Origin of the sequence: Bacteroides sp. CACC 737 (assembly GCF_013874375.1) — a bacterium.
Taxonomy (GTDB): Bacteria; Bacteroidota; Bacteroidia; order Bacteroidales; family Bacteroidaceae; genus Bacteroides; species Bacteroides uniformis.
On record NZ_CP059408.1, the window covers coordinates 2,765,620 to 2,823,290 of the forward strand.

Annotated in this window: 44 protein-coding genes and 8 pseudogenes (2 of these 52 only partly in view); 20 read left to right on the forward strand and 32 right to left on the reverse strand. The window is 46.8% G+C overall.

From position 1 onward, the window contains the following. The 4 genes in view from H1A11_RS12010 to mtaB are tightly spaced (at most 54 nt apart) and all read right to left on the reverse strand, a layout consistent with a single transcriptional unit that may run on beyond the window. Nucleotides 1-312 carry the 5' portion of a methylglyoxal synthase gene (locus H1A11_RS12010; RefSeq protein WP_005830204.1) on the reverse strand. It extends 207 nt beyond the left edge of the window, so only the first 312 of its 519 coding nucleotides appear in the window; it begins with the start codon at nt 310-312; its stop codon lies off the left edge, out of view. Nucleotides 313-359: 47 nt separating this feature from the next. Further along, entirely contained in the window at nt 360-1,376 is a 1,017-nt protein-coding gene (locus H1A11_RS12015) for a glycosyltransferase family 2 protein (protein WP_005830203.1), read from the reverse strand. Then, complete coding sequence (locus H1A11_RS12020; protein WP_016273035.1) at nt 1,369-2,268, reverse strand: lysophospholipid acyltransferase family protein; 900 nt, start codon at nt 2,266-2,268, stop codon at nt 1,369-1,371. The genes H1A11_RS12015 and H1A11_RS12020 overlap by 8 nt, the downstream gene beginning before the upstream one ends. Nucleotides 2,269-2,322: 54 nt before the next feature. Next, nucleotides 2,323-3,639 carry a tRNA (N(6)-L-threonylcarbamoyladenosine(37)-C(2))-methylthiotransferase MtaB gene (gene mtaB / locus H1A11_RS12025; RefSeq protein ID WP_044469108.1) on the reverse strand — a complete coding sequence of 439 codons (1,317 nt, stop codon included), beginning with the start codon at nt 3,637-3,639 and terminating at the stop codon, nt 2,323-2,325. Between the two features lie 85 nt (nt 3,640-3,724). Between mtaB and H1A11_RS12030 the strand changes: the two genes are divergently transcribed. The 5 genes from H1A11_RS12030 (at nt 3,725) to H1A11_RS12050 (ending at nt 7,894) form a co-directional block, all read left to right on the forward strand. Next, nucleotides 3,725-5,398: a long-chain fatty acid--CoA ligase gene (locus H1A11_RS12030; protein ID WP_181757259.1), complete on the forward strand. Its 1,674-nt coding sequence runs from the start codon at nt 3,725-3,727 to the stop codon at nt 5,396-5,398. A 157-nt stretch (nt 5,399-5,555) separates the two neighbouring features. Next, nucleotides 5,556-5,768 (forward strand): hypothetical protein, encoded by a 213-nt coding sequence (locus H1A11_RS12035; protein ID WP_005833237.1) that lies wholly within the window; start codon nt 5,556-5,558, stop codon nt 5,766-5,768. A gap of 333 nt (nt 5,769-6,101) precedes the next feature. Then, entirely contained in the window at nt 6,102-6,347 is a 246-nt protein-coding gene (locus H1A11_RS12040; RefSeq protein WP_005830186.1) for an RNA-binding protein, read from the forward strand. Between the two features lie 109 nt (nt 6,348-6,456). Beyond that, the gene (locus H1A11_RS12045) at nt 6,457-7,017 is read left to right on the forward strand and encodes a hypothetical protein (protein WP_131225411.1); all 561 of its coding nucleotides are present in this window, start codon (nt 6,457-6,459) and stop codon (nt 7,015-7,017) included. Between the two features lie 160 nt (nt 7,018-7,177). Next, nucleotides 7,178-7,894: a hypothetical protein gene (locus H1A11_RS12050; protein ID WP_181757260.1), complete on the forward strand. Its 717-nt coding sequence runs from the start codon at nt 7,178-7,180 to the stop codon at nt 7,892-7,894. Nucleotides 7,895-7,975: 81 nt separating this feature from the next. Here H1A11_RS12050 and rplI read toward each other — a convergent pair whose 3' ends face one another. From rplI to rpsF, 3 genes are read right to left on the reverse strand one after another with little or no spacing between them, the layout of a single operon-like run. Continuing rightward, nucleotides 7,976-8,425, reverse strand: a complete 450-nt coding sequence (gene rplI / locus H1A11_RS12055; RefSeq protein ID WP_025832525.1) for a 50S ribosomal protein L9 — start codon at nt 8,423-8,425, stop codon at nt 7,976-7,978. A 15-nt stretch (nt 8,426-8,440) separates the two neighbouring features. Further along, the gene (gene rpsR, locus H1A11_RS12060) at nt 8,441-8,713 is read right to left on the reverse strand and encodes a 30S ribosomal protein S18 (RefSeq protein WP_004288442.1); all 273 of its coding nucleotides are present in this window, start codon (nt 8,711-8,713) and stop codon (nt 8,441-8,443) included. Nucleotides 8,714-8,715: 2 nt separating this feature from the next. Beyond that, the gene (rpsF, locus tag H1A11_RS12065; RefSeq protein WP_131225413.1) at nt 8,716-9,060 is read right to left on the reverse strand and encodes a 30S ribosomal protein S6; all 345 of its coding nucleotides are present in this window, start codon (nt 9,058-9,060) and stop codon (nt 8,716-8,718) included. 159 nt (nt 9,061-9,219) lie between these two features. On the opposite strand from rpsF, the gene H1A11_RS12070 reads away from it, so the two are divergent. Together H1A11_RS12070 and H1A11_RS12075 are read left to right on the forward strand one after the other, a co-directional pair. Next, nucleotides 9,220-9,666: a MarR family winged helix-turn-helix transcriptional regulator gene (locus tag H1A11_RS12070; RefSeq protein WP_131225414.1), complete on the forward strand. Its 447-nt coding sequence runs from the start codon at nt 9,220-9,222 to the stop codon at nt 9,664-9,666. 199 nt (nt 9,667-9,865) lie between these two features. Further along, the gene (locus tag H1A11_RS12075; RefSeq protein ID WP_165491355.1) at nt 9,866-10,042 is read left to right on the forward strand and encodes a hypothetical protein; all 177 of its coding nucleotides are present in this window, start codon (nt 9,866-9,868) and stop codon (nt 10,040-10,042) included. Between the two features lie 96 nt (nt 10,043-10,138). Here H1A11_RS12075 and H1A11_RS12080 read toward each other — a convergent pair whose 3' ends face one another. The 3 genes from H1A11_RS12080 to H1A11_RS12090 all read right to left on the reverse strand — a co-directional run bounded on the left by H1A11_RS12080 (nt 10,139) and on the right by H1A11_RS12090 (nt 14,847). After that, nucleotides 10,139-10,840, reverse strand: a complete 702-nt coding sequence (locus H1A11_RS12080) for a response regulator transcription factor (protein ID WP_005830176.1) — start codon at nt 10,838-10,840, stop codon at nt 10,139-10,141. Nucleotides 10,841-10,845: 5 nt separating this feature from the next. Then, nucleotides 10,846-12,390, reverse strand: coding sequence for a sensor histidine kinase KdpD (locus H1A11_RS12085; RefSeq protein ID WP_117599979.1), 1,545 nt, complete (start codon nt 12,388-12,390; stop codon nt 10,846-10,848). A gap of 300 nt (nt 12,391-12,690) precedes the next feature. Then, complete coding sequence (locus H1A11_RS12090; RefSeq protein ID WP_117966737.1) at nt 12,691-14,847, reverse strand: translation factor GTPase family protein; 2,157 nt, start codon at nt 14,845-14,847, stop codon at nt 12,691-12,693. Nucleotides 14,848-15,153: 306 nt separating this feature from the next. Here H1A11_RS12090 and H1A11_RS12095 point away from each other — a divergent pair, with 306 nt between their 5' ends. Together H1A11_RS12095 and H1A11_RS19755 are read left to right on the forward strand one after the other, a co-directional pair. Beyond that, on the forward strand, nt 15,154-16,815 hold the full coding sequence (locus H1A11_RS12095) for an IS1182 family transposase (RefSeq protein WP_061411457.1): 1,662 nt from the start codon (nt 15,154-15,156) through the stop codon (nt 16,813-16,815). Between the two features lie 161 nt (nt 16,816-16,976). Continuing rightward, a pseudogene (locus tag H1A11_RS19755) lies at nt 16,977-20,295 on the forward strand (beta-galactosidase). 94 nt (nt 20,296-20,389) lie between these two features. Here the strand turns inward: H1A11_RS19755 and H1A11_RS12105 are convergent. Both H1A11_RS12105 and H1A11_RS19760 read right to left on the reverse strand, forming a co-directional pair. Continuing rightward, a pseudogene (locus H1A11_RS12105) lies at nt 20,390-20,730 on the reverse strand (mannonate dehydratase); the annotation flags it as partial. Between the two features lie 18 nt (nt 20,731-20,748). Then, nucleotides 20,749-20,848 (reverse strand): annotated as a pseudogene (locus H1A11_RS19760) (mannonate dehydratase); the annotation flags it as partial. A gap of 128 nt (nt 20,849-20,976) precedes the next feature. Between H1A11_RS19760 and H1A11_RS12110 the strand changes: the two are divergent. Beyond that, nucleotides 20,977-21,549: a DNA-3-methyladenine glycosylase I gene (locus tag H1A11_RS12110; RefSeq protein ID WP_117599977.1), complete on the forward strand. Its 573-nt coding sequence runs from the start codon at nt 20,977-20,979 to the stop codon at nt 21,547-21,549. A 130-nt stretch (nt 21,550-21,679) separates the two neighbouring features. Here H1A11_RS12110 and H1A11_RS12115 read toward each other — a convergent pair whose 3' ends face one another. The 8 genes and pseudogenes from H1A11_RS12115 to H1A11_RS12150 form a co-directional block, all read right to left on the reverse strand. Continuing rightward, nucleotides 21,680-24,775 (reverse strand): glycoside hydrolase family 2 TIM barrel-domain containing protein, encoded by a 3,096-nt coding sequence (locus H1A11_RS12115; RefSeq protein ID WP_174647233.1) that lies wholly within the window; start codon nt 24,773-24,775, stop codon nt 21,680-21,682. 208 nt (nt 24,776-24,983) lie between these two features. Then, nucleotides 24,984-26,912, reverse strand: a complete 1,929-nt coding sequence (locus H1A11_RS12120) for an alpha-L-arabinofuranosidase C-terminal domain-containing protein (protein WP_117966732.1) — start codon at nt 26,910-26,912, stop codon at nt 24,984-24,986. Nucleotides 26,913-26,989: 77 nt separating this feature from the next. Continuing rightward, nucleotides 26,990-28,996, reverse strand: a complete 2,007-nt coding sequence (locus tag H1A11_RS12125) for a glycoside hydrolase family 127 protein (RefSeq protein WP_181757261.1) — start codon at nt 28,994-28,996, stop codon at nt 26,990-26,992. Nucleotides 28,997-29,259: 263 nt separating this feature from the next. After that, a pseudogene (locus tag H1A11_RS12130) lies at nt 29,260-29,490 on the reverse strand (hypothetical protein); the annotation flags it as partial. 225 nt (nt 29,491-29,715) lie between these two features. Continuing rightward, nucleotides 29,716-30,081: pseudogene (locus H1A11_RS12135) on the reverse strand (glycoside hydrolase family 97 C-terminal domain-containing protein); the annotation flags it as partial. Continuing rightward, nucleotides 30,080-30,373 (reverse strand): annotated as a pseudogene (locus H1A11_RS12140) (glycoside hydrolase); the annotation flags it as partial. The pseudogenes H1A11_RS12135 and H1A11_RS12140, both read right to left, overlap by 2 nt. Before the next feature lie 110 nt (nt 30,374-30,483). Then, a pseudogene (locus H1A11_RS12145) lies at nt 30,484-30,669 on the reverse strand (glycoside hydrolase family 88 protein); the annotation flags it as partial. 66 nt (nt 30,670-30,735) lie between these two features. Further along, nucleotides 30,736-31,397: pseudogene (locus H1A11_RS12150) on the reverse strand (DUF2264 domain-containing protein); the annotation flags it as partial. 505 nt (nt 31,398-31,902) lie between these two features. Between H1A11_RS12150 and hemW the strand changes: the two are divergent. From hemW to H1A11_RS12180, 6 genes are all read left to right on the forward strand, one after another. After that, the gene (gene hemW, locus H1A11_RS12155; RefSeq protein WP_117966726.1) at nt 31,903-33,033 is read left to right on the forward strand and encodes a radical SAM family heme chaperone HemW; all 1,131 of its coding nucleotides are present in this window, start codon (nt 31,903-31,905) and stop codon (nt 33,031-33,033) included. A 20-nt stretch (nt 33,034-33,053) separates the two neighbouring features. Then, on the forward strand, nt 33,054-33,599 hold the full coding sequence (locus H1A11_RS12160; RefSeq protein ID WP_009037909.1) for an RNA polymerase sigma-70 factor: 546 nt from the start codon (nt 33,054-33,056) through the stop codon (nt 33,597-33,599). 236 nt (nt 33,600-33,835) lie between these two features. Further along, on the forward strand, nt 33,836-34,354 hold the full coding sequence (locus H1A11_RS12165; protein WP_117600857.1) for a DUF4974 domain-containing protein: 519 nt from the start codon (nt 33,836-33,838) through the stop codon (nt 34,352-34,354). A 2-nt stretch (nt 34,355-34,356) separates the two neighbouring features. Next, on the forward strand, nt 34,357-37,095 hold the full coding sequence (locus H1A11_RS12170) for a TonB-dependent receptor domain-containing protein (protein WP_254592895.1): 2,739 nt from the start codon (nt 34,357-34,359) through the stop codon (nt 37,093-37,095). A 15-nt stretch (nt 37,096-37,110) separates the two neighbouring features. Next, the gene (locus H1A11_RS12175) at nt 37,111-38,253 is read left to right on the forward strand and encodes a DUF4249 domain-containing protein (protein WP_117600856.1); all 1,143 of its coding nucleotides are present in this window, start codon (nt 37,111-37,113) and stop codon (nt 38,251-38,253) included. A gap of 290 nt (nt 38,254-38,543) precedes the next feature. Then, nucleotides 38,544-38,897: a hypothetical protein gene (locus H1A11_RS12180; protein WP_057097580.1), complete on the forward strand. Its 354-nt coding sequence runs from the start codon at nt 38,544-38,546 to the stop codon at nt 38,895-38,897. 138 nt (nt 38,898-39,035) lie between these two features. On the opposite strand, the gene H1A11_RS12185 is transcribed toward H1A11_RS12180, so the two are convergent. From H1A11_RS12185 to H1A11_RS12195, 3 genes are all read right to left on the reverse strand, one after another. Beyond that, the gene (locus H1A11_RS12185; RefSeq protein WP_181757262.1) at nt 39,036-39,788 is read right to left on the reverse strand and encodes a LytTR family DNA-binding domain-containing protein; all 753 of its coding nucleotides are present in this window, start codon (nt 39,786-39,788) and stop codon (nt 39,036-39,038) included. Between the two features lie 132 nt (nt 39,789-39,920). Next, the gene (locus H1A11_RS12190) at nt 39,921-41,951 is read right to left on the reverse strand and encodes a histidine kinase (RefSeq protein ID WP_181757263.1); all 2,031 of its coding nucleotides are present in this window, start codon (nt 41,949-41,951) and stop codon (nt 39,921-39,923) included. Nucleotides 41,952-42,185: 234 nt separating this feature from the next. After that, on the reverse strand, nt 42,186-43,316 hold the full coding sequence (locus H1A11_RS12195; RefSeq protein WP_119961184.1) for a DUF2027 domain-containing protein: 1,131 nt from the start codon (nt 43,314-43,316) through the stop codon (nt 42,186-42,188). Nucleotides 43,317-43,443: 127 nt separating this feature from the next. Here H1A11_RS12195 and H1A11_RS12200 point away from each other — a divergent pair, with 127 nt between their 5' ends. Together H1A11_RS12200 and H1A11_RS12205 are read left to right on the forward strand one after the other, a co-directional pair. After that, nucleotides 43,444-44,673 (forward strand): S-adenosylmethionine:tRNA ribosyltransferase-isomerase, encoded by a 1,230-nt coding sequence (locus H1A11_RS12200; protein WP_117600853.1) that lies wholly within the window; start codon nt 43,444-43,446, stop codon nt 44,671-44,673. Nucleotides 44,674-44,678: 5 nt separating this feature from the next. Beyond that, nucleotides 44,679-45,182 carry an NUDIX domain-containing protein gene (locus tag H1A11_RS12205; protein WP_098032152.1) on the forward strand — a complete coding sequence of 168 codons (504 nt, stop codon included), beginning with the start codon at nt 44,679-44,681 and terminating at the stop codon, nt 45,180-45,182. A 77-nt stretch (nt 45,183-45,259) separates the two neighbouring features. On the opposite strand, the gene glmM is transcribed toward H1A11_RS12205, so the two are convergent. The 8 genes from glmM to H1A11_RS12245 form a co-directional block, all read right to left on the reverse strand. Next, on the reverse strand, nt 45,260-46,648 hold the full coding sequence (gene glmM, locus H1A11_RS12210; RefSeq protein WP_181757264.1) for a phosphoglucosamine mutase: 1,389 nt from the start codon (nt 46,646-46,648) through the stop codon (nt 45,260-45,262). A 25-nt stretch (nt 46,649-46,673) separates the two neighbouring features. After that, nucleotides 46,674-47,276, reverse strand: a complete 603-nt coding sequence (locus H1A11_RS12215) for a DUF4827 domain-containing protein (RefSeq protein WP_117600851.1) — start codon at nt 47,274-47,276, stop codon at nt 46,674-46,676. 103 nt (nt 47,277-47,379) lie between these two features. Next, entirely contained in the window at nt 47,380-48,417 is a 1,038-nt protein-coding gene (locus tag H1A11_RS12220; protein WP_181757265.1) for a bifunctional oligoribonuclease/PAP phosphatase NrnA, read from the reverse strand. Nucleotides 48,418-48,503: 86 nt separating this feature from the next. Continuing rightward, complete coding sequence (locus H1A11_RS12225) at nt 48,504-50,540, reverse strand: ComEC/Rec2 family competence protein (RefSeq protein ID WP_181758092.1); 2,037 nt, start codon at nt 50,538-50,540, stop codon at nt 48,504-48,506. A gap of 58 nt (nt 50,541-50,598) precedes the next feature. Further along, nucleotides 50,599-51,249: a ribulose-phosphate 3-epimerase gene (rpe, locus tag H1A11_RS12230; RefSeq protein WP_005830060.1), complete on the reverse strand. Its 651-nt coding sequence runs from the start codon at nt 51,247-51,249 to the stop codon at nt 50,599-50,601. 242 nt (nt 51,250-51,491) lie between these two features. Beyond that, nucleotides 51,492-52,463, reverse strand: coding sequence for a methionyl-tRNA formyltransferase (gene fmt, locus H1A11_RS12235; RefSeq protein WP_181757266.1), 972 nt, complete (start codon nt 52,461-52,463; stop codon nt 51,492-51,494). A gap of 136 nt (nt 52,464-52,599) precedes the next feature. Next, entirely contained in the window at nt 52,600-54,390 is a 1,791-nt protein-coding gene (locus H1A11_RS12240; protein WP_138344958.1) for a chloride channel protein, read from the reverse strand. Between the two features lie 9 nt (nt 54,391-54,399). Continuing rightward, nucleotides 54,400-54,963 (reverse strand): L-threonylcarbamoyladenylate synthase, encoded by a 564-nt coding sequence (locus tag H1A11_RS12245; RefSeq protein ID WP_117965256.1) that lies wholly within the window; start codon nt 54,961-54,963, stop codon nt 54,400-54,402. 80 nt (nt 54,964-55,043) lie between these two features. On the opposite strand from H1A11_RS12245, the gene H1A11_RS12250 reads away from it, so the two are divergent. Continuing rightward, the gene (locus tag H1A11_RS12250) at nt 55,044-55,478 is read left to right on the forward strand and encodes a thioesterase family protein (RefSeq protein ID WP_117600845.1); all 435 of its coding nucleotides are present in this window, start codon (nt 55,044-55,046) and stop codon (nt 55,476-55,478) included. A gap of 67 nt (nt 55,479-55,545) precedes the next feature. Further along, nucleotides 55,546-56,718: a DNA-binding transcriptional regulator gene (locus H1A11_RS12255; protein WP_117965236.1), complete on the forward strand. Its 1,173-nt coding sequence runs from the start codon at nt 55,546-55,548 to the stop codon at nt 56,716-56,718. 1 nt (nt 56,719) lies between these two features. Here H1A11_RS12255 and H1A11_RS12260 read toward each other — a convergent pair whose 3' ends face one another. Next, nucleotides 56,720-57,671 carry the 3' portion of a PA14 domain-containing protein gene (locus tag H1A11_RS12260; RefSeq protein WP_181757267.1) on the reverse strand. 497 nt of this gene lie beyond the right edge of the window, so only the last 952 of its 1,449 coding nucleotides appear in the window; its start codon lies beyond the right edge, outside the window; the stop codon is at nt 56,720-56,722.

Consider the following 57,671-nt stretch of genomic DNA (forward strand, 5'->3'; position numbering starts at 1 on the left):
CTTCACATCCGTATCGTGCGGCTGAAGGGTCATCGGGTCGGTGAAAAAGAAAAGATAGTCAATCTCTCCGTCCACAATGCGCGAGCCCATCTGCTGGTCACCGCCCAAAGGACCGGATTTAAGGATAGTGAAATCCCACTCCACATCAGGATGTTTCTCCCGGAGGGCTTCGAGGATAAGGGTACCCGTGGTGCCCGTACAATAGAATTTATGCCCCATCAGCAATTCCGAGTTCCACAGTACCCACTCGATGAGGTCTTTCTTCATGGCGTCGTGTGCCACTAATCCGATTTTTCTAACTAGTTTTTCCATAATTCAAAACCTTTAATAGATTGAACAATTATAAAAGGCAACAGTTCCTACAATTGGGAAAAGAATTTCTTTCCATGCAGATAAAACTGCGCCAATATACTGTTTTTTGTCCGTTCCGGTATTACGGCAAGCGTAGTTTTTTTCAGATTCTCTTTGCGGGACGCTGCTAATGAAGTGCGGAGGGAGTGGTAGGCACGGCGCGCACGGAATACGGCCAAAGCATTGGGTAACTGGCCTTTCAGCATGAAACTGAACGCAGCCACATAATCGAGCACCGCACGTACACGCATCACGGACGCCAAGTCCTCCTGCGGCAGATTCTTATAAAGCATGACAAGGTTATTACGAAAATTGAGGAAGGTCTTGCGCGGATTCTCCTTCTTCAAAGTGGCCCCTCCCACATGAAATACCACACTCTGCGGTATACATGCCAACTGTCTGCCACGGGCACGAAGCCGCCAACATAAATCTATCTCCTCCATGTGGGCAAAAAAACGTCCGTCCAGCCCACCCGCTTCCCGGTAGTCTGCCAGACGGATGAACAGAGCCGCCCCCGTAGCCCAGAAAATGGGTATCACCGTGTCGTATTGCCCCTTGTCCTCTTCTACCACGCCCATGATACGGCCGCGGCAGAAGGGATAGCCATAGCGGTCGATGAAACCTCCCGCAGCTCCGGCATACTCAAACTGCCCCTTGTTACGCCAACTGCGTATCTTCGGCTGGCAAGCGGCCGTCTCCGGATAGGCATCCATATACTCTGCCAACGGGACAAGCCAGTGCTCGGTGACCTCTACATCGGAATTGAGCAGCACTACATATTCTGCCTCCACTTGCTTCAATGCTAGATTGTATCCGTCGGCAAAACCGTGGTTCTCTTCCAGCAGAATCAAGTGCACAGAAGGAAACTCGCGACGGAGCATTGCCACGGAGGCATCCGTAGAGCCATTGTCCGCCACATACACCACAGCACCATCCGCCTCCGAAAAACGCACAACAGAGGGAAGGAAGGAACGGAGCATATCACATCCGTTCCAATTCAATATGACAACAGCAATCTTATCCATGTTGCACAGATTCTTTTCGTTTATTTTTCCAGCGTTTATGAGACCAGAACCAATAAGCCGGTTCGCGCCGGATGGTCTGCTCCAGACGACGGGCGAAGCACTCGGTTATCTCGCCATCCGCCGTCTGCTTGGGAGTTTCGGTAACCAAATCGAAGAGCACTTTGCAATATCCCCTGGATGTCCGTTCCAATTCACAATAAAAGACGGGGAAGTCCATCAGCTTGGCAATGCGCTCGGCGCCATCCATGAACACGGTGTCCTGATTCAAGAAAGTGGTCCAATAATGGGCCTCGCTGCGGTTGGGCGACTGGTCTGTAATCAGGCCGATGGCTATCCGCCTGCCTTCACGGCGAAGCTTTATCACTTCGCGTGCCGTGGAATGTTTCGCCACATTGTATCCTCCGAACCGGGCGCGGATATGCTTAAACATCTCGTCCAGATACTTATTGCTTAGCGGTTTGTACACCTGCACCGGGATGTCGCCCGGATGCATGATGGCCCCCATGCCTATAATCCACTCAAAATTGGCATAATGGGGAATCAACAGTACAATGCCTCCATGCTTCTCTATCATGGCAAGGTATTCTTCCTTATTATCATACTTCATCCGGCGGCAGAGCTCCTCGAAAGACATGCGCAGCATCTTCACCTCTTCCAGCATATAGTCGCAGATATAATGGTAGAACTTGCGCTCTATCTCCATCAATTCGGTTTCCGACTTCTCCGGAAAGGAATTGCGAAGGTTGCGGCGAACGACTTTCTTCCGATAATGCACGACGTGGCGCATCAGGAAGTACAGCCCGTCGGACAACACATAAAGCGCCCGGAAAGGCAGAAGTGCCACAAGCCACATGCCCGCATAAGTCAGCCAATAGACAATTTTTGATTTCACTTCGTCAGTTATGAGTTATAAGTTATGAGTTATTTGTTGCAAAGGCGGCATTCCTCATTCTATTGCTCCCAAGAGTGCAGTGCCGTCGGCATTGAAATCGCCCAGGCGCACAGACACGAGCTGGTTGTCCAAGGCAGCATCATGAGGGACTTCCACACGGATATAATTGGGAGTGAAGCCGTGCATCGGCAGTCCGGGTTTGGGACGTTCCAGCAACACCGGCATCGTCTGCCCGATATGGCGCGCATAAAAAGCACGGGTCTTTTCGTCCGAAAGCTCCAGCAATTGCTGGCTCCTGCGGTGCTTTTCTTCGGGTGCCACCACGTGGTCTATCTTCAAGGCCTGCGTGCCGGGACGCTCCGAATAGCTGAAGACATGGAGCTGCGTCACGTCCAGGCTCTTGATAAACTCATAAGCCTGCCCGAAATACTCCTCCGTCTCTCCACGGGTACCCACAATCACGTCTACCCCTATAAAGGAATCGGGCATCACTTCCTTTATCTTCTTTATCTTCGAGGCAAACAAGGCGGTATCGTAACGGCGTCGCATCAGCTTCAGCACCTCGTCACTGCCCGACTGCAGCGGTATATGGAAATGAGGCATGAAACGCCGGGAACGGGACACGTATTCTATGATTTCATCTGTCAGCAGATTCGGCTCGATGGAGGATATGCGGTAACGCTCAATGCCTTCCACCTCGTCCAGCGCCTTCACCAAATCGAAGAAAGTCTCACCGGTAGACTTGCCGAAGTCTCCGATATTGACACCGGTCAATACAATTTCCTTTCCACCTTCGGCAGCCGCCTGGCTGGCCTGCTCCACCATAGAAGCAATGCTGCCGTTACGGCTACGTCCGCGGGCAAAGGGAATGGTGCAATAGGAACAATAATAATCGCAGCCGTCCTGCACTTTCAGGAAGAAACGGGTCCGGTCGCCACGCGAACAAGACGGAGCAAACGAACGTATATCCTTCAAAGCGGAAGTGTAGGCCTCGCCGGTCTCGTGCTTCTGTAGATTGCCCAGGTAGTGGAGCAGGTCCTTCTTCTGCTCGGCTCCCAGCACGACGTCCACACCTTCTATCTTTGCCACCGTCTCCGGTTTCAGCTGGGCATAGCAACCGGTCACCACGACAAATGCACCCGGATGTTGCTTCACCAGTTTGTGGATGGCCTGGCGGCACTTCTTGTCTGCCACTTCCGTCACCGAGCAGGTATTCACTACACAAATATCCGCTTTCTCACCCTTGCGCGCCGTACGTACGCCCGCTTCCCGCAAAATTTTACCGATAGTAGAGGTCTCCGAGAAGTTCAGTTTGCACCCCAACGTATAGTAAACCGCCGTCTTATCTTGAAATATATTGGTATCTATCATGAGCTTATAAACACATTTATGCTGCAAATATATACATTATTAATCTATTTTTCCTACTTTTGCACACTCAACTAAAATTTGTGCAATGATACAAGAGAACTTTATCAAACTATACGAGCATAGTTTCCGCGAGAATTGGGACCTCCCCTGCTATACCAACTATGGAGAAAACGAGAGCTATACTTATGGCGAAGTGGCACAAGAAATAGCCAGACTGCACCTTATTTTCAAGTACTGCCAACTGCGCCGCGGCGACAAGATAGCCGTCATCGGCAAGAACAATGCCCGCTGGTGCATCGCCTATATGGCCACCATCACCTACGGCGGTATCGTAGTCCCCATTCTGCAAGACTTCAACCCCAATGATGTCCATCATATCGTAAACCACTCCGAATCGACGTTCCTCTTCACCAGCGATGCCATTTGGGAACATCTGGAAGAAGAACGGCTTACCGGAATTCGCGGTGTGTTCTCGCTGAGCGACTTCCGCTGTCTGTATCAGCGGGACGGCGAAACCATCCAGCGTTTCCTCAAGCATCTGGGCGATGAAATGGAAGCGACCTACCCGAACGGATTCCGTAAGGAAGACATCGTTTACACGGACCTTTCCAACGACAAGGTCATGCTGCTGAATTATACCTCGGGCACCACCGGATTCAGTAAGGGCGTCATGCTGACGGGAAACAACCTGGCCGGCAACGTCACCTTCGGCATACGTACCGAGCTGTTGAAGAAAGGAGACAAAGTGCTCTCTTTCCTGCCTTTGGCACATGCATACGGCTGCGCATTCGATTTCCTTACCGCCACGGCCGTCGGCACACACGTCACACTGTTGGGAAAAGTACCTTCCCCAAAGATTCTGATGAAAGCTTTCGAGGAAGTGAAACCCAACCTGATTATCACCGTACCCCTTGTCATTGAAAAGATATACAAGAATGTCATACAGCCCATCATCAACAAAAAGACCATGAAATGGGCACTCAGCATTCCCTTGCTCGACGGACAGATATACGGGCAAATCCGCAAGAAACTGATTGACGCACTGGGCGGACGTTTCAAGGAAGTCATCATAGGAGGCGCGGCCATGAACCCGGAAGTGGAAGAATTCTTCCACCGCATCAAGTTCCCCTTCACCATCGGCTACGGCATGACTGAATGTGCCCCTCTCATCAGCTATGCTCCCTGGAATGAATTCGTCCCGACTTCCTCCGGACGGGTACTCGACATCATGGAAGCCCGTATCTGCAAGGAAAACCCGGACGACAAACTCGGCGAAATACAAGTACGTGGCGAGAACGTGATGACGGGTTATTACAAAAACCCCGAAGCCACCAAAGAAGTCTTCACCGAAGACGGATGGCTTCGCACCGGCGACCTAGGCACACTGGACGAGAACAACAACCTCTATATCCGCGGACGCAGCAAGACCATGATTCTCAGTTCCAGCGGACAGAATATCTTCCCCGAAGAAATAGAAGCGCGGCTCAATAACATGCCTTTCGTCCTGGAAAGCCTTATCATCGAACGGAACAAAAAACTGGTAGCATTGGTGTATGCCGACTATGAAGCCCTGGATTCTTTAGGGTTGAACCAGCCGGACAATCTCAAAACTATTATGGATGAGAATCTCAAAAATCTGAATAACAGCGTGGCAACCTACGAAAAGGTAAGCCAAATCCAACTTTATCCGACAGAATTTGAGAAAACGCCCAAAAGAAGTATCAAAAGATACTTATACAATAGCATTGCCGAAGATTAATATGTTGTAGAACATATAGATAGGGATAAAAACAGCCGAAGCTCCAAAAAAAATATAAAAAAAGTTGGGGTTTCGAGAACAACATATTCAAAAAGTACATACCTTTGCAACGTTTTAATAAAGCAATTGATTGTATTACGTTTTAAAAGTAAAGAAAATGAAAAAATTAGTTTTGATGGCTGCAGCTATCGTAGCAGTATCTTTCGCATCTTGTGGCAACAAAGCAGCTAACGCTGAACAAGCAACTGCAGATTCTATCCGTATCGCTGACTCAATCGCAGCTGTAGAAGCAGCAGCAGCTGAAGCAGCAGCAGCCGCCGCAGCAGCTGACACTGTAGCAGTAGATAGCGCAGCTGTTGTAGCTGAATAATTTCAGTACAACACTCGAGAGAATTGAAAGTCTGACGTGCATACAAGCACACCAGACTTTTTTTATGCCCTATCCTCTCATTCTTTTCCCTTCCAATTGTTAAGTCTTGGTCTTATTTCACAAAAAAGGGTATAATATGGCAGATAAATGATAAAGTATAGTGCATATACCAAATAAAAAACGTTACTTTGCATCAACAAAACAATAAGAGGTTTATTACGATCTGCGTTTCATTATGTCTCTCCTCGATTAACCACATTGAGAATTTTCATTTCTGACTACAACTTCCTAAGACTCCTTTATTGAATTATTAATTTTTTATTTTTGTATTTTATGAATATGTACATTGGAAACCTTAGCTACAACGTTAGGGAATCAGATTTGAGACAAGTAATGGAAGAGTATGGAACAGTAGAATCAGTAAAACTGATTATGGACCGTAATACAAACAGATCAAAAGGTTTTGCCTTCGTGGAGATGCCCGAAGCTGCTGAAGCCCAACAAGCAATCAACAAACTGAATGGAGCAGAATATGTAGGCCGCCAGATGGTAGTAAAAGAAGCATTGCCAAGAAACTAAAAATTATTGACTGACAATAAGCAAGGGCATATCTTAATAATAAGATATGCCCCTTCTTTGTTATTTGCATTTTTCCTTTATCTTTGATAAAACATACGTTCAAAAAAACATGAAAACAAAACTGATAGAAAAAGCAAAACAAATAAGCACTGAATATAAATTTGGAGACTTCTTCCGTAACTTTCTTGCTGTCATATTGGGTATTATCATCACCTTTGCAGGAAGCGACTGGATTACAGAACACAATGCCCAAAAAGAAGTGAAGGAATCCATACTATTGGTAAAAAGTGAATTACAAACGAACCGTGAAGATATAGCATATATAAAAGAATTAGTAGAACTGGAACAAAAAGGCGCCTTATATCTATTGGAATACAAAGGTAGAATACAGGAGGCCGACCCGGATTCTTTACAAAAATATGATAGATTACCCTTCCAAAGCATTTCTTTTAATGCAATGTACGACGCATTGGAAATGCTCAAAGCTTCCGGCCTCATTCCCAAAATCAAAAACAAAGAACTGACTGTGCAAATTTTGACCGCCTACGCTATAGTCAGGAACAGCCAAAGCGCTTTCGATTCATACGGCAACATAAAACAGCGTTGCCTGGAAGAGTTGATGAAAGTCCCCGATGTCAAAAAAAGAATGAATTCCACCAAACTATATTGATTGGAATTTCTACTTCAAATATCCAGAAGGAGTCGCTCTCATACAGCAAATCCCCCAAATACAAAGTACTGATATTTACCAAAATCATTTGAAAGCAATAGACAAAGTCATTGCAGCCATTGATGAAGAATACAACCAATAAAATCTCAATCACATACTTATGAAAAACAAGCTGAAAAAAATCTTTGTCTGCCCCACCGTTAAAAGGCGATTGGGAGATTTTATCTGTAACTTCACAGCAGTTGTATTAGGCATCTTACTGACCTTTGCCGGCAGTAACCTCATTGAAGAACATAAAAAACAGAAAGAACTTAAGGATGCACTATTACTGGTCAAAAATGAGATGTTACTCAACCGGGGATACATGACACAGATGATGGAAAGAGAAGAATTTGAAAAACAAGGAGCTTCATATCTGCTTCAGCACAAGGAAAACATTGCAAAGGCAGCACCCGACTCTTTAGAGAAATATGGGAATTTACTCTTTCAGACACAAACCTTCATTTACATTAACGATGCAATGGAAATGCTTAAAACGTCCTCGCTCATGTCTGCCATCAGAGACAAGGAACTTGCGACTCAAATCATTAAAACATACAATGCAATAAAAGGCTCCTATGAAACCTTTAATTCATTTATGGAAATAAAGCAAAAGAAGGTTGATAAATTAATCAATAAACCGGAGGTACAAAAATTCTTGACCAATGATGCAGATTACTCAACAGCAGAAGAATGGACTTTTTTCTTTAAATTTCCGGAAGGAATTCAGTTAATTCAGCAGATATATTTCACCCATAACAGTCCAACCCGTATGTACAACAGATTTATCAAGCAGATTGATGAAACGGCATCTGCCATTGACGAGTTCTACAAATAGTGGCCAATTTGCGATTCAAACAAACAAAAAGCCCCATTTCTTATACAAAGAAATCGGGCTTTCTATTTATAGCGTACTTATTTATGCTTCTTCAGCAACCACCTCAAAAGGAACTTCTACAGAAACTTCCTTGTGCAACTTAACGATAGCCTTGTAGTTGCCAACTTCTTTCACAGCATCCTTCACAACGATAATCTTACGATCGATATTGTGACCCAATTTAGCCAGCTCTTCAGCAATCTGGATGTTACCAACAGAACCGAAAATAGTACCAGTGGAGCTAACCTTAGTAGCAATCTTCAATGATACACCTTCCAGCTTAGCAGCCAGTTCTTCAGCATCCTTTTTGATTTTCTCCAGCTTGTGAGCACGTTGTTTCAACTCTTCAGCCAACATTTTCTTTGCAGCCGGTGAAGCGATAACAGCTTTACCGGTCGGGATGAGGTAGTTACGACCGTAGCCAGACTTTACTGTTACGATGTCGTTCTTATAACCCAAGTTTACGATGTCTTCTTTCAATATAATTTCCATACTTTCCTCCTCCTATTATTTCATCATGTCAGTTACATAGGGCAGCAACGCCAAGTGACGTGCTCTCTTCACAGCTTGAGCTACACGACGTTGGAACTTCAAAGAAGTACCGGTAATACGACGCGGAAGGATTTTACCTTGCTCATTCAAGAATTTCTTCAAGAATTCAGGATCTTTGTAGTCAATATACTTAATACCGCTCTTCTTGAAACGGCAGTATTTTTTCTTCTTAACGTCTACTGAGGGTGGAGTTAAATATCTGATTTCTGATTGAACTTGTTGTGCCATGATTAATCCTCCTTTTTAGTTGATTTAACACTTCTTCTCTTCGCAGCATATTCAGCAGCGTACTTGTCTTGTCTGAAAGTCAAGAAACGGATAACGCGCTCGTCACGACGGAAGTTTACTTCCAATTTTTCAATGACAGTAGGTTCTGCATTGAACTCAATCAGCTGATAGAAACCGGTTGACTTCTTCTGGATAGGATATGCCAGCTTCTTCAGTCCCCAGTTTTCTTCATTTACAATCTCAGCACCTTCAGCAGTAAGGATGCCTTTGAATTTCTCTACCGCTTCCTTCATCTGAACATCAGACAAAACGGGAGTCAAAATGAAAACGGTTTCGTATTGATTCATACTCGTTTAATTAAATAAATAAATTATTCGTTTTAAAAATGCGGTGCAAAGGTAGACATTTTATTTTGAACTACAAACATTTAATGTTTTTTTGTGTAGGGATATAGGAATTGTCTTCAGCTTGCCTTATCTTTGCAAAGTTGTTTAAACAATAATTTCATGATAGAGCAATTTAACTTTGATATCCGCCTTATCTTTGCCATACTGAACGGCAAAGTGTCGGCTGCCATTAACCGCAAACTGTTCCGTAACTTCCGTCAGAACGGTCTGGAGATTACTCCGGAACAGTGGACTGTCCTCATCTTCTTATGGGAAAAGGACGGGGTGACACAACAAGAGTTGTGTAATGCAACTTTCAAAGACAAGCCCAGCATGACGCGCTTAATAGACAATATGGAGCGTCAGCATCTCGTCGTGCGCATATCGGACAAGAAAGATCGCCGCACCAATCTGATACATTTGACCAAGGACGGCAAGGAACTGGAAGAACGTGCGCGCGTCATTGCCAACCAGACCCTCAAAGAAGCCTTGAAAGGCATCACCATCGAAGAGCTCAGTGTGAGCCAGGAGGTACTGAGAAAGATTTTCTTCAATACCAAGGACTAAGATATAGGGATTAGGGCTTAAGGATTAGAGATTAAGGGAGGAGAAAAAAGGGGATGAAGCTTCATTTTTCATTCCTCATTCTCCATTCTTTATTAAAATATGGATTTTTTGCAAAAATAATTTCGCTTGTTAAAGAATTATGCTTTTCTTTGTGACAAGAATACGAAAGAATATAATAATCTAATTAAAATACACACACATGAAAGGTTTATTAAAAAATCTGGGATTGATATTAGTCGTAATAGGAGCTGTAATCCTGGTTGCATGTTCTTTTACCGGCAATGTTAACAACAATGCCATCTTGGGCAGTTCTGCCGTTTTGGTTGTAGTGGGATTGATTTCCTACATTGTCATCAACAAGAGAATTGCCGACTAATATCAAAAGGAAAGAAATAAAGAAGGCGGTTTGCATATACATGCAAGACCGCCTTCTTTATTTTCTCTTCTTCTCTTCCTCCCAAGCCAAGTCTCATCAAGACTCAGCCTCCGGAGTAATCAGTTTATATCCCTTTCCGTGAATATTGATGATTTCAATTGAATCATCTTCTTTCAGATGCTTACGCAACTTCGTGATATATACATCCATACTACGTGCATTGAAATAGTTGTCATCAATCCAGATAGTCTTCAATGCAAAATCACGCTGCAAGATTTCATTGGCATGTGCACAAAGCAAACCCAGCAGTTCAGATTCCTTGGTGGTCAGTTTGGTCTGCTTCTCAGCAGTCGCCAGAATCTGTTTCTGCGTATCGAATGTAAACTTACCAATCTTATAGATGTTGCTCTCCTTGTTCTTCTTTCCGCGAACGCGTCTTAGAATAGCTTCAATTCTGAAAGTCAGTTCTTCCATACTGAAGGGCTTGGTGATGTAGTCATCGGCACCAATCTTGAAACCTTCCAAAATATCTTCCTTCAACGTCTTTGCCGTCAAGAAGATAATTGGAATTTCGGCGTTGGCCGCACGCACTTCCTGCGCCAGTGTGAATCCGTCTTTCTTCGGCATCATCACATCAAATACACACAAGTCATATTTATTCTTCAGGAAAGCCTTGTATCCTGCCTCTCCATCGGGATATAACTCGGCGGCGTAACCTTTTGCCTGTAAATATTCTCTCAAAAGCATGCCAAGATTTTCATCATCTTCGCACAATAAAATACGCAGTTTCTCGTCCATATCAATCAATTTTTTAATAAAGGTAATGCAATAATAAATTTAGTTCCTACGTTCAGTTCACTTTCTGCTCGGATAGTTCCCTTATGATCCATGATAATCTTCTTCACATAAGCCAGTCCCAAGCCGAAGCCTTTCACATCGTGCAGATTACCTGTATGCACGCGATAGAACTTCTCGAATATCTTTTTCAAATTCTCCTTTTTGATGCCGATGCCGTTATCTTGGATGGAAATCATCAGTTTGCCCGGCTCATTCCAGGTCTTCACCGTCAATTGCAAATCCGCATCCGGACGTTTATACTTCACCGCATTATCCATGAGGTTGAAAATCACATTAGTGATATGCATCTCATCAGCAAAGATCACGGGATCTGTAGCTTCAAGCTCCGATTCAATCTTTCCATTATAACGCTCCACTTTCAGCGTAAACGTATTGATAACACCTGTTATCAGTTCATTAGCATCCAGTTCCTTCATCTTCAATGTAGCCTTCTGGCGGTCAAACATTGACATCTGAAGCACTTTCTCAACCTGGAATCTCAAACGCTTCGTCTCATCGTTTATAACACCCGATATATGCTGGAACATGGCCGGAGACTTGCCCACAGCCGGATCTTTCAACATTTGTGCCGCCAACGAAATCGTTGAAATCGGTGTTTTGAATTCATGCGTCATATTGTTGATGAAATCATTCTTCATCTCCGTCAGTTTTTTCTGGCGGAATACGATGTAAATCGTAAAGATGAACGTCACCAGCAGTACAAAAGTAAATATCATCGACGGTATCATAAACCTGACCGAATCAAAGATATAATCCTTCTTTCCCGGAAAATGTATCTTGACGATACTCATACGGGCAGGCGGATCATTCAAAAACAATGGCTGCGAATAAGAACTTTCACTCCCAACATCGCTATAATCCGAACAACGGTATACTTCTCTACCCTCCCGGTCTATCACCTTAAAATGATAGTCCATATCACCGAGACCATTTTCTATCAGACCAGCTTTAAGATACTGGTCCAGACTTTTGAAATTAACACGCTCTTCAATCGGCTTGTCACTGGCATTATATACCATCTGCAACACAACCTCATCTACCAATGCACGCTGGTAAAGATAGCGATTTTTAAGCATCTCTATCTGCGAGCGTGAAGTCTGGGGAATTGTTTTTACCCCATGTTTGCGTGAAATCATTGCTCTTGGCAATTCAGAAGGCTCATTGCTGAAAGTCTTCAATTCCACCGAAGAACGGACACTGCCATCCGGAGCTGTCATCACAAACCGCTGGGTCCGCATCACTCCGCTACTGCTTTGCGATTGCTCCCATGCTTTCTTTTCCGCCTCGGAGATATCCTCATTCAGCCAACGCACAACCTCCGCGGACTCCGCCTCTTTCGAAGCAGCCATCAATGCACGTTTCACCGCCTCCTCAAATTGTCCGTTACGCATCTTCACCATCTCCTCAATATAGCCAATCTGCAAATACAGCAAACTGAGGAAGGAAAGACCCATAACAACACCTAATATCCATATAGTTGACTTTTTCATAGTCACAAAATTAACACTCCCTAATTAACACTCCTAACCAATTAACCTGATTTAACCGGACGTTCTCGTAAATTAACCGAAGACCATTTTTTAGGTTGTATTATGAGCATTATAACAAAAACACAAGTCTTTGGTTTGCAAATTTAATAAAAAATTAATCATTCAATTCACAATTCCACATGTTCTTAATCTACGTTAATGAAAAAAGCCGTCATTACTTGCCATGAAGTAACAACGGCTTTAACAATTGTTATATTAGCAGCCGGTAGTTACAACAGCCAAACTACCAACTCCTGAAAGTCATTCTTCAGCTTGCTTAGCCTCAAATTCCTTAATCAGTTTATCCTGCACATCACTCGGGACGAGTTCATAGCTGGCAAACTTCATGATGAACGAAGCACGTCCACCGGTCAGTGAACTAAGTGCCGTAGAGTAGGATGACATTTCCTTCAAAGGTACTTTGGCACTCAATTTTTCGTAACCGGCCTCGCTGCTCATACCCATAATCATGGCACGGCGTCCCTGCAAGTCACCCATCACATCACCCATCTTGTCCGACGGAACAAATACCTCCACGTCATAAATGGGTTCCAGAATCTTCGGGCCTGCATTCTTGAACGCTTCGCTGAACGCGTTCCGTCCTGCCAGCATAAAGGAAATTTCATTGGAGTCAACCGGGTGCATCTTTCCGTCATATACGATGACACGTACATCACGGGCATACGAACCGGTCAACGGTCCCTGCTCCATACGTGACATGATACCCTTCAAGATGGCCGGCATGAAACGTGCGTCAATGGAACCACCCACAATACTATTGACAAATACCAGCTTGCCACCCCATTCCAATGGAACTTCTTCGGTACCCTTGACGTTCATCTTGAACTCCTGACCATTGAATTTATAGGTTTCGGGCAACGGCATACCTTCGTAGTAAGGCTCAACAATCAGGTGGACCTCACCGAACTGGCCTGCACCACCCGACTGTTTCTTATGACGATAATCCGCACGGGCAGCTTTCGTAATCGTTTCACGATACGGTATTCTCGGTTCTTCAAACTTGACTTGTAGTTTCTCGTTGTTTTCCAGACGCCACTTCAAGGTACGCAAATGGAATTCACCTTGCCCGTGTACAATAGTCTGACGCAATTCTTTAGACTGGTCTATCACCCACGTCGGGTCTTCCTCGCGCATACGGTTCAAAGCAACCATCATCTTTTCCGTATCCGACTCGTTCAGCGGCTTGATAGCACGTGAATATTTGGAGTTCGGATATTTAATGAAGTTGAAACGGTTTTCAGAGCCCTTACCGTTCAATGTATTACCGGTATGTACGTCCTTCAGTTTCACCGTACAGCCGATGTCACCGGCTACCATTTCCTCTACCTTGATACGGTTGGCACCGGCACAAGCATAAATCTGCGCAATGCGTTCTTTGGAACCACGGTCTGCATTGGTGAAGTCATCACCTTCGTGCACCTTGCCACTCATAACCTTGAAATACTGGACATCACCGATATGCGGTTCAACGGCAGTCTTGAAGAAATACAAGGAAGTCGGTCCATCAGAATCCGGCTTCACCACCTCACCGCGTGTATTGTGCACCGGTGGCATTTCGTCCACAAACGGCACCACATTACCCAGGAATTCCATCAGACGGCGTACACCCATATCCTTACCGGCACAGACACAGAATACCGGGAACATACCGCGTGAAGCCAGTCCCTTGCGGATACCTTCGCGCATTTCGTCTTCTGTCAAAGAGTCCTGCTCAAAGAATTTTTCCATAAGGCCTTCGTCATGTTCGGCTGCAGCTTCTACCAAAGCCTTGTGCATCTCTGTAGCCTTTTCCATTTCTTCGGCCGGAATCTCTTCAATAGTGGGAGCGCCACCTTCGGGTCCCCACGAATATTTTTTCATCAAAAGTACATCAATCAACGAATTAAAATTCGGTCCGGTAGCCAGCGGATATTGCACGGGCACCACCTTCGGACCGTATATGGTTTGCAACTGCTCAAGTACCATGTCATAATCGCACTTTTCATTATCGAGCTGGTTTACCAGGAAAATAACCGGTTTGCCCAGTTTCTCGGTATAGCGGAAATGGTTCTGCGTACCTACCTCAGGACCGTATTGTCCGTTCAGCAGCAGTATGGCAGTATCAGTAACGTTGAGCGCCGTCATGGCAGCTCCTACAAAGTCATCACTACCCGGACAGTCAATGATATTCAGTTTCTTACCGTTCCACTCCACATGGAAAACGGTGGAAAACACAGAATAACCGTATTCCTGTTCCACCGGGAAGTAATCGCTGACTGTATTCTTGGCAGTAATTCTGCCGCGACGTTTTATAATACCACTCTCAAAGAGCAGCGCTTCTGTGAGAGTGGTTTTACCCGAGCCGTCATTGCCAAGGAGGGCAATGTTCTTAATTTCATTCGTCTGATATACTTTCATGATATATTAAGATTTTAAGTGAATAACCTGACATACGATGATGCCGTTAACTTTTTGTGAGGCGCAAATTAGGCATTAATTCAAAGAAAAGCAACATCGGGAAGCATGTTATAAAACACAATACCCCCTACCTATAACTTAAGAAACAAGTGCAAACCAAATAGAAAAGACAGAAAAACATCACAAAAAGAGGTTGTGTCAAAATGCTGACACAGCCTTTTTTTATGCGCAAAGCCCAGACTTTCTCAAGCCCGGGCTTTGTTATTACCCAAAGTTTTCGTATCTTTAGGCATAAAGTTTTTCGTTATGGCAAAGTTACATTTTCGTCCTTACATTCCCAACCAAACCGTTCTTTTTCCACAAAGAATTGATGAAAACATAGCTGCGAACGACCCGGTCCGCATCGTGAATGCTGTTATTGACAACCTCAATCTTGAGAGTTTCAAGAAGCTTTATAAGGAAACGGGCCGTTGTCCTTATCATCCTAAAATGATGCTTAAGGTGATAATCTACGCCTACATGAATAATATCTATTCTTGCCGTAAAATAGAGAAGCACCTCCTTCGTGACATTCATTATATTTGGCTTGCCGGTAATGAGCATCCGGATTTTATCACGATCAACCGTTTTCGTAACCGTGTAAAGGAGGAAATAAATAATGTATTTACCCAGTTGATTTTTGTCCTTGCCGATAAAGGTTTCATCAGCCTTGATGTGGAGTATATTGACGGCACCAAGATTGAATCCAAAGCCAACAAATATACTTTTGTCTGGCGCAAGACAGTCGAACGGAACCGTACGAGACTAATGGATAAAATCCGTATTCTCTTGGAGCAGGTGGATGAAACCATTGCACAGGAGAACTCTATAAAAGACACATCCGTGGAGTTTACTTCCTGCAGGCTCTCTGACATAGTGGATGAACTTAAAGAAGCCCTGGAACGCCAGCCTGCAACAAAGGATAAGGAAGAAAAGAAAGCCCTGCGCAAAAAGAAGAAGCAGGTCAGGGAACTTGAAGGGTATCGTGACAAGCTGATAGAATATGACAATCACCTTGATACCCTTGGAGAACGTAACTCCTATTCCAAGACCGATCCTGGTGCCACATTCATGCGCATGAAAGAAGATGCCATGAAGAACGGGCAGACCAAACCCGGATATAATCTGCAAATAGGTACTGAAAACCAATTTATCACAGACTTCCGTCTGTTTCCCAACCCTACCGATACACTGACCCTCATACCTTTTTTCCACTCTTTCCAGTACCGCTATAACCGTTTACCGAATATCTGCGTGGCAGACTCCGGTTACGGTTCGGAAGAAAATTACCGGTTCATGCAGGAGAATGGGATAGAAGCCTTCATCAAGTACAATTACTTCCATAAAGAACAGCGTCCCCGTTATACTCCCAACCCGTTCCATGCCGAAAGTCTCCATTACAATGCCCAAGAGGATTATTACGTTTGTCCTATGGGACAGCACATGAACCGTATAGGAACCAAACGTGACAAGACAGCGAGCGGATACATCACCGAAAGTGCCCGGTATAAAGCAAAAAGATGCGAAGGTTGCCCTTTGCGTGGCAGTTGTTTTAAAGCTCGGGGGAACCGTATTATAGAAGTCAACCACCGATTAAATCAATACAAACGGCAGGCACGGGAAAGGTTGCTCTCAGAAGAAGGTATCAAGCATAGAGGCAGGAGGTGTATAGAACCAGAAGCTGTGTTTGGACAAATGAAATACAACATGGCATACAGAAGATTCCGGCATGTGGGAGAAGACAAGGTTACAATGGACTTTGCTTTCTTTGCTATAGCCTTTAATATCAAAAAAATGTGCGCTAAACTGATAAAAGAAGGAAAGGGGCTCATTACAGTTGCCAAATATTTGTTTATGGGACTATTTATAACCCGATATAATTGGAATATAGCAACTTGCTGCCAAATGCATGAGGAAAAAGTAGCATAGCCAAAAGAAAATATAGCAGAACTTAAAATATAAAAGAGGTTGTGCCAACGTTTTGACACAACCTCTTTTTGACACATTTACATACCCTCCATTTCTCAACTTTCGCATATCTTTGCCCAAAACATAAACGATTTATTAATTATCTAATACCGAATTCTTAAATGAAAAGGAAAATTATTTGGAGTTTTGCATTGCTGGCCTGCCTTTGCTGCCTGCCATCTGCAAAAACAAAAGCACAAACGAAAAATGCCGCAATCATACCAGGGGAAGTATGGAAAGACACCGACGGCAATCCCATCAACGCCCATGGCGGCGGCCTTCTTTACCACGAAGGAACCTACTATTGGTATGGCGAATACAAAAAAGGAGAAACCATCCTGCCCGAATGGGCTACGTGGGAATGCTACCGCACCGACGTAACCGGTGTCAGCTGCTACTCTTCGAAAGACCTGCTGAACTGGAAGTTCGAGGGTATTGTACTTCCTGCCGTGAAAGACGACGAGAAACACGACCTGCACCCCAGCAAGGTGCTGGAACGTCCCAAAGTGATTTACAACGAGAAGACAAAGAAATTCGTCATGTGGGCGCATGTGGAAAGTGCTGACTACAGTAAGGCATGTGCCGGCGTAGCGGTCAGCGATTCTCCTACCGGAACATTCACCTATGTAGGCAGCTTCCGTCCCAACGGTGCGATGAGCCGCGACCAAACAGTGTTCATTGATGATAACGGCAAGGCATATCAGTTCTACTCTTCGGAAAACAACGCTACCTTATATATAAGCGAGCTAACGGATGACTACCTGAAGCCCACTGGTCGCTATACACGCAATTTCGTGAAGCAAAGCCGCGAAGCACCCGCCGTATTCAAGTATAACGGCAAATACTATATGCTCTCTTCCGGTTGTACCGGCTGGGATCCCAATGTTGCCGAGCTGGCTGTAGCCGACTCCATCATGGGGCAATGGACTACCATCGGCAATCCATGTACCGGTCCTGATGCAGACAAGACCTTCTATGCACAAAGCACTTACGTGCAGCAAATATACGGAAAAGGAAATGCCTACATTGCCATGTTCGACCGCTGGAAAAAGAAAGACCTTGAGGACTCGCGCTACGTATGGCTCCCGCTTGAATTCGGCAAGGACGGAACAATCACGATACCCTGGCGCGACAGCTGGGACCCGCGTACCCAATGGGAAGGACAAGGCGACTTCTCTGCCGGCAAAGGAACATTCCTATTGAACGGCAAGCCGTTTGTCTCAAAGTCGCAGAACTGCACTATCCACGCATCCCCAAGGCCTATTGGGACCAACGCATCAAAATGTGCAAAGCACTGGGCATGAACACAGTCTGCCTCTACGTCTTCTGGAACTCTCATGAGTCTCAGCCGGGTGTATTCGACTTCACCGGGCAGAATGACTTGGCAGAATTCTGCCGCTTGTGCCAGCAGAACGATATGTATGTCATCCTGCGCCCAGGGCCCTATGTCTGTGCCGAATGGGAAATGGGCGGACTGCCCTGGTGGTTGCTCAAGAAGAAGGACATACGCCTGCGCGAATCCGACCCTTACTTCATAGAACGTGTAGGCATCTTTGAAAAAGCCGTTGCCGAGCAGGTAGCCGACATGACCATACAGAACGGAGGTCCCATCATCATGGTACAAGTAGAGAACGAATACGGCTCCTACGGGGAAGACAAAAGTTACGTATCGCAAATCCGCGACATCGTACGCGCCAATTACCCCGGCGTAGCACTGTTTCAATGCGACTGGGCGTCCAACTTCACCAAGAACGGACTCCACGACCTGGTATGGACCATGAACTTCGGTACAGGAGCCAACATCGACCAACAGTTTGCACCGCTGAAGAAACTCCGTCCTGATAGCCCGCTGATGTGCTCCGAATTCTGGAGCGGCTGGTTCGACAAGTGGGGAGCCAACCACGAAACCCGTCCGGCTGCCGACATGATTGCCGGCATTGACGAGATGTTGTCCAAAGGCATCTCCTTCAGCCTCTACATGACCCACGGAGGGACCAACTGGGGACACTGGGCAGGAGCCAACTCACCCGGATTCGCCCCTGACGTAACCTCTTACGACTACGACGCCCCATCAGCGAATCGGGACAGACCACTCCCAAATACTGGGAATTGCGAAAAGCATTGTCCAAATACATGAACGGCGAGAAGCAGGCTAAAGTTCCCGCTTTAATCAAGCCCATCCGTATTCCGTCTTTCCAATTTACAGAGATGGCTCCTTTGTTCGACAATCTTCCTGCTGCCAAGAAAGACCGCAATATCCGTACCATGGAGGAATATAACCAGGGATTCGGAAGTATTCTCTACCGCACCACACTGCCCGAGATGAAAACCCCGTCCCTGCTCACTGTGAACGATGCGCACGATTATGCCCAAGTTTTCCTAGATGGCAAATACATCGGCAAACTGGACCGCCGCAACGGTGAAAAGCAACTGGAATTCCCCACCTGCCCCAAAGGTGCACGCCTCGACATTCTGGTAGAAGCCATGGGCCGCATCAACTTTGGACGTGCCATCAAGGACTTCAAGGGTATCACCCAAAGCGTAGAACTTACCGTAGACATCGACGGCCGTCCTTTCACCTGCAACCTGAAGGATTGGGAAGTCTATAATCTGGAAGACACATACGATTTCTATAAGAGCATGAATTTCCAGCCCATCGGATCACTGAAAGACAAGTTGGGGCAACGCATTCCAGGTTGCTACCGTGCCACCTTCAAGGTGAACAAGCCCAGCGACACATTCCTAAACTTCGAGACTTGGGGCAAGGGACTTGTCTACGTCAACGGGCACGCCATGGGACGCATTTGGGAAATCGGCCCGCAACAGACCCTCTACATCCCGGGATGCTGGTTGAAGAAAGGCGAGAATGAAGTGATTGTCTTCGACATCATCGGTCCCAAAGAAGTTAAGTCCGAAGGACTAAGCGAGCCATTGCTGGACCAACTACTCGTTACCAAACCGCTGACACACCGCAATGAGGGTGAAAATCTCGACTTGTCCGGTGAGCAGCCCGTCCTCTCCGGCAGCTTCAATCCCGGCAACGGTTGGCAGGAGCGCAAATTCGACCAACCCGTCACCGGACGTTATGTCTGCCTGGAAGCCTTGAGTGCACAAGATGGAAAAGACCTGGCTTGCATTGCCGAAATGTATCTGCTGGATGAGAATGGGGAACGTCTGTCACGCGAACCCTGGATTGTCAATTATGCCGACAGCGAAGACGTATCCCACGTCAACTGTTCTGCGGACAAAATCTTCGACCTCCAGGAATCAACCTATTGGAGCACAACAAAAGACACTCCATACCCGCATTCTGTCGTGATTGACTTGGGTAGTACCCGCACCCTGACCGGCATACAATATCTACCCAGAATGGAAAGCGAGGTACCGGGTGGAATCAAAGACTTCAAGGTTTACGTAAAATCCAAGGCTTTCAACTATTAAGTCGGACTTACATACGCTAATAGATTATTTAGACATGGATTACACGAAAAATCAATCAAACAGATTTTCCGTACAATTCATCGTCTACCACAGCCGGCATTGCCTTCGTACTGCGCAAATGCACAAAGTGGGTACGCTTGGCAAACTTCCTTGCCAGTTCACGGGTATCATTCTGTTCACCGGTACCCAATGAACCGGCATAAAAAGTCAGGCCATTATGAGGATTGTCCACTGCCCTCAATATCGAGGTAATATCCGCCTCGTCTGTCACAATACGCGGCCCACAATATCTGAAAAGGAGGGTCATTAGGGTGTATCACATATTCATCCCATATTCTTCGCACACCTGCATGATGACAGACAAGAAATAACGCATATTTCGCGTAAAACCTCCCAGTCTATCCCTTTGTATAGCGCCAGCAAACGCTTGAATAGGAAATGTCTCATCTTCCTAGGAATGTTGCAAGTCCGTGCGAATCCAGTCAATCACCGGCATTAGGTTGTAACATACCGTCTGGATGCCTGCCTTGCCGAGATTGGCAAGAGTTATCTTGTCCTTCTTGCCAAACCACCTTTTTGCAAAAGTAAGAAAGAATATGGAAACTGTCCATTCTGAATAGATAGATTTGTTTATTCACAATGAAAACAATATCTTAGCATCTCATTACAAAAATAACTCTTATGCAAGACATTATAAACGGACGTTGCGGCTGGTGCGGAACCGACGAGCTGTATGTGAAATACCACGATGAAGAGTGGGGAAAACCGGTAACAGACGACAAGACACTATTCGAGTTCCTTGTATTGGAAAGTGCCCAGGCCGGACTGAGCTGGATAACCATCCTCAAAAAGCGGGAAGGCTACCGCAAAGCCTTTTGCAATTTCGATGCCTCACAAGTGGCGCAAATGACTGACGAAGACGTGGAACGGCTGATGCATTTTGACGGCATCGTGAAAAACCGTCTGAAAATTAAGTCGACCATCACCAATGCACGGCTGTTTCTTGCCATACAGAAAGAATTCGGCAGCTTTTACAACTACACGTTATCCTTCTTTCCCGATCGAACACCGATTATCAACCACTTCCAGTCATTGAGTGAGATTCCGGTATCGTCTCCCGAATCAGATACCATGAGCAAAGACATGAAAAAACGGGGATTCAAGTTCTTCGGCTCTACCATCTGCTATGCCCATCTGCAAGCTTCGGGATTTATCAACGATCATCTGACAGATTGCATTTGCCGGAAAAGGTAAGTTGTATCATGATATAAACGAAGAAATATACAAAAGCAAACAAAGCATCAATAGCAAAGCGGTCGCCTTTCCAATGGGGAGGGCGACCGCTGCTGTGTTATGAAACCAGTGGTTTAGTACGCAGTAAATGTTATTCTATTCCGATGCTGTGGCGCACGGGAGAAAGGATGAACGTAAACTCATAATCAGCGTATGGCACCAGGTACTCCGGACGCGCAATACGTCCCCAGCTGTCCTCACAACCCAGACCAGCTTGTACCTTGTCGATACAGAGATTAGTCAAATCAGCCTCTTCCACTTCTTGCGAGTGTCCCTGCTGCTTGTCCAAACCCTCGTCCAAAGACTCGATGGTATAGTGCAAGGCCGATGCGGAGAAGGGGGCTTCGGCCACAATCTTAATGCCACTGCCAGACTGATTCAACATCTTCCACCAGCGGATATCGGTCTTTGTTCCGTTTTCCTGCGGACGGATATAAGGATAGAACTGCTCTGTCACGCTCTGGCGATAGATGCCTAAATCTGTGCAATGGTTACGGTCGCTATAGTTCTCAACCGGACCGCGTCCGTAGTATTCGACTGTTTCGAAACTGCGGGGCATGGGCATCTGCAAACCGAAACGGAACATGTTCGAAACTTTGGCGTTCTTGTCGGCTATCAGCTTCTGGGTTATCTTGATGGCACCGGCATTGTTGATGACATACGTCAAGGCCAGCTTAGCGGAAACACCTGGCATATCGTAAGCTGATTCTACTATGACCTGATTGTTCTCCGTACGCTGGTTGAAAGAAGTCAACTTGATTTCCGGATTCTTCCAAACGATGTACTTGCGTTGCAGGCCCGCACCGAAATCATTGTCGGTCGGAGCACGCCAGAAGTTGGGCGTCAAGGCCTCACCGTCCTTAATCATATTCTGTCCGTTCACTTCGTACTTGGTCAGGTAACCGTTGTGCTTGTTGATTTCTACCCGGAACGCATCACCTGAAACGATGAGATACTTCCAATCGTTATCCTGCACTTGGGGAGCCACCACCTCTACATTGCTCTGCACGCAGTTCTTCAGTTCCATGGAAGGAGCCTTGTAGGGATTGAGTGCCAGCTGGTCCTTGGCCACCACATGGCCGGCGGGAAGCAGACCCTCGCGGTTCTTCAGCTTATAGGAAACGTTCAGCAGCCATTCGGTACATTGGCAGGTCTTGCCCAAATCCAGTTTAATCTTGGCTGTCTGCCGAGGAGCTATATTCAGATTATCCACGCGACCGGTACGAATTGCCTTGCCGCCTTTCAGCACCTCCCACTCCATGTAATAGGCAGAGAGGTCGCGGAAAAAGTACTCGTTGAACACATTGATTTCACCGTTCTCCAAGTCGGCCGGAGTAGTCCAGATGTCCTGATAGATACGCCCCACTTCGTACATGTGAGGATTGGGCACACGGTCGGGGCTGATAAGACCGTTATCGCAGAAGTTCACATCACTGGCATCGAAGCGGTTGAAGTCGCCGCCGTAGGCATAAATCATCTTGCCGTTCTTGCCCGTCCAACGGGGAGACTGGTCAACGAAATCCCAGATAAAGCCGCCTTGGTATTTGGGATACTTGCGAACCAAATCCCAATACTCCTTGAAGCCTCCTTCAGAATTGCCCATGGCGTGAGCGTATTCGCACTGAATGAGAGGTTTCGTCATGGAGGCATCCTCACAATACTTCCGGCAGCCCTCATAACCATAGTACATAGGGCAGTAAATGTCAGTCTTGCCTGTCTTACCGGCTTGCTCGTACTGGCAGGCACGGCTGGGGTCTTCGGCTTTCACCCAATCGTAGGCGGCCTCGAAGTTAGGACCATAGCCGGCTTCGTTGCCGAGCGACCAGAAGATGATGCTGGGATGGTTGAAACTGCGCTGCACGTTGCGCTGATTGCGTTCCAAGTGCGCTTTTCTATAATCATCACGCTTGGCAAGGGTCTGCTCGCCGTAGCCCATGCCGTGAGACTCGATATTCGCCTCTGCCACTACATAGATACCGTACTGGTCGCAAAGGTCATACCAAAGATTGTTGTCGGGATAATGGCAGGTGCGCACGGCGTTCAAGTTGAACTGCTTCATCACCTGGATGTCCTGCAGCATACGTTCGCGAGAGATGACATAACCGCCGTCCGGGTCCATCTCATGACGGTTGGCGCCCTTGAAGAGGACGGGTTGGCCGTTGACAAGTATCTGTTCTCCCTTCAGTTCTATCTTGCGGAAACCTACCTTTACGGGAATCACTTCACTGCTGCCTTGCAGGGTGGCACGCAGAGTATACAAGTAGGGTGTTTCTGCCGTCCATTTATGAGGATTCTCCACATTTATCAGGGCAGTGCCACTGCCTTTGGCAGCAGCTGTAGCCACCTGCTTTCCGGCAGCGTCCAGCAGTTCAAGGCTGACGTTACCGCCACCCTTCACATCGAGCTGCACTCTCAAGGAACCGTTGCGGTAGTCGGCATCCAGGTCGGGAGTGACGCGGATATCCTGGATGCGTTTCTTGTCGCGGGCATAGAGATAGCAATCACGCCCTACACCGCTGTAGCGGAAGAAGTCCTGGTCTTCGAGATAGGTACCGTCGCACCAGCGGAATACCTGGAAGGCAATCAGATTCTTCTGGCCGGGCTTCAAGTAAGGGGTCAAGTCGAATTCGGCTTCGAGCTTGCTGTCTTCACTATAACCTACATAACGGCCGTTCACCCACAGATACATATTGGAGGTGACAGAGCCGAAATGGGCGATGATGTCCTTATTCTTCCAGTCGGCGGGCACGGTAATCTCACGGCGGTAAGAACCTACATGATTGTTCTCGACGGGCACCTGCGGCGGGTTGTTCTGGAACTGGTTGCGCCAGGCGTAGCCAATATTCACATAGATAGGATCGCCAAAGCCGTTCAGTTCCCACACGCCGGGGACGGGGATGTCGTTCCAACCTTTGTCATTGTAGCCCACACGCCAGAAGTCGGTAGGGCGAGCATCGGCATCCTTCACCCAGAAGAACTTCCAGATGCCGTTCAGTGTCATGAAACGGGACGATTGTTCTTTCAAGCCCCGGGTGGCGACATCGGCCGACTCGTAGGCGAAGTAGTTGGTGTGCATGGGGGCACGGTTCACGGCGTTGACCTCAGGGTCGAGCCATTCTTTGAAAGACTGTGCGCTGGCAGACAAGGCCAAGGCTGCAAACAGTCCGGTAATAAGATGTTTCTTCATGATGATTAGTTTAAAAATAGTAATAACAGCATAGGGAATGCTCCGAATGCTGTTACAAAAATAAGGCGAATCGGGCTATTTCAAGAGGAGAATCGGCCCAAAAAGGATGAATATTTGCTCACGGAAGCAATTTTCCACGGCTCATGCCCCGGAAAGGGGAGGGAAAACTAACTGTATGCCATCTCCCTCCACCTTTCGGAAAGGGATGTCAATGCAGGCGGTAGACGCTGAATGAACGGGGCTGCAGCTCCAAGTCGAGGGATTGCGCGCCGACTTGCACCGGGCGGATACGGGGAACGAGAGTTTCTTGTTCCAAGGTATTCACCGTACGCCAGTCACAGTTCTGCAGATACGTGCACGAACCGCCGATGAGTTGGCGTTTCCTCAAACCGTTGAAGTTAACTTGCACTTGGGCCGGGGTACTGCCTGCGTTGACCAGCTTCAGGATAATTTCTCCCGTAGGGGTATCGAGGGAGGCCGTAGCATAGAGGCTGTCTTGCCCAGCCACCGGCTTGCCGTCCATCTGCAGACGGAGAACGTCGGTACCGGCATTCATTCCATACATCTGCTGGACGTAATAGTTCGGGGTGCGCATCATGCGGAGGTTGTCGAACCAGATAAGGTCCGGATTCCACTGCCAGGCATCCACATGGGCAAAGAGCGGGGCGTAGGTGGCAAGGTGCACCACGTCGGCGTTGCGCTCCAGCCCGGTCATGAAGGCTGCTTCGGAGAGGGCGGCAAGGAAATTGTTGGCCTTGCCCGTGGGGTGGTCGTGGGAGGCATACTCGCCGGCAAAGACTTTGGGGCCGCGGCGGTCGTAACTGTCATAGCGGGCGGCATTGGCAAAGAACCAGTCGGGGGCCATGTAGTAGTGCTCGTCCACCAGGTCCACACCGATGCGTTTCATCTCGGACCAGAGGTAGTCGAACTTGTCACCATCGGCGTTGGGGCCGGAGGAGCCAACAATCTTGATGTCGGGATAGTGGGCGCGGATGGCTTTGGTAAAGACTTCCAGACGCTCGGTATAGACCTTATCCCACTGTTCGTTACCGATGCCAATCATTTTGAGGTGGAACGGCTCCGGATGTCCCATCTCGGCACGCAGCTTTCCCCAGGTGGAAGTAGCGGGGCCATTGGCGAATTCGATAAGGTCGAGGGCATCCTGCACGTAGAGGTCGAGCTCGTCGAGGGGCACCACTTCGTTGCTCTCGTACTGGCAGGAGAGGCCGCAACTGAGAACGGGAAGCGGTTCGGCTCCGAGATCCTCACTCAGCAGGAAGTATTCGTAGTAGCCCAGGCCCAGACTTTGGAAATAGTCGGGGAAGGCCTTGTGCTTGAAGGTGTAGTTCCAGCGGTTCTCATTCAGCGGACGGTTCTCCACCGGGCCCACGGAGTTCTTCCACTGGTAGCGGGTGGCAAGGGTGTTGCCCTCGATGATGCAGCCGCCGGGGAAGCGGAAGACGCCGGGGTTGAGGTCATAGAGCGCTTGGGCGAGGTCGGCACGCAGACCGTTCTCTCGGTTCTTCCAGGTCTTGACGGGGAAGAGCGAGATGTGGTCCATGTCCACCGTACCCTCCGTCAGCAACACCACACGCAGACGCGAGTGGGCATCGGTGAAGGGGGAGCGGAGGAGGACGGTCTGCTTCTGCCAGCTGTTGCCGCTGATTTCGATTTCCTTGGTCAACAGATTCTCGCCGCGGGAGTTCAGCAACTCAACGGAGAGCTTCATGGGGCGGGCATCGGGAGTGCGGGCATAGGCAGTGAAACGGTATTCCTCGCCTTGCTTGAGGCCGATGCCACGGAAACCTTCGTTGTCGAGCCCAGCACGCAGCCGACGGCCGTCGTTGACGATGCGCACGTAGTGGGGATTGCGGTCGAAGCAGGGCTCGGCGTCCTGCACCGTGACGTTACCAAAGGGTACCCAGCCAACGAAGGGCTGCGGGAACTCGAAGGAGCGGTTCTTCACCAGTTCAGCGTAGAGTCCGCCGTCGGCACCGAAGTTGATGTCTTCGAAGAAGATGCCGTACATCGTGGGTTGTATCTTGGCTGTCGGCCGGGATACGTCAACGGTCATTACATGTTGTGCCTGCGCACCCAAGGCGCAAGACAATAAAAGGGTGGTAATCAGTTGTTTCATATAAGTAATGTCAAATGTTATAGTAATACGGAAACAGTTTACAAAAATAATAAAATCTTTAGATACAGATACATAGTTTATTCCTGCAGTTCTGCCGAAGCGGCTCCCACTTCTATCGGCAGCCACACTTCCATCCGGCCTTCACCACGATGCGCCCAAGCATAATAAGGAATCAACGTCAACTTCACATCCTTCGCGGCAAGGCGGCCCGTGGCGTCATAGCTCAAGGCTTGCGCACGGGTGGTAATTTCGTTGATACCGCCCAGCAGGTCGGGGTGCTCCACCACTTGGAATTTCGGATGCCGGTTCAGCAGCAGGGTGGAGATATCGAAATCATTGTCCGGCCACTCGGCGCAATACACCAGCGGACCATGCTCTATGGCCACACGGCCACGGTTGGCGGCAACCTTGTCATTGGCCTTCACCACACGCGGCTGCATATCAAAATGAATTTCCACTACATCCCCTTTCTTCCAGTGGCGGTCGATGCTGAGGTAACCCTTCTGCAGTGCTCCCTTCACCTCCTGACCGTTGACAGACACGCGGTAGGCAAGCTCCTCTCCGTCGGCATACGAATACAAGCCACCCGGTAGCACACAGCCGCGTACCCAGCCCGGAATACGGACATTCATGACGAACGGCTGGTTGCCCTTTGCCACTGTCAAGCGGATATCACCGTTCCAGGGATAAGAGGTTTCCTGCTCCAGCACCACATTCTTCCCGTTCACCTTCAGCTTGGCCCGGTTGGAGAGGAACAGATTGACATACACCTTGTCATCCTTCACCGCATAGACATAGCCCGGCAGCGAAGGGATGAAGCGGCTGATGTTGCTGGGGCAGCAGGCGCAACCGAACCACGGCTGGCGCGTAATCGTGTGGTCGGCATTGAAACGGTACTTCCCGTCGCAAGCCAGCGGATTGGGATAGAAGAACCGTCCGCCGTCCAGCGAAACACCGGAAATCAGACCGTTGTAGAGCGTACGTTCCAGCACGTCGAAGTATTTGGCATCACCGTGCAGCAGGAACAGACGGTAGTTGGTATAAACATTGCCGATGGCGGCGCACGTCTCGTTATAGGCCGTCAGGTTGGGCAGTTCATAGTTGTCGCCGAAGGCTTCACCCTCATGGCGCGCACCGATGCCACCGGTAATGTATATCTTCTTGCCCACAATGTTCTCCCAAATGCGATCGATGGCACGGACATAAGAGCTGTCGCCCGTGATGGCGGCCACGTCAGCCATGCCCGAGTACATGTAGCCTGCGCGCACGGCATGTCCCACAGCCTCATCCTGCTCCAGCACGGGCTTGTGCGACTGCAAATAGATATCCTTGCGCGCCGTAGTACCGCGTGCATCGAGGAAGAACTTGGCCTGGTCGAGGTATTTCTTATCGCCCGTCACCATATAGAGGCGCACCAATGCCATTTCAGCAATCTGGTGTCCGGGAATCACACGCTTCTGTCCGGGACCTTCGCCGATATTCTTGCATACACAATCGGCATAACGGATGGCTATATCCAGAAAATTCCGCTTGCCAGTAGCTTGGTAATAGGCCACAGCCCCTTCCACCATGTGTCCCAGATTATAGAACTCGTGGCTCAGATTCTCCACCTCCGACCAGCGCTCCGGCCCCGACCAGTTGTGCGGATGTTTCGGGTTCATTGTGCGGGCCGTATAGAGGTATCCGTCCGGCTCTTGGGCAGCGGCAACGATGACGAGCACGCTGTCGATATATTTTTCCAGTTTCTTGTCCGGGTAAGTCTGCAAGGAATAGCTTGCCCCTTCAATCGTCTTATAGACATCCGTATCATCGAAGGAGAAGCCCTCCACTTTATATTCGTCACTGGGATGAGCCGCTTTCACAAAGTTCTCATAGCGTCCCGTCTCCTCGCATTTGCCGAAAGCCAGCGGAATGGTTACCTCACGGTTTGCCTTCAAGCGTTGTCCCCAGAAACTGTCGGTCACCTTGACCGAAGTGAAAGGCACCGGGTCGATGGGATAACCCGAATGCAAAGACTGCTGCTTTTGTGCCGATGCATTGCCGGCTATGGCTGCAACAAATGCCAATGTCAATAATTGCTTCATATCTTTTAAGGTATTGAGTTATTATGTTTTCAAGCACGGAATTACACGGATTTTTAATTTCAACACAGAGCCACAAAAGCACAGAGTTTCTAATCTCTAATCCTTAATCCCTAATCCTTTATCCTTACTTTCCCTAATAGTCCTGGTTGTGAATCATCCAACCCGAGTCCACGTAATAGTGTTCGTCTACCATGGGCACACCCAGTTCCTCCTCCCCACACGGTGCGGCGCGCATCGCCATTGGCATACTCTATCAGATCCAGCCCCCAGGGACCGAAGTCGGAGTTGACAAAGGAGTTGCCGTCTGCCACACTGAACCATCGGTTGCCATCGGGACTCCAGGCTAGTTTCAAACCGCCACTGCCGTCGGCATGGGAGTAGGAAAAGAGGTAGACTGAATCGGGTTCATTCGCCACTCCGTTCATCACAGCCCACAAAGGAACGGTCAGTGTCAAGAACAGACACAAGGACAATAATTTCAAGAATCTATTCATGGTATTAAGTCGGTATTAATCATTTACATTTAGTTCGATAGTCACAATCAGCCGTATTCTGAATGCCATTCAGTCGTATAGTGAATAGGGTTCAGTCGTATAGTGAATGCCATTCAGTATACGGCTGAATTAGGCCAATTATAGACACTTGATAATCAAATATTTAAAAAATAAGTAATCCGTCATAATATATCATTACAAAACAAGGGTTGCTCCATGCCTTCTTTATTTCACGATTACCGCCCCTCCCTGCGGCCGAACCGTGAGTTGCAGAGAACCATCAGTCTTTATCTTCTGCAGCTTTAATTGAGGCTGCATCTTCTTGTCATCACTATACAGAGATACCTCTTGTCCTGCCAGCATAAGAAGGTCAAGTTTCAGTTTCAGAGGTTCCGTCGTTGCATTGACAGCGGCTATGTACCACGTGTTGCCATGACAACGGGCAAGAACAATATGTCTCCCTGGATAGCCGTCAATGAAACGGGTCTCGTCCCAAGTAGTGGGCACTTGTTTCATAAAGTCGAGGCAGATTTGCGGAGCATCCGTCAGGTTATTGGGCGCCAAAGCAAAGTTCTGAATGGGGTTTTGTATAGAAAGTCTTGCCATCCTCGCAACGGAAGATATGCGGGTCGCGGACTCCCCCGGTGGAGCTGATGACTTTCGAATCGATTACCGGTTCATTATCATTTAATGCCCAGTAGGTATAACCGTCCATGCTTACAGCATAGCGGACAGCTTCTTCATCGCCACTATTCCCAGTGAAATAAGCTACATAATCTTTTTGGGGAAAGGATTTTTGCCAGGAATATCCCGGAAGTGCAAACAACGACAATAGCATTGCCGCCAAAAGCATCCGGAAAGTGTTTTTCATCCGTACAATCATAATCTTTTTATATTAAACCTTTTAACGGGTGTAAAATTAACACTATATACATTATAATACAAAGAAAGTGTATATGTTGTGTAACATATACACTTATTTACTCTCTCAAATCAGTCGGCATTCAAAAAACGCACCATCTCACAAGCTGCCAGCAGAAATACCCCTACCCCAAAGTTAGCAGTAGAGTGGGCATCAACCACTTGTCCGTGAATGGCTTTCTCGCCAATCGGCTGTACATACCCTATGCGACCATCGGGCTGCAAGGCTACAGTAGTCAGATAATTCCACGCCTTTTTCTAGGTCCATGCCTGCGGAGCATCTGTCCAGAACGGATGGTCAGCGGACAAGCCCAGGGGCAAGGCACCTACATACCACTCTTCCACCTTGCGCAGAGCGGAGACAATACGGTAAGCCTCACTCTTAGCCCCAGCCTTGCGCAGGAAGCATTCTACCGTAGACGAGAACAGCAGCCAGTTGGTATAAGGAGGGTTCACACGGCGCAACCGGGTGAACTCTTCAATGTAACGCCGTTTAGTCAAACTATCCAGAGGCACCCACAAAGCATCGTATCCTCGCAGGAAGCTTTCAGCAATATAAGCGGCATCGACCAGCAGCTGCCCCTCTTTCCACCAAAGCAGGTAATCCTGGCTTTCAGGGTCTACCGCCTGCGCATAACTTTTCAATGCCCACTCGCGAAGTTGCCTGCGCTGTTTGCCTTCGGCAGTGTCATCGTCCGGCAAAGAGAACCAGGGCGCCAACCCCGCCATCAAACGGCCGAAGCATTCCATATAGGTCACCCGTTTGTCGCGTCCATCCCAAGTGGGGCTAAGCTCCACCTGCATATTTTCCTAGAGCTTCCCTTCACTCATATTGCTCAGTCCGGAGCAGCCATTTGATACAACACCCCGACCCAAAGTTCGCGGTCTGTCACTTCCTTCTCTTTTTTCTTCTTGGCAGCCATTTCCTGAACGGGCAGCAATAAAACTGCCACCAGCAGCAGCCATAAGTAGTTACTTTTTCTCATGATATTATTTAAGTTTGTTTTTCAATACTGCAAATTACCCCATCCCCGGTAATTTCGGGGGCACTATTGTTTCAAAAAGGGGTAAATATCGGTCATTAGTGCCCCAGAAACTCAGAAATCACAAGAAAAAAGCCCAAGATTAAATCATTCCACGACGGAAATGACTAAAGTATTTACCGTTATATTTGTTTCTGCATGAACTGCACCAGTACAAAGGCAATACAATAAGCTATAATCTGTTCAAACCAAAAGTCAAGTCCTTCAAACATATTACCCATTATTTTAATAGACACCTATTCCTTTTTCTGATAACAAAGAAAAGGAATTTATTCGGAATAATGAATTTCCATACGACTCAAAAAATGTTCTATTTTTCCGGATTACAGACAAAACTGAGAATACACACCAAGACACTGACTCCTTCCATATTACATTAAATGTCCCGAAAACCGATATATTCTCCTGCCAAAAGACTATTTTTGCAATAAATATCCATAAGCATACCATGGCAGGCATCTATATTCATATACCTTTTTGCAAGACACGCTGTATCTATTGCGATTTCTATTCCACCACTCGCAGCGAATTGAAGCTGCAGTACATCCATGCCTTGTGCACTGAACTGAAAACCCGCAAGGGTTATCTGAAGGAAGAACCGATAGAGACCATCTACTTTGGCGGAGGAACTCCCTCACAGCTCGCCCACGAAGATTTCGAGCAGATATTCCGGACTATCAAAGAGGTGTATGGAACAGAACATGCCGAAGAAATTACCCTCGAGGCCAATCCCGACGACCTGACGGAAGAATATGTGTCCATGCTGCGTACCCTCCCCTTCAACCGCATAAGCATGGGAATACAGACATTCGACGACCCCACCCTGAAACTGTTGAACCGCCGGCATAATGCCACGCAAGCCATCGCAGCCGTACACCGCCTCCGCCAAGCCGGCTTCCGGAATATCAGCATCGACCTTATCTATGGACTGCCGGATGAAACAGACCAACGGTGGGAATGCGACCTGCAACAAGCCGTCGGCCTTGATGTGGAGCATATCTCCGCTTATCATCTGACTTACGAAAAAGGTACCCGCATCTACGAAATGCTGCAAAGCCACCGCATCAGCGAAGTAGATGAAGAGAGTAGCCTGCGCTTCTTCTCGGCGCTCATGGACACCCTGGGAGCCGCGGGGTATGAGCATTATGAAATATCCAACTTCTGCAAGCCCGGCATGTACTCACGCCACAACACCGCTTACTGGAAAGGCATTCCGTATTTGGGCTGCGGCCCTTCCGCCCACTCCTTCAATGCGGAGACAAGGGAATGGAACACAGCTTCTCTGGAAAGATACATAAAGTCCATTGAAGAGGGACAGCGTTCCTCCGAAACAGAAATCCTGGATAAAGTGACCCGTTACAATGAATACATCATGACTTCCCTGCGTACCATGTGGGGAGCCTCCCTGACATATACGGAAGAAGCCTTCGGCACGGAATTATGCCAATATTGCATGAAAATAGCGGCTCCATACCTCCAAAGCCACAAACTGGAGATGCAGGCAGACCGCCTGCGCCTGACCCGGGAAGGCATCTTTGTTTCGGACGGCATAATAAGCGACCTGATGTTCATTGATTAACAGCAAAACCGGGAGACTGCATGACCGAACAAGAAGTCAGACGCTACTTGCGCCAAATGAAGGAAGAAGACTCGGAACGGGCTTTTCACAGTTTCTACAATCTGTGCTACGACCGTTTGTTCCGTATTGCCTGCTATTTCGTGAAGTACGAAGAGTGGGCGCAAGAAATTGTGCTCGACGTCTTCATGAAGCTTTGGGAACAACGCGCCCGGTTGCCGGAAGTGAACAACATAGAGGATTACTGCTTTATCCTTACCAAAAACGCCTCCCTCAATTACCTGGAAAAAGAGAACCGGCACCCTACACTTTCGTCCGAACAGCTTCCCGAACTTTCAGACCAAGCCGATTCCCCCGAAGACACTCTTATCAGCGAAGAACTGTTTGCCCGATATGTCAAGGCGCTCGACCGCCTGCCGGAGCGTTGCCGTGAAGTATTCATCCGCCTGCGCGAAGAGAAACAAAGCTATGCACAAGTGGCGGAGGAGCTGAACATCAGCACTAAGACAGTAGACGCGCAACTGCAAAAAGCACTCACAAGACTCAAGGAAGCATTGCTGACGGAGTGAACTCTGCTTTATCTTCCTCGCAAGAAGCCGCGTATGTATGAGATGCACATCTCATGCAGACTTTCCCTATTGATTGAAACAGAGAAGCAAGGAAGTCACACGTAAGCTGGACGGACTTTCACGGACAAAGAGCTTTAGATTAACATTATTTCAGGATATAGGCATAGGGAATTCCTGAAAAGCAGCTGTCTTTACATGCAGGAAAGGAGTCATAGGCTCTTAATAAATTGCCAAAAATGAAAGTGAATAACGAGAATTTCGACAAGGTACTGAACAAACTGGTTGCTTCTACCCGTTCCCCACGAGGACGCTTTACGGCAGAAAACAGCTGGAAGCTGCTGGAAAGCCGTTTGTTAAAGCGCCGCAGCATGAAGCGGTTCTGGATGCGTACAGCCAGTGCCGCAGCCGTAGTCCTGCTCTGTGTAACGAGCTGGGCAGCCTATCAGTTCTTATACGTAGCACCGCAACGGGAAGCCATTCCCACAGAAGCCGTACATACTACCGAGGAAACCCAAGTAATCCATAGCGTACTGACATTCGATCAGCAACCCTTGCAGGAAATCGTTCGTCAACTTTCCGAAACGTTCCGTACCGATATACGTATCGAAGGAGACAGCCTGAAGAACTATCACATGACAGCTACCTTCCGCGAAGGGGAGAGTCTTACAGAAATCCTCGACCTACTGAAGGAAGCCGGTAACTTTACCTATAAAAAAGAAAACAACACCATTATCCTTACTACTAAACTTAACTGACAATGACCAGCTCTACTATCTGTTCGCACCACCGCATCAGAACCGTACTTCTGATGTGTGTGGTTCTTTTAAGCTCCTCACTCCATGCACCAGCACAAAACAAGGAAACACGTATAAACCTGAATATCCGTAACGCAACTTTAGAGAGTTTCGTGAAGCAACTGGAAAATGCAACCGGATTCTCCTTCATCTATGGGGAAGAAGTAAAGCTCACGCACCGCATCACACTGGAGATGAAACAAAAGAACATCAGTGAGATATTGCAACGTGCCTTTGAAAACGAACCCATCACGTTCGAAATATCCGGAAAGCACATTCTACTCCATAAGCGGCCCGTGCCGCAGAAACCCGTTAGCCGTAAGTTCACCATCAGCGGATACGTGACCGACGGAGCGTCTTCCGAGACGCTGATTGGTGCCAATATCCTTGAGAGTCGTCGTTCCACAGGTACTGCCACCAATCCTTTCGGTTTCTATTCCCTCACCTTGCCGGAAGGGGAAACGGAACTGGTTTTCTCCTACCTGGGCTACGAAAGCCGGCATAGCCGGTTCGAGCTGACGAAAGACACCTTGCTCAACGTCAGATTGGACAGTAATAACCAGCTGGCAGAGGTCGTAGTGCTCTCGGACAAGCGGGAGGCCGGCATAGAAAGCACAGCCATGGGAGCGCATGAGATACCGATGACACAAATCAGGCATACCCCGTCCATATTGGGAGAAGCCGACCTGCTGAAGACCATTCAGCTGATGCCGGGTGTGCAAGCCGGCATGGAAGGTTTTGCTGGCATGTATGTGCGAGGGGGAGGTCCCGACCAAAACCTGGTTATGCTGGACGGAATTCCAGTTTACAACGCAGACCACCTGTTGGGAGTATTCTCCATCTTTACGCCCGAAGCGGTAAAGAACACCACACTCTTCAAAAGTTCTTTTCCTGCCCGCTACGGCGGGCGTCTTTCGTCTATAGTAGATGTACGGACCAACGACGGAGACATGCATAAATACCACGGCGCATTCAGCATAGGCCTGTTGACGGACAAACTGCATATCGAAGGCCCTATCTGGAAAGAACGGACCTCCTTCAGTTTCAGCGCACGAGCCATCCCCACCCTATTCTTCAAAAATCTCATTGTAGACAAAGACGACACCTATTCCGACAAATACAACTACTATTTTTACGACGTCAATGCAAAGGTCAACCATAAATTCAGCGACCGTAGCCGCATCTTCCTCAGTTTCTACAAGGGGAAGGACCACTATCATTATGACAGTTACTACCACGGTGACAATTACGACAACAGCATTAAGAATTATTCCAAGGACAACAGCCATCTGAATTGGGGAAACACCATCGCCTACGGCCGCTGGAACTATGTATTCAACAGCAAGCTGTTTTGCAACACCACCGTCTCATACAACAAATATGAGATGGGGCTGGACGGAAACATAGAAGATACCTATACTGTCGCCAATAAAGTACAAGACAGATACTATTACTCCTCCAAGTTCAACTCCGGTATCCGTGACTGGAGTGCGCGTATGGACTTTGACTACACCCCCATGCCGCAGCACCACATCAAGTTCGGTGCAGAGTACATCCACCATACGTTCCGTCCGGGAATAGCTACCTCGAAAATACAAGATATAGATAATGGCGCCCTCCAGGAAGATACGGTTTACAATACCAGCAACAGCCATGCCATGCGCGGACAAGAAATCTCCCTTTACGCCGAAGACAATTTCAATGTAAACGCCAGGCTCAGTCTGAATGCAGGTGTACGCACATCGCTGTTCCACACACAAGGGAAAAGCTACTATTCGTTGCAGCCCCGCCTTTCCGCCCGCTATGACCTCGGACAAGGATATTCTGCCAAAGCATCCTATACGTGCATGGCACAGTATGTGCATCTGCTGTCCTCTACTCCGCTGTCTATGCCTACCGACCTCTGGGTACCCATTACCAAAGACATCAGTCCGATGTATGCCAACCAGTTCTCCATAGGAGGCTACTATTCCGGACTGCCGGGTTGGGAGTTCTCCGTCGAGGGATATTATAAACAGATGAAACACATACTTGAATATCAAGACGGTGTATCCTTCTTCGGCACCTCTACCAACTGGGAGGAAAAAGTAGAAATGGGCGAAGGCCGCTCCTTCGGTCTGGAACTGATGGCACAGAAAACATTGGGTAAGACTACCGGCTGGCTCGCATATACCCTATCCAAGACCGATCACCGTTTTAAGAACGGTACCATCAACCAAGGCCGATGGTTCCCCTACAAATATGACCGCCGCCACAGCATCAGCCTCAATCTCAGCCATAAGTTCAGTGACCGCATTGATGCAGGAGCTTCCTGGATATTCAATACCGGTGGATGTATCACTATCCCCGAAAAGGCAACAATCATCATCAAACCCGATGGCTCTATTGAGGAAACCGGCTACATCTCCCGGCGTAACAATTACCGCCTTCCCGCCAGCCATCGTTTGAATCTCGGCGTCAACTTCAACAAGAAGACCAAACATGGTATTCGTACCTGGAATATCAGTATCTACAATGCATACAATGCCATGAATCCGAATATCGTTTACAGCAAATACCAAAATAGATACAACGTATACTACGATGATTTCTACGAAAGTATTTATCATGGAAATACCGGACAGAAGAAAGCTCAAACTGTCATCAAGAAAATAACAATACTGCCTTGTATTCCTTCTGTTACCTATACTTATAGATTTTAAAAACAAATTCGGCATATGAAAACAAAAATGAAATTACACCTTATTATATATATAACTATTGTAAGCTTCCTAACAGCCTGCGAAAACGAAATTCCTTACAATCCCGGACAACAAGATCCGCAAATCATCATGAACGCCTTGCTCGAAACCGGACAAGCTGAGAATGATGTCTATCTCCACTTAGGCGAGGGCTATAGCATTGAACATTTGAACGAAGCAACTCTTTCCCTCTACATCAATGGCAAAATAGCAGAAACTCCGAAAGCGGTTTCCCCGGAAGAAATTTATGGGCATCTGGAAGGAGAACTTGATAAGGACGTTTATGAATCATTACTGAAAAGTATACGTTTCAAGAAATATCGTCTGACCAGCACACTGCATCCCGGTGACAACATACGTCTGGAAGCCACTGCCGAAAACGGAAAATACCATGCCAGTGCCGAAGTCACCGTGCCACAACCGATAGAGAGCCTGCACGTGGATACTTGCCTGGCCTACCTGCGCGAGTACAGCGGGAAAACCCTTTACCGCCAATACAAAATTACATTGCAAGACCGCCCCAACGAGAAGAACTACTACCGGCTGGACATTTGGAACGACCGTAGTTACTATTGCAAATGGAAAGAATATCTGGAGGATGAAAACGGCAGCCTCATCAAAGTGGAAGACGAGGACGGCTCTTGGCATTGGGCCTCCATACCTAGAGACACTACCATCCTTGCTCCCCGGCAGAACGAAATCATCAACCGGGAAGATGTTATACTGACTGACGGCCACCCCAGCAACTATGATGATGAAGAAAATGAATTGTTTCCCACCATAAATAACAAATACAACATATTCAATGATAACACTTTCCGTAACTCTTATGCCACATTGAAAGTATACACCCCTCTCTACCAAGATTATTATCCGATAGAGGGACACTACTACGACCATATATCCCGCAAACAAACCATCACCGTACGGTTGCTTAGCATCACTGAAGCCGAATACCGCTATCTAAAAGCCTTAAACTGCCTGGATGATGGGGATTACGACGATGCTTTAATGGAACCTATCAGTCTGCCTTGCAACGTCATAGGCGGATTAGGCTTTGTGGGAGTCTGCTCTGAAAGCAGAGTAATCATAGAATTACCCGAAACTATTTGGCAATAACATTTTGACTAATAAAAATCCTTTTATCCACTACTACAAATATAAATTCAGTTAGTCCACATTACATTCGTATTACAAAAAGCATCTAAACAAAGCATTTTCACACTATAAAATTGATTTAAGTCAAGAAATGAAGGTATAGACTACACTTTTTCCCTTATTCATTTTTGTGTTATAAAACATATACCTACATTTGCATAGGTAAAAGAAAAAGCTAAGCGCTTAGAGAGTTTTCAATAGGTATTAGATTGAAATTAGTTTTTAGGAATAACAATTAAAAAGTAGGTATTATGAAACGTTTAGGATTAACATTAGTGGCAGCAGTCTGCCTGACTGCTACAACATTTGCAGCAGAAAACCAGCCTACAACTGCAAAATGGGAAGGTAACATCAACATAACAAAGTTGAGTAAGTATTTGAATCTGGATTCCAACCAGCATGAAGAAGTGGCAAACATCTGCGAATATTTTACAGAACAGATGGAACGCGCTACAAATTCCAAGAAGAATCAGGAGAAGTTACTCCGTAATGCAGTTTATGGTAATCTGAAGTTGATGAAAAAGACTCTGAATGAAAAGCAGTATGCCGATTATGCCAGAGTATTAAATGTCACACTGCAGAACAAAGGTATCGAAGTGAAATAAGCTTCGCTTCTGATGAATACGAAAATTGTATTTGATAAATAAAAAGGCATTGGACTTTAAAGGTTCAATGCCTTTTCTTTACGTCAACGCCACCAAAGTCTGCGGCGTCAACTCCCTAACCAAATAATTCTTATCACTTTACAAGCAGAATCTGTCTTGCAGTTCTTTCTTATACTTTCTGGAAACCAGCAGTTCCGTCACTTTGTCAAATGGTGGATAAAGCATACATTTGCTATCCTTTATAATCATCAGATAATCAATATTGATAATATACGATTGATGTATCTGCACGAAACTGGATGAATATTGAGTAATCTGCTCAGCAGTCATTCCGCGACGCAGCACCAATGGCGGCTGGTTGTTTAGTATCACCTCCCACTGCTTACGCTCGGAGCAATAGCGAAAAAAACCGATTTCAGCCGGACGCAATGCACGCATATCATTGGTTGGCGTAAATACGATAAATGTCTGTCCGGCATGCAACGGCGCACCAATGGGATATGACATTCTCTGCCCAGCTTCTGCCTGCTCTACAAAACGTGCAAGAATATCCCGAAGCTCCTGCTCTTCAAAAGGTTTCAACAGATAGTCGAACGCAGCCTCCCGGATAGCCTGAACCATATACTTATCATAAGCCGTATAGAAAACAATCCGCATGTTCCATGAAACACTGCCACGTATTTCCTGCAGTAGTTCCATTCCTGTCATATCCGGCATTTCCACATCCAAGAACAACAAATCCGGCTGTACCTTGGCAATGAGTTTTTTCCCTTGCTTGCCATTACGGGCAGTTCCCTTCAAAGAAAAGCGTGCATCCTTTCCCAATTCAAAACTCAGATTCTCAAGAGCCACCTCATCGTCGTCAACTATTGCAACCTTATATTTATCCATGTTTCTTTTATGTTTTTCTTTTCGCGAATATATACATAATCCTGCTCCCATACAAAGCAACAAGAAGCCATTTACGGACTATTTATCCGTAAATATGCCTATCCTTGCAAAAAACGAGATTAAACGGTTCTTTTAAATCCTGTAATCGTAGTTGTCTGGCAACCAGAAAGTCACCTCACATCCCATCTCACCACTCTGTAGAGAGACATTGTGCACTGAAACATCAATGGCCTCCTTATTCTTATTGTTGAGAATCTGAATGGTCTGCATAATGACTTTCATTCCCGTCCCCGTGCCCCGGTTCCGACTGTCTGGACGATAACCGCCACCATTATCCGTTATCTTTATACAGATACCGTTTCCCCGGCGACAGACCGAAACCCAAAGATTACGTTCACCTTCCTTCTCGCGCAACGCATGCTTCACTGCATTTTCAACCGGAATTTGAATCATCATAGACGGAATCCTTATTTGCTCCGGCTGCACATCCTTTTCTATCTTCAGTTCCGAATGAAAATCCGGACCTAAAGAACGGCGTTCCAGATTAATATATGTTTTCACAAAATCCAGCTCCTCTGCCAAGGTTACACACAGTTGTTCCGCCAATTCCAGATTGCGACGCATCAGTTTTACCAGCGACGAAAGCTCTTGCTTTTCTTCTACATTCCGCTCCGCCATCTCCCAGTTCAGCACATTGAAGATGAAATGAGGGGACAAGCGGTTACGGATATTCTCCAGACGAAGTGTAGAGACTGTGCGATGATTCCGTGCAAGCAACAAAGCACGTTTCTTTTTGCTGTACAGATAAAGAAAAACCGCCGTCAATATAGATACAACAGCTACAGCAAACACGACAAACTGTGTCTGCCTCAGCACCAGCACCTCGTTTTTCTGCTCCTGAAGCAAAACCCGATGTGCCATCAAGGTAGAATCCTGCTGATAACGCAAAGTCAAGTCTGCCGTACGCATCCGGACACGCTCATTCCTGATAGAATCATCAAGCAGGTTGTTCCTCTGCAGATAGTGATAAGCCCTCTTGTAGTTGCCGGTTTCCTCGTAAAACTGCTGAAGGTATTTATTACGGATATGTACCATATCAGGGTCGATGCCCGGAGGAACTACACTCTCGGACAATAAACGGCGTGCTTCTTGAAAGTCTTTCTGAAGCAGGGCTAATTCTATTTTCTGCGTATCGATATAATATAGTGCAGTACTCACCCCCATTTCCTCAAAAAAAGGTTGGCATTCATTTATATATTTAACAGCCAAATCAACCATATTCAGTTGAAGATAACAGTCTCCTAAATTCAACCTCCCCAGATTAAGTTCAAAACTCATATCATCATATCCTTCGACTAAATCAATAACCTTTTGGAAATATTTTATCGCTGTCTGATAATCCTCCCTATAATAGTAAGAAGTCCCTCTATTATTCAAATAAATATATTTTTCATAAGGCAGCATACTGTCATAGCTTTCCCCTGCCAGATTATAATAGTAATCACACTGTTCGAAATCACGCATGGTAACATATACTTGTGCCAAACCATAATAAATGGGAGGTTTCTTGGTAGAAGCTATATGCAAAGAGTCACACATCAACAAAGCTCTCCTATACCAAGCTGCCCCTATATCCAATTTTCCTAAACGGTTATTCGCATCAGCAAGATTCATCAAAATATCCGGCACCACTTCAATCCTAGTCCCTCTCATCCGTAATTCATAAGCCTTCCGGAAGCAAATTTCGGCAGAATCCATATTCCCAACGCGTGCAAAGATATTTCCCTTCATATTGAAACATTCAGACTCCAAATCTGCCATTTGAGAAGAACTATGCTGCCTTTCAATAAAGTCATGTATCTGCTGGATTACGATTTGCGCCGAATCAAGCTGTGAAGTAATCAAATATGTTTTCAGTGTCATTGCCAGATAATTATATTTGACCAAGCTATCCTTTGCCTCTTCCATCTTTTGAAGAGCCTTCAACCTCACCTTTCGGGGCACAATGGCCACAGAGTCTCCATTTATACGGGAAAAATCCTCAAAAGCTCTCATCTCTGTGTATACGTCCTCTTCATCTCCGGGCGCACAAGCCCCTAGAAACACAAGCCCTAATATCCAATAAATGTAAAATCGAATTCGCTTATCCATCCTCTCTCCCATGTTTCCCGTAATTAGATTATTTATTCAATACATCTACAAACTTAAAATATTTTTGCGAAATGCCGTCAAGTATAAGGCGTATTTCTCAGCCATAAAAGAGCATACGTTACCGCTTTATTAAAACGAAACAAAAAATCACATCATAGTACAATATTTAGCTAATAAGCCATCAAAAATAATGAATAGGGCATTCCAACGTTTGAACTGCCCTATTCACTATTCAAATACTTGATTTTATTTAATCGTCACCATCGTCGCCCCAAATCCGTACTCCTGGAACGAAGCATCCTGGTGGCGGCAATTGGAATATTTACGTTTCAACTCATCCAATAGCGCTTTACGAAGTACACCATCCCCCTTGCCATGAATAAAGACGATGCGTTGTTCGCGCTTTTTCTTGTATTGTTCCATCACTTCACGAAACTTGTCCAGTTGGTAATTCAATATTTCACTGTTGCTCATGCCGCAGGTGTCATCCAGCAACTCGCCGATATGCAGGTCAATCTCGACAATCCCATTCTTGCCCCCACGTTTGATGACCGTCTGCGGTTTGGATGGAGTATCTGCCGTTTTTTTCTGTATCAAAGCCTCCTTCAGTTCCTCTGCCGAAACATACACCTGCTTGGCAGGCTGGTCATTCCGGACAATATCATACACCAAGGCCGGTGTTTCAAAGAAAACCGTCTGCTGGAATGTATGCAGTTTATAGAACTTTACCATATCTATGCGGACTTCCACACTGACAGCCGGTTTCATTGTGAACGCACGGTTATCTTTGAATGCCACCAGCTGTACCATCACACGTTCACGGTCGTTCAACTCGGACTTTTCGAACTCCTCCAGCAGAAGTTTCGTATTCGGCTCTATCAAACCATGCGAACGGACTGTCCAGGACTTTCCTTCAGCACTCGAATAGGTATAATACATATAATAATTACTGTCGTTCACCAAATATGCCTCGAAAGGTGTAGTGCTGACAGCCTTGATATCCTCCGGAACAAAAGCCAGAAAAACATTCAGGATATCTCCGCCTTTCATCTCGGGCTGACGATAAACAGATATCTGCGGTTTCTCCAAACGGACCGTTTGAGGCTCTGAAACCTGAGACTCCATAGCAGACGGCCTTGCCGCAGTAGCAGTCGTACGCAATTGTTGCTCTTCTTCCCGCTTCTTCTTGGCAGCCGCTTTGGCTGCCGGAGTGGGGATATTATAATCATCGGTCTCTATCACCACACATTCGTTTATGGGCATCGGTATGTCAAAACCGTCGGCATCTTCCACCAACACGATGTTTTTCCCTTGAAATCCTGTCACAACACCACCCCCAACTTCGCTGAGGAAACGAACTTTATCTCCTATCTTCATAGTAACGTATCTTTTAGTTTGTCTTTTCCTACTTTCTTCCTGCAAAGTTAGGAATTATTTCCCTTATTCTTCAAATCTTCCCAAATATCCGTACCTTTGCAGCCGATATAATAAAGAGAAAGCCATCATGAAAGAAGACCCCAGACATATCAGAATCAGCGAATTCAACTACCCATTGCCGGACGAACGCATTGCAAAGTTCCCATTGTCCGTACGTGACCAGTCCAAACTGTTATTGTATCGCCACGGAGAAGTTTCAGAAGACAGATTCACTTCACTGCCGGAGTATCTGCCATCGGGAAGCCTGATGATATTCAACAATACCAAAGTCATCCAAGCACGCCTGCATTTCCGGAAAGAAACGGGAGCACTGATTGAAGTATTCTGCCTAGAACCTATACAGCCGAACGACTATGCCCTCAACTTCCAGCAAACCGAGCATACCGCTTGGCTCTGCATGGTCGGCAACCTGAAAAAATGGAAAGAAGGCATGCTAAGACGTGAGATGACCGTGAAAGGCAAACCACTCACCCTGACCGCCGAACGGGGCGAATGCCACGGAACCAGCCATTGGGTAAACTTCCGCTGGAATAATCCGGAAGTGACTTTTGCCGACATTCTCGAGGTCTTCGGTGAATTGCCCATCCCTCCCTACTTGAACCGGGAAACCCAGGAAAGTGACAAGGAGACTTACCAGACTGTCTATTCCAAAATCAAAGGTTCGGTGGCTGCCCCTACAGCGGGACTGCATTTCACCCCACGCGTATTGGACGCATTGCGCAATAAAGGAGTAGAATTGGAAGAACTGACACTCCATGTGGGAGCCGGAACCTTCAAACCGGTGAAAAGTGAAGAAATAGAAGGGCATGAAATGCATACGGAATACATCTCCGTCTCGCGCAACACATTGGAAAAACTCATAGCGCACGACGGCAAGGCAGTGGCCGTAGGGACAACTTCGGTGCGCACATTGGAAAGCCTTTATCACATCGGAGCCACCTTACTGAATAATCCCGAAGCCACGGAGGAAGACTTGCACGTCCACCAATGGCAACCTTATGAAATGTCTGCCAAGGCTGCCACCACCCCTGCAGTAAAAGCCCTGCAAGCCATTGTCGCCTATCTTGACAAGCATAGTATGGAGACTCTGCATACCAGCACTCAAATCATCATCGCCCCGGGATATGAATACAAAATCGTGAAGGCTATGGTGACTAATTTCCACCAACCGCAAAGCACCTTGCTGCTGCTCGTATCAGCTTTCGTACACGGCGACTGGCAGAAGATTTATAACTATGCACTGGCACATGATTTCCGCTTTCTGAGCTATGGAGATTCATCATTATTAATACCCTAAACACAATGAACCACGATAACAATCAAGAGATGTTCCCCCTTGTCGACGAACAAGGCAACATCATAGGTGCCGCCACCCGTGGCGAATGCCATAACGGTAGCAAACTGCTGCATCCGGTAATCCATCTTCATGTATTCAATTCCAAAGGTGAGCTGTATCTGCAGAAACGTCCCGAATGGAAAGACATACAACCGGGGAAGTGGGACACCTCCGTAGGCGGACACGTCGATTTAGGTGAAAGTGTAGAGATGGCGCTGAAACGCGAGGTACGCGAAGAACTCGGCATTACCGACTTTGTTCCCGAAACCGTCTTGCATTATGTCTTCGAGTCTGCCCGCGAAAAGGAACTGGTCTTCGTACACAAAACGGTCTACGACGGTGAAATACATCCCAGTGACGAGCTGGACGGAGGACGTTTCTGGAGCATTGATGAAATCAAAAAAAGCATAGGCAAGGAAGTCTTTACTCCAAACTTTGAAGAAGAGATAGAGAAAGTCATCGAATTGTAGCAGCAATAAATACTCCCTAAAAAAAGTCCCACTCTCCAAAAAAAAAGTGGGACATATAACAGTCATTACAATCAGTCTTATTTTGCCAGGTCTTCAATCACCTTCATAATCTGCTGACCGATTTCCTCGGCAGCTTCTGGTGTACCGGCCTCACTATAAACGCGGATAATCGGTTCCGTATTGCTTTTACGCAGATGAACCCATTTGTCGGGGAAGTCAATCTTCACACCGTCTATATCATTGATTTCTTCATTCTTATACAGCTCCTTCACCTTGGCAAGAATAGCATCTACATCTGTTTCAGGAGTCAAGTCTACACGATTCTTTGCCATGAAGTATGCAGGATAGGATGCACGGAGTTCGCTCACCTTCTTGCCTTCGTGTGCCAGATGGCTCAAGAACAAGGCAATACCTACCAAGGCATCACGTCCATAGTGGCTGGCCGGATAAATTACCCCACCGTTTCCTTCGCCACCGATAACGGCACCTACCTCCTTCATTTTGGTAGTTACATTCACTTCACCTACGGCGGAAGCGTAATATCCTTGCCCATACTTGCGAGTTACATCGCGCAAGGCACGGGTCGAACTCAAATTGGATACCGTATTGCCCGGAGTATGTTTCAATACGTAGTCGGCAACAGTAACCAGTGTATATTCTTCACCGTACATCTTGCCGTCTTCGCAAATCATTGCCAGGCGGTCTACATCAGGGTCTACAACAAATGCAACATCTGCCTTCCCTCCTTTCATCAGGTTCATGATGTCACCCAAGTTCTTTTCCAGAGGCTCGGGATTATGCTGGAAGTTACCGGTCGGTTCGCAATAGAGCTTCTCTACGTGCTGAACACCAAGTTGTTCAAGTAGTTGCGGCAGAATAATACCACCTACAGAGTTTACACAATCGATGGCTACACGGAAGTTTGCCTTTCGGATAGCTTCCACGTCTACAAGGTCAAGCGCCAATACGCTGTCGATATGTTTCTGGTTGTAGCTTAAATCCTGACGGTACAAGCCGAGTTGGTCCACTTCGGCATAATCGAATTCTTCGGCAGCTGCAATGCGGAGTACTTCCTGACCTTCGGCAGCGTTCAGAAATTCGCCCTTTTCATTCAACAGTTTCAACGCATTCCACTGCTTGGGATTGTGTGAGGCAGTCAGGATAATACCTCCACTGGCACCTTCCATGGTTACAGCCAGCTCGGTAGTCGGAGTAGAAGCCAAATCAATGTCCACTACATCCCAGCCCATACCCATCAAGGTACCGACTACTACGTTCTTGACCATCTCGCCAGAGATGCGGGCATCACGCCCTACCACGATTTTGTTACTTTTTACAGTACACGTCTTACGAATCAGGGTAGCATAAGCTGAAGTGAACTTCACAATGTCGAGCGGATTCAATCCCTCGCCGGCACCACCGCCAATGGTTCCGCGGATTCCAGAAATAGATTTGATTAGAGTCATAGGTTAATGATTTAAAATTTATAGGTTAGTTCCAAATTTGGAATTTATGTATATCGTAATAATAAGGATACACTTGTTGCATGGCAGTCTGTTGCCCCATCTTAGATGGTACAATCAGTTTCACATGCGCCCCATCACGTACATAATTCAAAGCGACCAACCAACCGGCAGGCACGGACGATCCATAATATGCAAGCATATATCCTTGTGTAAAAAGTCCGGCTATAGATGAAGAAGTAACCGTATATCTGAATTCATCCACAACTGTCGGATTATTCAAATTAGATGAAGTCACCGCCTTTTCTATCAATCCATATTCTTCATAACGCACCAAAACCAAATCATTCGGTTTAACTGTATCTGCAGGATTCGTCGAACCTTTATCCACAATCTGCATATACACCCCGCTTGCCAGCTGCACATACTCATTCCTGCTTACATCCGTTGTCGAATCTTGCGCATAGAATTCACTTTGAGAAATAACGACAATACTACTGTCTTTGATAAACGCTTTGATGGCATCTTTTTCTTCCTCAAGCATTTCGGCATAAGTTTTAGAATTATCGCATGCCTGGAAGGCTAAACAAACTGCAAGTAAGGCAAAAAAGAATAAAGTAAGTTTCTTCATTTCTGTTATTTAGTAATTTCGTACAAAAGTATCTGATTTCCTTGAAAGTTGAAAGCTGCAGATAGAAAGTTCGTAACTTTTAACCTTTACAACTGAACTTTTTTTATCCTTTGGCATTCAGCAGCGGTTTGTATTTCTCCAAAGCCTGCTCAAAGACCTTGCGGGCCTCATCCATCGTTCCATAAAATTCACCGCCGGAAGCATTCAAATGACCACCGCCGCCAAAGAACTCGGCAGCCAGCTGATTGCAAGGGAACGTACCGACCGAACGTAAAGAAATCTTTATCATCGGCTTCTCCGTATCTTCACGCAGGAAACAAGAGAAAATCACCCCTTTGATGCTCAAAGGAATGTTCACAAACCCTTCACTATCTCCACGCACATAGTCAAATTGGCTTTGTTCGGCTTTAGTCAAGGAAATTAAGGCTGCATGATAGTCCGGATAGACCTTCATTTGTGACAAGACATATCCCATCAGGCGCAGACGGCTTTCTGAATAAGTATTGAACACTCTGCGGTAAATCTCGTCCTTATCAATACCTTTCGACAACAGTTCGCTGATGATGAAATAGATTTCCCGATTATTGGAATTATAGGTGAACCCGCCGGTATCGGTCATCATGCCCGTATAGATACATTCCGCACCTTCCCTTGAAATGTCACTGAAATAGCCCATACGGCAAATCAGGCGGAAAACCAGTTCCGAAGTGGAAGATATCTCCGGATGGGAGATGATAATCTTGCAGAAATCCTCTGGATGGAGATGATGGTCTATCAGTATTTTTCTTGCCGGGGATGCAAGAACAGCGTCACCCATGGCATCTATACGATGGATAGCATTAAAATCCTGACAACAAATGACATCCGCCTCGGCAATCAGCTTGTCGGCAAACTCCTTGTAGCGGTCGTACAGAAGGATGTCCTTGCTCCCGGGCATCCATTTCAAGAAGTCGGGGAAAGCGTTCGGCACAATAACATTCGCCGTCTTTCCCTGCGAGCTGAAGAAGTGCCACAAGCCCAGAGAAGAGCCGATGGCGTCCCCGTCGGGGCCCACATGCGAAACGATTACTATCTTGTCTGCACGGTCAAACCATTTGGTGAAATGGTCTATCTTGGATTGTTCTATTACTTTGGTCAACATATATTTATTTACTATTTGACGATTGACTATTTACTATTTGGCATTTATAACAAATTGAAGGGGCAAAAGTACAAAAAGTTTGTGATTTATAACAATATGCGGTAAGAACCTTTTTGAGAAAGAAGAAGATAAGGAATACCTAAGCGAACGCAATCATTGGCAATCTTATTCTGATAATAGTCTGAAAGAGAAGCGTCAAGTACCACCATCCCTATGGAAAAGAGCGAAGTAAGTTCCTCTATCCCACCTTGATACCCCTTGGAAACATACAGATAATCAACTGAAAGGGGACGGGAAGAGTTCTTGTTTCTCCAACGGTTGTCGGAAAGAAGACAGATGCGCTTACCGGCGTAAGAGACAATCTGGTCGCGCATGGATAAGCCGGGAGTTGTATAATCTCCGGCAACCAGTCGGGGAGTCTCCAGACGCAGGCGATTCCAATGCGGAGAAAGGGCACGGCACAAACGCGGCATATCCGGCAAGCTATCGGCACATGCCAACCAAGAATGACAGTTGTCTGCCATACAATGGACAACGGGACAACCTCTCACACTATAAAAAGCAATCCCCTGCCGGGGAGCATTGGACATGATGGAAAGGGAATGCCAGGAAACCACTGCCAACAATGCCAGCAACGCAAAGCAGACTCTACGTACCGTAAGGCGTAGAAAGCCATAATATGCCATCCCCAAGAACAGATAGACGAGCAAAACGCCCCATATATCCAACCAAATATTATCGACAGCAGCGCCGGGAAGATGCTCTATCCAGCGAAGCACTTCATTCTGGACATGTACCAATGCCTCTACTACCCTTGCAAACAGATGTTGTACAAAAGGCAGCAGCGTAAGCATCAACAGAAAGACCGCCGAATACAGAACGAGTGACACCATGGGAATTACCCAAAGATTAGTCAACAGAAAATGAGTGGAAAAACGGGAGAAATAGACAATGACCAAAGGGGCCGTACCCAGCTGAGCTGCCACAGACACTGTCATAAGTCCCCACAAATATCGCAGGAAACAATTGTCAACCTTCCAAAGGGCATACAACTTAGGCTGTACAAGTACAATAGCTGTAACCGCCGAGAATGACAACTGAAAACCGACATCAAACAACCAGGCCGGCTTGCACAGCAGCATCAGGAAAGCAGTTGCCGCCAGCGTATTCAGAGTCAGCGGCTTTTCCGGCTGCAAACCGGCAAACGCCAACAAAGAGAACATGACAACCGACCGCACCACCGAGGAGGACAATCCCGTGAAAAAAGCAAAACTCACCAAGAAAAGGACCAGAAGCAAAAGCAACAAAGGTTTCAACCGCCGCCATCGCCTCCACAAAGGACGAAGCACAAACAAGAGCAAAGCATACAGAAAACCTATGTGCAATCCCGAAAGTGCCAGTACATGGCTGGCTCCCGAAACGGAGTAGGTCTCCACAATATCATCACTCAGTTCCTCTTTATCCCCCACTGTCAACGCAGCAAGTACCGCCAATTCATCAGTTTCAAAACCCAAACTCCGGTATAAGCCAATCACTTTCTCCCTATAATCCAGTGCCACCTGGCTGACAGTGCGAGAGGCATCATGCCCCGTCTTCCGCCAATGTCCGTCAGCCACGTAAGCCGTGCCGCTATAGCCTTTCCGCCTCAGGTAGCGGGCATAGTCAAACTCGTCGGGATTACCATTGTTTGCCGGAGGAACAAGCCGGGTAGATACCAGCAACTCATCACCACGACGCAAAGTGGCCGTAGCAGAATCTTTCGGGAAATAAGCCAGAAAAAGATGATTCCGGGGACAACCCGTAACTGTATCCTGCTCTACCTCTCCCAGCAGGGCAACCCTGCACAATATGCTGCGCTCCCTCTCTTCTGGATGCTCGCGGATACAAACCCTATAAACAGCAGTTTTGCCCGAAAAGGGAAATGCCGTCTTTCCCTGCTGCCAACTCATCAAGCAGAACCCCGTACCACCCAAGAAAAGGTATACCGCCGCTCCATACACCCATCCGGTATGCTTGTATCTACCTATAATAAAAAGAAAAAGCAGAAAACCTGCCACATACTCCCATGCAGAAAGCACGTGTGGAAACGCATCTCCACACAAAATACCAACTACCAACGGCATCAACAGTCGAAGGAAAGGATGCCGTTGCCAGCTGTCGATTATCAATCCAGAAGACGGATTACAGATTCCTTAATGCACGGATGGCCTCCTTCGGATCGGGAGCCGAGAAAACGGCATTGCCTGCCACCAGTACATCTGCTCCAGCTTCTACCAGACGCGAACCAGTTTCCAAGTTTACGCCACCGTCCACTTCTATCAAGGCCTGCGAACCGGTAACCGTAATCAATTCACGCAACTCGCGCACTTTATCAAGAGAATGCTCTATGAACTTTTGTCCGCCGAAGCCAGGATTTACGCTCATGATCAGCACCATGTATACATCATTAATAATATCCTTCAACAAGGACACGGGAGTTGCCGGATTAATCGTTACTGCCGGCTGCATCCCTGCTTCGCGAATTTGCTGCACCACGCGGTGCAGATGCGGACAAGCCTCATAATGCACATTCATGACATGGGCTCCCAGAGCCTTCACCTCCGGAATAAACTTCTCCGGCTGTACAATCATCAGATGCACATCCAAAGGTTTCTGCGACAGTTTTGCCACATACTTCAGTACCGGGAATCCGAAAGAAATATTGGGGACAAACACACCGTCCATGATGTCGATATGTACCCACTCTGCCTCACTTTCGTTAATCATTTCAATGTCCCGTGCCAGATAACCGAAATCGGCAGAGAGAATAGAAGGGGATATGATTGGTTTCATAATGCTGTATTCTAAAGTTTACGAACTTTGTGATGTACAAATATAGATAAAAGATTTAAGTCGGCCTAACATTGGAAGTCAAAACTCTCACTGCAAACTTACTGCATACCTTTTGCAGCGTCACTGCAAACGTGTTACAGTACTACTGCAAAGCAGTTGCAGTCACACTGCATATTAGTTGCAGTGACGCTGCAAAACAAATGCAGTAGTTTTGCAGTAGGAAGTTGATGAATGACAATCAGTTATTTCATCACACATTCTTCCGTCAACCGGAAGCCGCGCAGCAGTTCATCCGTCTTCAGTCTCTTCTTGCCCGGAAGCTGGAGGGAGCGGATGCCGACAAAGCCATCTTCGGCAGCAACGCGGATATAGTTTTTCCCGTCTGTCTGCAAGGTTCCGGGAGCCAGTTGATGGGATTCCCCTATCTTCTCCGTCTCGAAGATTTTTACTACAATAGATTCTCCACTGGGCTGGACCAACTCCGTCCAAGCGGCAGGATAGGGAGAAAGGCCGCGTACAAAATCGTAAATACGCTTCACCGGACGGTTCCAGTCAATACGACAAGTATCTTTGAAGATTTTCGGTGCCGGACGCAGTTCACCCACTACGGCCATTTCTTCTTGAGGAATACTTTTCACCGTACCGGCAAGAATGGCATCAACAGTCTCTACCACCAGGCGACCGCCCAACAGCATCAGTTTGTCGTGAACGATACCCACATTGTCCGTATCGGCAATGGGTATCCGTACCTGCTGAATAACCTCACCGGTATCAATCTCATGTTTCAGGAAGAAAGTGGTGATGCCCGTTTCCGTATCACCATTAATCACCGCCCAGTTGATGGGGGCTGCGCCGCGATACTGCGGAAGCAGGGAAGCATGCAGGTTGAAGGTGCCCAATCGCGGCATGTTCCATACTACCTCCGGCAACATGCGGAAAGCAACGACTATCTGCAAATCGGCCTTCCATGCACGCAACGCCTCCACAAAAACCTCATCCTTCAACTTCTCCGGCTGAAGAAGCGGAAGATTATGTTCCAGTGCATACTGTTTCACCGGAGAGAATTGGAGCTTATGCCCCCGTCCGGCAGGCTTGTCCGGCATCGTAATGACACCCACCACATTGTAACCTCCTTCTACCAGACAACGAAGAGCCTCCACCGCAAAATCGGGAGTACCCATATATACAATCCTCAAATTCTTCTTTTCCACCATTTCATTTACAATTTACTCCATTTACTATTTACCATGTACAATTTGCGAGGCTACTCATGTACTATTTACCATGTACAATGTACACAGCACTCCGAATGGCAAATTGTACATTGTAAATGGTAAATTGTACATGTCCTCAGTCCTCTGAAAAATGTACCAACACTTCACGATACGAGTTGAATATCTTCGACTTGGACACGAATCCCAAGTATTTGTTTTCCGCATCCACCACCGGCAGATTCCACGCCTTCGTATCATCAAAGGTACGCATCACCTGCTCCATACTGTCCGTATCATACAGACGTGCCGGAGCCGAAGTCATCAGTTTTCCCACTGTAAAGCGATGATATAACTCCTGACGGAACATAATGTTCCGGATATCGTCCAACAAAACAATGCCAATCAGTACTCCTTCCTTATCGGCCACGGGAAAGACATTACGATGCGAAGCAGAAATGGCCTTTACCAGTTCACCCAAATCCATTTCGGGATGCACGGTCACAAAATCCTTTTCCACCACATTCTCCATCTTCATCAGGGTAAGGATGGCCTTGTCCTTATGGTGCGTCAGCAACTCTCCTTTCTTTGCCAAACGCATGGAGTAAATACTGTGAGGTTCGAACATGATAATGGTAAGATAAGAGCTGACGGAAACAATCATCAGCGGCAGGAACAAGTCGTATCCTCCCGTAAGTTCGGCAATGAGAAACACGCCGGTCAGCGGAGCATGCATGACCCCACTCATAACCCCCGCCATTCCCAGTAAGGCAAAATTCTTTTCGGGCAGATAAGCCGTCATCTCTATTTCATTGCTGAAATGTGAAAAGACAAAACCGGCAATACACCCCAAATACAATGAAGGTGCGAAGATACCGCCGCAACCGCCACCGCCATTCGTGGCACTCGAGGCAAAAACCTTGAACAGAATAATCAGTATGAGGTATATCAGCAACAGATTGCCGTGCCCGTAGAAGAAGGAATTATTCATCACCGTGTCCCATTCGGCATTACTCACTCCATTCAGCAATAATTCTATCGTATCGTAACCTTCGCCATACAACGGTGGGAAAAGGAATATCAGGATACTCAGCATGGCACCGCCCATTATCAGCTTCTTATAGGGAGTTCTCAACCTTCCGAACACGCCTTCCACAGAGTTCATGGCGCGGGTGAAATAAAGGGAAACCAATCCACAGAAGATGCCCAACATAATGACATACGGAATACGCTCCAATTCGAAAGCTTGGTCCAAATGGAATTTGAACATGGCGTCCGTACCCGTCACGATATAGGAAACAGTTGCAGCCGTCACCGCGGATATCAGCAACGGCAACAAGGAAGACATTGTCAAATCTATCATCAGTACCTCCAGCGTAAATACCAGACCGGCAATTGGTGCCTTGAAAATGCCTGCAACCGCACCAGCAGCACCACATCCCACCAACAGCATCAGCGTACGATGCTCCATCTTGAATATATTTCCCAGATTAGAACCGATAGCCGAACCCGTCAACACAATAGGCGCCTCCGCCCCGACCGAACCACCGAAACCGATGGTAATGGAACTGGCTATGATGGACGACCAAGTGTTATGTCGTTTGATACGTCCCTGTCGCCGCGAGATGGCATACAAGATTTTCGTAACACCATGACTGATGTCGTCCTTCACCACGTAACGGACAAACAGTCCGGTCAGGAAGATACCCACTACCGGATAAACCAGATAAAGATAGTTGGCCTCCGTCGCATTGAAATTGTCCGTCAGGAAGTTCTGTATCCAGTGTATGATGCCTTTCAGTATCAGTGCGGCGAACGCCGTAAAAATACCCACAAGAAAACTGAGAATCAGTATGAATTGCTTCTCCTTGATATTCTTTTCGCGCCAAATGATGAAGCGCTGCAACAAACTCCTCTTATCCTCTGCCATTTTTTCCTTTTATTCGCGAATAATCTTGATGACTCCGCCCTTGCCCAACTTAATGATGCTGGACGGTTTCGGGCGTCCCGTTTCCTCTTGGCGGTATCCTACTATATAATCTACCGCAGACTTGATGTCTTCACTTATTTCACTGAAGTTGCCGGGAGACGGTTGCCCGCTGACATTGGCAGAAGTAGAGACTATCGCCTTACGGAACTGCTGGCAAAGCCGCTTTGAAAATGCCTCACTGGTGACGCGGATACCCACACTACCATCTTCAGCAAGCAAATTAGGAGCCAGATTACGCGCTCCGGAATAAATTATGGTAAGAGGCTTGTCAGCCAGTTCTATCAAATCCCAGGCAACCTCTGGAACATCCTGCACATAGAAATCCACCTTTACCGGGGAATCTACCAATACCAGCATCGCCTTACTGTCAGAGCGTCGCTTGATTTCATATACACGGCGCACCGCTTCTTCATTGGTAGCGTCACAACCTATGCCCCAAATCGTATCTGTCGGATACAAAATTACCCCGCCTTCGCTCATCACCTGGCAGGCTTTTTTAATGTCTTCTATCATTTCTTGATATATAAGTTCACGGATTAACATGCAAAAATAGTATTTTTGCAGCGATTATAAATAAAGTTTAAGAGAAAACAATGGAAGAAATTCAATTTAACCACACCCTGCCCATACAACTACGCTTCAATGACGTCGACAAATTCGGCCATGTAAACAACACTGTTTACTTTTCTTTTTATGATTTAGGAAAAACGGAATATTTCGCTTCCGTATGCCCGGATGTAGATTGGGAAAAGGATGGCATCGTTGTCGTCCATATTGAAGCAAATTTCCTTGCGCAGATTTATGGTTCGGACCATATTGCCGTGCAAACTGCCGTTACTGAAATAGGAACCAAGAGTTTCCATCTGGCACAGCGTGTCATCGATACGGAAACCCAAGAAGTAAAATGCGTTTGTACTTCCGTCATGGTAGCCTTCGACCTCGCCAAACACGAATCCAAACCACTGGAAGAAGAGTGGATTGAAGCAATCTGCAAATATGAGGGAAAAGATTTGAAGAAAAAGAAATAAAATCCTATATTTGTCAATTAAGCTAACATTTGTATAAGTAACAATCTGTTACATTTAGTCAACTGCTATGATTCGATTGATATTATTGACCGATTTTACAGAGTCCTTTTCGTACAATCTGCTAAAGGGGGTATTGGCCTATTCCAAAAGCCATGAGCCATGGGTAGTATGCCGTATGCCACCCTCCTACAAAAACAGTCATGGTATAGAAGGAGTCTTAAAATGGGCAAAGACATGGCATGCAGATGCAATCATCGGCAGATTTGACAATGATGACAATGTGGAGCTATTCCGTGAAAACGGAATTATCGCGTTGGCCCAGGATTATAAATCAAGGTTCAGCAATATTCCAAACATCACCGGCGATTACCGCAAGACCGGCAGAATGGCAGCAGAGTTTTTTCTGAGTAAAGGCTTTCAGAACTTCGCATTCTACGGTTATCGCGATACGGTATGGTCACAAGAACGTTGCGAGGGTTTCTATGAATGTATAGCAGCCCAAGGGTTTGGAAACAATTTCTATTCTTATCAAGATCAATCACTTGATGACTTATGGTTTTATGAGGCACCACCTCTGCTCAATTGGTTAAAGTCATTGCCGCAACCTACGGCACTCATGGCTTGCGATGACAATCAAGGTAACCGCATTACGGAAATCTGTAAAGTCAACAACATCAGAGTGCCCGACAAGATAGCAATATTAGGAGTCGACAATGATGAGATTATATGCAATCTTTCAGACCCTCCCCTATCCAGTATCAGCCAAAACATTGTAAGAGGCGGATTTGAGGCAGCCGCCCTCATAGAACATCTATTGAATGATGAGGAGGCCACTTATCGGGACGTAGTGCTCCAACCAGTTAATATCATCAACCGGCTTTCGACCGACTTCTATTCTACCACCGATGCCCATATCCAAACCGCTCTGAAATATATCCATCAGAATATAACGGCTGATATCACTGTATCGGATATAGTGAAACAAGTACCATTATCACGCCGTTTATTGGAGATTCGTTTCAAGCAAGTCACCCAGCAGTCCATCCACAAATATATCTTCAACCTTAGGATGGAACGCTTTGCCCAATTGCTGTTGGCCAGTGATGCTCCGATTGCAGATGTGGCGGAACAAGTCGGAATAAATAACCTGAAGAACTTGTCCCGCCAATTCAAAGCTTTGAAGAAAGTTTCCCCCAATGAATATCGGAAAGAGTACCAGACAAAGAGTTACCAGCGCTGATTTAATCCGGTACAAACAACATGGTATCAAGTAACACGGTTTCCAGAACATTCCGTCCCGAATACCCGACTTCCAATTCCTGGCCCATGTAATCTTCGAAATACAGCAGGTGCAACTCGTGGTACCCTGCTTCGAGAGCGACTTTCCCTTCGGCACGGCGTCCGCTGTGTCCGCCGTCGTTATCAACAATCAATTTACCGTCTATGTATAGTTTAGAACCATCATCGGAAAAAGTATAGAAACGGTATACTCCCCTTTCTGGAATTTTCACCAACGTACGGAAATCATAAGCAAAATGATCAGGGACGGCTGCTTCTTCAATCGAGAAGTTCTTCATCACCCCTTCCTTCACTTTATTGCAGGCGGCAATATCGGCAACACGCTTACATTTGCCTTCATAATAGGTATATGCCACGCCCTGCTTCTTGGGAGAAGTTCCCGTAGCCGGCAAATAAGCCATACTCTGCTCTTCATCCGAATTCAGACCTGAAGGGTAATAGTAGGCAGCCTCCCTTCCCGAAGGAGTAGAAATCCATGTATCAAATTTGAATTGGTCTTCGTACAGTTCAATGATACGGGCTCCTCTCGTCAACTCTCCATACGCATCCGCACCGGTCACCCGTCCGTATCCCAATGCAATACCTTTATCTATTCCTATAAAATCGTTATCATGGTCATGTCCTACAAATACTCCCATTACATCCCTCATGTCAAGGAAGGAAGCAAACATACCGGAATTGATATTAGCAGAGGCAACTCCACCTTCTTTGTCATTGCCATAAGTTTTCCCGTCACCTCTGATTTCGTTGTATTCAATCAGCGGAATATGGAAGAAGGCCAAAGCAGGAACGGGATTACCACCGTTCTTCTCTGCAAAGTGTTTACTTTGCTTTCTGTACCATTCTATTTGGTCGAAATGAATCCACTCGTAAGCACCATAGATTTTATTAGGC

Excerpts from the sequence above, each read along its gene's own strand:
- rpe (WP_005830060.1), bottom strand. The coding sequence starts at position 51,249 with ATGAAACCAATCATATCCCCTTCTATTCTCTCTGCCGATTTCGGTTAT.
- hemW (WP_117966726.1), top strand. The coding sequence starts at position 31,903 with ATGGCAGGCATCTATATTCATATACCTTTTTGCAAGACACGCTGTATC.
- H1A11_RS12175 (WP_117600856.1), top strand. The coding sequence starts at position 37,111 with ATGAAAACAAAAATGAAATTACACCTTATTATATATATAACTATTGTA.
- H1A11_RS12245 (WP_117965256.1), bottom strand. The coding sequence starts at position 54,963 with ATGATAGAAGACATTAAAAAAGCCTGCCAGGTGATGAGCGAAGGCGGG.
- H1A11_RS12165 (WP_117600857.1), top strand. The coding sequence starts at position 33,836 with ATGAAAGTGAATAACGAGAATTTCGACAAGGTACTGAACAAACTGGTT.
- H1A11_RS12035 (WP_005833237.1), top strand. The coding sequence starts at position 5,556 with ATGAAAAAATTAGTTTTGATGGCTGCAGCTATCGTAGCAGTATCTTTC.
- H1A11_RS12015 (WP_005830203.1), bottom strand. The coding sequence starts at position 1,376 with ATGGATAAGATTGCTGTTGTCATATTGAATTGGAACGGATGTGATATG.
- H1A11_RS12110 (WP_117599977.1), top strand. The coding sequence starts at position 20,977 with ATGCAAGACATTATAAACGGACGTTGCGGCTGGTGCGGAACCGACGAG.
- H1A11_RS12080 (WP_005830176.1), bottom strand. The coding sequence starts at position 10,840 with ATGGACGAGAAACTGCGTATTTTATTGTGCGAAGATGATGAAAATCTT.
- H1A11_RS12200 (WP_117600853.1), top strand. The coding sequence starts at position 43,444 with ATGAAAGAAGACCCCAGACATATCAGAATCAGCGAATTCAACTACCCA.
- H1A11_RS12115 (WP_174647233.1), bottom strand. The coding sequence starts at position 24,775 with ATGAAGAAACATCTTATTACCGGACTGTTTGCAGCCTTGGCCTTGTCT.
- H1A11_RS12120 (WP_117966732.1), bottom strand. The coding sequence starts at position 26,912 with ATGAAACAACTGATTACCACCCTTTTATTGTCTTGCGCCTTGGGTGCG.
- rpsR (WP_004288442.1), bottom strand. The coding sequence starts at position 8,713 with ATGGCACAACAAGTTCAATCAGAAATCAGATATTTAACTCCACCCTCA.
- rpsF (WP_131225413.1), bottom strand. The coding sequence starts at position 9,060 with ATGAATCAATACGAAACCGTTTTCATTTTGACTCCCGTTTTGTCTGAT.
- H1A11_RS12095 (WP_061411457.1), top strand. The coding sequence starts at position 15,154 with ATGGCAAAGTTACATTTTCGTCCTTACATTCCCAACCAAACCGTTCTT.
- H1A11_RS12255 (WP_117965236.1), top strand. The coding sequence starts at position 55,546 with ATGATTCGATTGATATTATTGACCGATTTTACAGAGTCCTTTTCGTAC.
- H1A11_RS12225 (WP_181758092.1), bottom strand. The coding sequence starts at position 50,540 with ATGCCGTTGGTAGTTGGTATTTTGTGTGGAGATGCGTTTCCACACGTG.
- glmM (WP_181757264.1), bottom strand. The coding sequence starts at position 46,648 with ATGACTCTAATCAAATCTATTTCTGGAATCCGCGGAACCATTGGCGGT.
- H1A11_RS12070 (WP_131225414.1), top strand. The coding sequence starts at position 9,220 with ATGATAGAGCAATTTAACTTTGATATCCGCCTTATCTTTGCCATACTG.
- H1A11_RS12090 (WP_117966737.1), bottom strand. The coding sequence starts at position 14,847 with ATGAAAGTATATCAGACGAATGAAATTAAGAACATTGCCCTCCTTGGC.
- H1A11_RS12185 (WP_181757262.1), bottom strand. The coding sequence starts at position 39,788 with ATGGATAAATATAAGGTTGCAATAGTTGACGACGATGAGGTGGCTCTT.
- H1A11_RS12125 (WP_181757261.1), bottom strand. The coding sequence starts at position 28,996 with ATGAAGCAATTATTGACATTGGCATTTGTTGCAGCCATAGCCGGCAAT.
- H1A11_RS12160 (WP_009037909.1), top strand. The coding sequence starts at position 33,054 with ATGACCGAACAAGAAGTCAGACGCTACTTGCGCCAAATGAAGGAAGAA.
- H1A11_RS12045 (WP_131225411.1), top strand. The coding sequence starts at position 6,457 with ATGAAAACAAAACTGATAGAAAAAGCAAAACAAATAAGCACTGAATAT.
- H1A11_RS12040 (WP_005830186.1), top strand. The coding sequence starts at position 6,102 with ATGAATATGTACATTGGAAACCTTAGCTACAACGTTAGGGAATCAGAT.
- H1A11_RS12085 (WP_117599979.1), bottom strand. The coding sequence starts at position 12,390 with ATGAAAAAGTCAACTATATGGATATTAGGTGTTGTTATGGGTCTTTCC.
- H1A11_RS12205 (WP_098032152.1), top strand. The coding sequence starts at position 44,679 with ATGAACCACGATAACAATCAAGAGATGTTCCCCCTTGTCGACGAACAA.
- H1A11_RS12195 (WP_119961184.1), bottom strand. The coding sequence starts at position 43,316 with ATGAAGATAGGAGATAAAGTTCGTTTCCTCAGCGAAGTTGGGGGTGGT.
- H1A11_RS12220 (WP_181757265.1), bottom strand. The coding sequence starts at position 48,417 with ATGTTGACCAAAGTAATAGAACAATCCAAGATAGACCATTTCACCAAA.
- H1A11_RS12170 (WP_254592895.1), top strand. The coding sequence starts at position 34,357 with ATGACCAGCTCTACTATCTGTTCGCACCACCGCATCAGAACCGTACTT.
- rplI (WP_025832525.1), bottom strand. The coding sequence starts at position 8,425 with ATGGAAATTATATTGAAAGAAGACATCGTAAACTTGGGTTATAAGAAC.
- mtaB (WP_044469108.1), bottom strand. The coding sequence starts at position 3,639 with ATGATAGATACCAATATATTTCAAGATAAGACGGCGGTTTACTATACG.
- H1A11_RS12180 (WP_057097580.1), top strand. The coding sequence starts at position 38,544 with ATGAAACGTTTAGGATTAACATTAGTGGCAGCAGTCTGCCTGACTGCT.
- fmt (WP_181757266.1), bottom strand. The coding sequence starts at position 52,463 with ATGGTGGAAAAGAAGAATTTGAGGATTGTATATATGGGTACTCCCGAT.
- H1A11_RS12030 (WP_181757259.1), top strand. The coding sequence starts at position 3,725 with ATGATACAAGAGAACTTTATCAAACTATACGAGCATAGTTTCCGCGAG.
- H1A11_RS12050 (WP_181757260.1), top strand. The coding sequence starts at position 7,178 with ATGAAAAACAAGCTGAAAAAAATCTTTGTCTGCCCCACCGTTAAAAGG.
- H1A11_RS12075 (WP_165491355.1), top strand. The coding sequence starts at position 9,866 with ATGAAAGGTTTATTAAAAAATCTGGGATTGATATTAGTCGTAATAGGA.
- H1A11_RS12250 (WP_117600845.1), top strand. The coding sequence starts at position 55,044 with ATGGAAGAAATTCAATTTAACCACACCCTGCCCATACAACTACGCTTC.
- H1A11_RS12190 (WP_181757263.1), bottom strand. The coding sequence starts at position 41,951 with ATGGGAGAGAGGATGGATAAGCGAATTCGATTTTACATTTATTGGATA.
- H1A11_RS12240 (WP_138344958.1), bottom strand. The coding sequence starts at position 54,390 with ATGGCAGAGGATAAGAGGAGTTTGTTGCAGCGCTTCATCATTTGGCGC.
- H1A11_RS12215 (WP_117600851.1), bottom strand. The coding sequence starts at position 47,276 with ATGAAGAAACTTACTTTATTCTTTTTTGCCTTACTTGCAGTTTGTTTA.